This window comes from Terrabacter sp. RAF57 (genome assembly GCF_052113925.1).
Lineage (GTDB): Bacteria > Actinomycetota > Actinomycetes > Actinomycetales > Dermatophilaceae > Terrabacter.
Genome location: NZ_JBFRDT010000002.1, coordinates 113,612 through 169,268, shown reverse-complemented (window position 1 = coordinate 169,268; position 55,657 = coordinate 113,612). Strand labels below are relative to the sequence as shown.

Annotated in this window: 58 protein-coding genes, 1 tRNA gene and 1 pseudogene (2 of these 60 cut by a window edge); 47 read left to right on the top strand and 13 right to left on the bottom strand. The window is 71.4% G+C overall.

Annotated elements, in window-relative coordinates:
* From AB4Y83_RS02635 to AB4Y83_RS02625, 3 genes are all read right to left on the bottom strand, one after another.
* Window positions 1-542: the 5' portion of an ASCH domain-containing protein gene (locus AB4Y83_RS02635; protein WP_442275004.1), read on the bottom strand. 76 nt of this gene lie to the left of the window's left edge; the window shows 542 of its 618 coding nt (coding positions 1-542); it begins with the start codon at window positions 540-542; its stop codon lies off the left edge, out of view.
* Between the two features lie 179 nt (window positions 543-721).
* Entirely contained in the window at window positions 722-1,123 is a 402-nt protein-coding gene (locus tag AB4Y83_RS02630; RefSeq protein WP_442295950.1) for a hypothetical protein, read from the bottom strand.
* Window positions 1,120-1,551, bottom strand: coding sequence for a class I SAM-dependent methyltransferase (locus AB4Y83_RS02625; protein WP_442295949.1), 432 nt, complete (start codon window positions 1,549-1,551; stop codon window positions 1,120-1,122). The genes AB4Y83_RS02630 and AB4Y83_RS02625 overlap by 4 nt, the downstream gene beginning before the upstream one ends.
* Window positions 1,552-1,657: 106 nt before the next feature.
* Here AB4Y83_RS02625 and AB4Y83_RS02620 point away from each other — a divergent pair.
* From AB4Y83_RS02620 to AB4Y83_RS02570, 11 genes are all read left to right on the top strand, one after another.
* Window positions 1,658-1,732: transfer RNA gene (locus AB4Y83_RS02620), tRNA-Arg, on the top strand.
* Between the two features lie 160 nt (window positions 1,733-1,892).
* Window positions 1,893-2,687: a DALR anticodon-binding domain-containing protein gene (locus tag AB4Y83_RS02615; protein ID WP_442295948.1), complete on the top strand. Its 795-nt coding sequence runs from the start codon at window positions 1,893-1,895 to the stop codon at window positions 2,685-2,687.
* A gap of 2 nt (window positions 2,688-2,689) precedes the next feature.
* Window positions 2,690-4,108 (top strand): diaminopimelate decarboxylase, encoded by a 1,419-nt coding sequence (gene lysA / locus AB4Y83_RS02610; RefSeq protein WP_442295947.1) that lies wholly within the window; start codon window positions 2,690-2,692, stop codon window positions 4,106-4,108.
* A 96-nt stretch (window positions 4,109-4,204) separates the two neighbouring features.
* Window positions 4,205-5,509: a homoserine dehydrogenase gene (locus AB4Y83_RS02605; RefSeq protein ID WP_442295946.1), complete on the top strand. Its 1,305-nt coding sequence runs from the start codon at window positions 4,205-4,207 to the stop codon at window positions 5,507-5,509.
* Window positions 5,509-6,603, top strand: a complete 1,095-nt coding sequence (thrC, locus tag AB4Y83_RS02600) for a threonine synthase (RefSeq protein WP_442274999.1) — start codon at window positions 5,509-5,511, stop codon at window positions 6,601-6,603. Before AB4Y83_RS02605 ends, thrC begins: the two co-directional genes overlap by 1 nt.
* Window positions 6,604-6,607: 4 nt before the next feature.
* On the top strand, window positions 6,608-7,585 hold the full coding sequence (locus AB4Y83_RS02595; protein WP_442274998.1) for a homoserine kinase: 978 nt from the start codon (window positions 6,608-6,610) through the stop codon (window positions 7,583-7,585).
* A gap of 272 nt (window positions 7,586-7,857) precedes the next feature.
* Window positions 7,858-10,002, top strand: coding sequence for a transcription termination factor Rho (gene rho, locus AB4Y83_RS02590; protein ID WP_442296186.1), 2,145 nt, complete (start codon window positions 7,858-7,860; stop codon window positions 10,000-10,002).
* Between the two features lie 118 nt (window positions 10,003-10,120).
* Window positions 10,121-10,522: a response regulator transcription factor gene (locus AB4Y83_RS02585; protein WP_020142958.1), complete on the top strand. Its 402-nt coding sequence runs from the start codon at window positions 10,121-10,123 to the stop codon at window positions 10,520-10,522.
* Window positions 10,523-10,535: 13 nt separating this feature from the next.
* Window positions 10,536-11,594, top strand: a complete 1,059-nt coding sequence (locus AB4Y83_RS02580; protein WP_442274997.1) for a HEAT repeat domain-containing protein — start codon at window positions 10,536-10,538, stop codon at window positions 11,592-11,594.
* Window positions 11,591-13,039 (top strand): glycosyltransferase family 2 protein, encoded by a 1,449-nt coding sequence (locus AB4Y83_RS02575; RefSeq protein WP_442274996.1) that lies wholly within the window; start codon window positions 11,591-11,593, stop codon window positions 13,037-13,039. The genes AB4Y83_RS02580 and AB4Y83_RS02575 overlap by 4 nt, the downstream gene beginning before the upstream one ends.
* The gene (locus tag AB4Y83_RS02570; RefSeq protein ID WP_442295945.1) at window positions 13,036-15,201 is read left to right on the top strand and encodes an ATP-binding protein; all 2,166 of its coding nucleotides are present in this window, start codon (window positions 13,036-13,038) and stop codon (window positions 15,199-15,201) included. The genes AB4Y83_RS02575 and AB4Y83_RS02570 overlap by 4 nt, the downstream gene beginning before the upstream one ends.
* Before the next feature lie 51 nt (window positions 15,202-15,252).
* Here AB4Y83_RS02570 and AB4Y83_RS02565 read toward each other — a convergent pair whose 3' ends face one another.
* Window positions 15,253-16,236 (bottom strand): hypothetical protein, encoded by a 984-nt coding sequence (locus AB4Y83_RS02565; RefSeq protein WP_442295944.1) that lies wholly within the window; start codon window positions 16,234-16,236, stop codon window positions 15,253-15,255.
* A 244-nt stretch (window positions 16,237-16,480) separates the two neighbouring features.
* Here AB4Y83_RS02565 and rpmE point away from each other — a divergent pair, with 244 nt between their 5' ends.
* The 17 genes from rpmE to AB4Y83_RS02480 all read left to right on the top strand — a co-directional run bounded on the left by rpmE (window position 16,481) and on the right by AB4Y83_RS02480 (window position 31,949).
* On the top strand, window positions 16,481-16,696 hold the full coding sequence (rpmE, locus tag AB4Y83_RS02560; protein WP_026863931.1) for a 50S ribosomal protein L31: 216 nt from the start codon (window positions 16,481-16,483) through the stop codon (window positions 16,694-16,696).
* Window positions 16,697-16,785: 89 nt separating this feature from the next.
* Window positions 16,786-17,877, top strand: coding sequence for a peptide chain release factor 1 (gene prfA, locus AB4Y83_RS02555; RefSeq protein WP_442274993.1), 1,092 nt, complete (start codon window positions 16,786-16,788; stop codon window positions 17,875-17,877).
* Window positions 17,874-18,743, top strand: a complete 870-nt coding sequence (gene prmC, locus AB4Y83_RS02550) for a peptide chain release factor N(5)-glutamine methyltransferase (protein ID WP_442295943.1) — start codon at window positions 17,874-17,876, stop codon at window positions 18,741-18,743. Before prfA ends, prmC begins: the two co-directional genes overlap by 4 nt.
* Window positions 18,744-18,798: 55 nt before the next feature.
* Complete coding sequence (locus tag AB4Y83_RS02545; protein ID WP_442274991.1) at window positions 18,799-19,677, top strand: L-threonylcarbamoyladenylate synthase; 879 nt, start codon at window positions 18,799-18,801, stop codon at window positions 19,675-19,677.
* A 48-nt stretch (window positions 19,678-19,725) separates the two neighbouring features.
* Window positions 19,726-21,003, top strand: a complete 1,278-nt coding sequence (glyA, locus tag AB4Y83_RS02540) for a serine hydroxymethyltransferase (RefSeq protein WP_442274990.1) — start codon at window positions 19,726-19,728, stop codon at window positions 21,001-21,003.
* Between the two features lie 44 nt (window positions 21,004-21,047).
* Window positions 21,048-22,145 carry a glycosyltransferase family 4 protein gene (locus AB4Y83_RS02535; protein ID WP_442274989.1) on the top strand — a complete coding sequence of 366 codons (1,098 nt, stop codon included), beginning with the start codon at window positions 21,048-21,050 and terminating at the stop codon, window positions 22,143-22,145.
* A 144-nt stretch (window positions 22,146-22,289) separates the two neighbouring features.
* Window positions 22,290-22,799: a hypothetical protein gene (locus AB4Y83_RS02530; RefSeq protein ID WP_442295942.1), complete on the top strand. Its 510-nt coding sequence runs from the start codon at window positions 22,290-22,292 to the stop codon at window positions 22,797-22,799.
* 14 nt (window positions 22,800-22,813) lie between these two features.
* Window positions 22,814-23,107: an AtpZ/AtpI family protein gene (locus AB4Y83_RS02525; RefSeq protein WP_442274987.1), complete on the top strand. Its 294-nt coding sequence runs from the start codon at window positions 22,814-22,816 to the stop codon at window positions 23,105-23,107.
* 148 nt (window positions 23,108-23,255) lie between these two features.
* Window positions 23,256-24,038: a F0F1 ATP synthase subunit A gene (gene atpB, locus AB4Y83_RS02520; RefSeq protein ID WP_442274986.1), complete on the top strand. Its 783-nt coding sequence runs from the start codon at window positions 23,256-23,258 to the stop codon at window positions 24,036-24,038.
* 126 nt (window positions 24,039-24,164) lie between these two features.
* On the top strand, window positions 24,165-24,374 hold the full coding sequence (atpE, locus tag AB4Y83_RS02515; RefSeq protein WP_020142944.1) for an ATP synthase F0 subunit C: 210 nt from the start codon (window positions 24,165-24,167) through the stop codon (window positions 24,372-24,374).
* 56 nt (window positions 24,375-24,430) lie between these two features.
* A complete protein-coding gene (locus AB4Y83_RS02510) occupies window positions 24,431-25,033 on the top strand; it encodes a F0F1 ATP synthase subunit B (RefSeq protein WP_056770492.1) in 603 nt (200 codons plus the stop codon).
* Entirely contained in the window at window positions 25,033-25,845 is an 813-nt protein-coding gene (locus AB4Y83_RS02505) for a F0F1 ATP synthase subunit delta (protein WP_056770488.1), read from the top strand. The genes AB4Y83_RS02510 and AB4Y83_RS02505 overlap by 1 nt, the downstream gene beginning before the upstream one ends.
* Window positions 25,846-25,914: 69 nt before the next feature.
* Window positions 25,915-27,546, top strand: a complete 1,632-nt coding sequence (gene atpA, locus AB4Y83_RS02500) for a F0F1 ATP synthase subunit alpha (RefSeq protein WP_442274985.1) — start codon at window positions 25,915-25,917, stop codon at window positions 27,544-27,546.
* 105 nt (window positions 27,547-27,651) lie between these two features.
* On the top strand, window positions 27,652-28,590 hold the full coding sequence (locus AB4Y83_RS02495; protein ID WP_442274984.1) for a F0F1 ATP synthase subunit gamma: 939 nt from the start codon (window positions 27,652-27,654) through the stop codon (window positions 28,588-28,590).
* A 27-nt stretch (window positions 28,591-28,617) separates the two neighbouring features.
* Window positions 28,618-30,078 carry a F0F1 ATP synthase subunit beta gene (gene atpD, locus AB4Y83_RS02490; protein WP_020142939.1) on the top strand — a complete coding sequence of 487 codons (1,461 nt, stop codon included), beginning with the start codon at window positions 28,618-28,620 and terminating at the stop codon, window positions 30,076-30,078.
* Window positions 30,079-30,170: 92 nt separating this feature from the next.
* Window positions 30,171-30,428, top strand: coding sequence for a hypothetical protein (locus tag AB4Y83_RS02485; RefSeq protein WP_442295941.1), 258 nt, complete (start codon window positions 30,171-30,173; stop codon window positions 30,426-30,428).
* 141 nt (window positions 30,429-30,569) lie between these two features.
* Entirely contained in the window at window positions 30,570-31,949 is a 1,380-nt protein-coding gene (locus AB4Y83_RS02480) for an NAD(P)/FAD-dependent oxidoreductase (RefSeq protein WP_056770473.1), read from the top strand.
* A gap of 107 nt (window positions 31,950-32,056) precedes the next feature.
* On the opposite strand, the gene AB4Y83_RS02475 is transcribed toward AB4Y83_RS02480, so the two are convergent.
* Entirely contained in the window at window positions 32,057-32,494 is a 438-nt protein-coding gene (locus AB4Y83_RS02475) for a DUF6918 family protein (protein ID WP_442295940.1), read from the bottom strand.
* Window positions 32,495-32,612: 118 nt separating this feature from the next.
* Between AB4Y83_RS02475 and AB4Y83_RS02470 the strand changes: the two genes are divergently transcribed.
* A complete protein-coding gene (locus tag AB4Y83_RS02470) occupies window positions 32,613-32,888 on the top strand; it encodes a F0F1 ATP synthase subunit epsilon (protein ID WP_028785412.1) in 276 nt (91 codons plus the stop codon).
* An 8-nt stretch (window positions 32,889-32,896) separates the two neighbouring features.
* Window positions 32,897-33,334, top strand: coding sequence for a DUF2550 domain-containing protein (locus tag AB4Y83_RS02465; protein WP_442274981.1), 438 nt, complete (start codon window positions 32,897-32,899; stop codon window positions 33,332-33,334).
* A gap of 193 nt (window positions 33,335-33,527) precedes the next feature.
* Here AB4Y83_RS02465 and AB4Y83_RS02460 read toward each other — a convergent pair whose 3' ends face one another.
* On the bottom strand, window positions 33,528-34,172 hold the full coding sequence (locus AB4Y83_RS02460; protein WP_442295939.1) for a cob(I)yrinic acid a,c-diamide adenosyltransferase: 645 nt from the start codon (window positions 34,170-34,172) through the stop codon (window positions 33,528-33,530).
* 66 nt (window positions 34,173-34,238) lie between these two features.
* Between AB4Y83_RS02460 and murA the strand changes: the two genes are divergently transcribed.
* The 5 genes from murA to AB4Y83_RS02435 all read left to right on the top strand — a co-directional run bounded on the left by murA (window position 34,239) and on the right by AB4Y83_RS02435 (window position 39,279).
* On the top strand, window positions 34,239-35,525 hold the full coding sequence (murA, locus tag AB4Y83_RS02455) for a UDP-N-acetylglucosamine 1-carboxyvinyltransferase (RefSeq protein WP_442274979.1): 1,287 nt from the start codon (window positions 34,239-34,241) through the stop codon (window positions 35,523-35,525).
* Window positions 35,526-35,731: 206 nt separating this feature from the next.
* Entirely contained in the window at window positions 35,732-36,100 is a 369-nt protein-coding gene (locus tag AB4Y83_RS02450) for an STAS domain-containing protein (protein ID WP_056770456.1), read from the top strand.
* A 103-nt stretch (window positions 36,101-36,203) separates the two neighbouring features.
* Window positions 36,204-38,222, top strand: a complete 2,019-nt coding sequence (locus AB4Y83_RS02445; RefSeq protein WP_442275375.1) for a protein meaA — start codon at window positions 36,204-36,206, stop codon at window positions 38,220-38,222.
* Window positions 38,223-38,242: 20 nt separating this feature from the next.
* On the top strand, window positions 38,243-38,590 hold the full coding sequence (locus AB4Y83_RS02440; protein WP_056770451.1) for a hypothetical protein: 348 nt from the start codon (window positions 38,243-38,245) through the stop codon (window positions 38,588-38,590).
* Window positions 38,590-39,279: a DNA alkylation repair protein gene (locus AB4Y83_RS02435; protein WP_442295938.1), complete on the top strand. Its 690-nt coding sequence runs from the start codon at window positions 38,590-38,592 to the stop codon at window positions 39,277-39,279. Before AB4Y83_RS02440 ends, AB4Y83_RS02435 begins: the two co-directional genes overlap by 1 nt.
* A gap of 54 nt (window positions 39,280-39,333) precedes the next feature.
* On the opposite strand, the gene nucS is transcribed toward AB4Y83_RS02435, so the two are convergent.
* Entirely contained in the window at window positions 39,334-40,029 is a 696-nt protein-coding gene (gene nucS / locus AB4Y83_RS02430; RefSeq protein ID WP_442295937.1) for an endonuclease NucS, read from the bottom strand.
* Between the two features lie 85 nt (window positions 40,030-40,114).
* Between nucS and AB4Y83_RS02425 the strand changes: the two genes are divergently transcribed.
* Both AB4Y83_RS02425 and AB4Y83_RS02420 read left to right on the top strand, forming a co-directional pair.
* A complete protein-coding gene (locus AB4Y83_RS02425) occupies window positions 40,115-41,893 on the top strand; it encodes a 3-hydroxyacyl-CoA dehydrogenase family protein (protein WP_442295936.1) in 1,779 nt (592 codons plus the stop codon).
* 16 nt (window positions 41,894-41,909) lie between these two features.
* Complete coding sequence (locus AB4Y83_RS02420) at window positions 41,910-42,218, top strand: hypothetical protein (protein WP_056824342.1); 309 nt, start codon at window positions 41,910-41,912, stop codon at window positions 42,216-42,218.
* A gap of 83 nt (window positions 42,219-42,301) precedes the next feature.
* Here AB4Y83_RS02420 and AB4Y83_RS02415 read toward each other — a convergent pair whose 3' ends face one another.
* The gene (locus tag AB4Y83_RS02415) at window positions 42,302-42,880 is read right to left on the bottom strand and encodes a TetR/AcrR family transcriptional regulator (protein ID WP_442295935.1); all 579 of its coding nucleotides are present in this window, start codon (window positions 42,878-42,880) and stop codon (window positions 42,302-42,304) included.
* 102 nt (window positions 42,881-42,982) lie between these two features.
* Here AB4Y83_RS02415 and AB4Y83_RS02410 point away from each other — a divergent pair.
* Both AB4Y83_RS02410 and AB4Y83_RS02405 read left to right on the top strand, forming a co-directional pair.
* Window positions 42,983-43,407 (top strand): annotated as a pseudogene (locus AB4Y83_RS02410) (NAD(P)-dependent oxidoreductase); the annotation flags it as partial.
* Between the two features lie 36 nt (window positions 43,408-43,443).
* Complete coding sequence (locus AB4Y83_RS02405; protein WP_442296185.1) at window positions 43,444-43,869, top strand: NAD-binding protein; 426 nt, start codon at window positions 43,444-43,446, stop codon at window positions 43,867-43,869.
* A 56-nt stretch (window positions 43,870-43,925) separates the two neighbouring features.
* On the opposite strand, the gene AB4Y83_RS02400 is transcribed toward AB4Y83_RS02405, so the two are convergent.
* Window positions 43,926-45,317, bottom strand: coding sequence for an AI-2E family transporter (locus AB4Y83_RS02400; protein ID WP_442296184.1), 1,392 nt, complete (start codon window positions 45,315-45,317; stop codon window positions 43,926-43,928).
* Between the two features lie 217 nt (window positions 45,318-45,534).
* Here AB4Y83_RS02400 and AB4Y83_RS02395 point away from each other — a divergent pair, with 217 nt between their 5' ends.
* The gene (locus AB4Y83_RS02395) at window positions 45,535-45,966 is read left to right on the top strand and encodes an SRPBCC family protein (protein WP_442295934.1); all 432 of its coding nucleotides are present in this window, start codon (window positions 45,535-45,537) and stop codon (window positions 45,964-45,966) included.
* Between the two features lie 65 nt (window positions 45,967-46,031).
* On the opposite strand, the gene ccrA is transcribed toward AB4Y83_RS02395, so the two are convergent.
* Window positions 46,032-47,372, bottom strand: coding sequence for a crotonyl-CoA carboxylase/reductase (gene ccrA, locus AB4Y83_RS02390; RefSeq protein WP_442295933.1), 1,341 nt, complete (start codon window positions 47,370-47,372; stop codon window positions 46,032-46,034).
* A gap of 150 nt (window positions 47,373-47,522) precedes the next feature.
* Between ccrA and AB4Y83_RS02385 the strand changes: the two genes are divergently transcribed.
* Window positions 47,523-48,176 carry a DUF998 domain-containing protein gene (locus AB4Y83_RS02385; RefSeq protein ID WP_442295932.1) on the top strand — a complete coding sequence of 218 codons (654 nt, stop codon included), beginning with the start codon at window positions 47,523-47,525 and terminating at the stop codon, window positions 48,174-48,176.
* Here the strand turns inward: AB4Y83_RS02385 and AB4Y83_RS02380 are convergent.
* Complete coding sequence (locus AB4Y83_RS02380; protein ID WP_442295931.1) at window positions 48,104-48,919, bottom strand: polysaccharide deacetylase family protein; 816 nt, start codon at window positions 48,917-48,919, stop codon at window positions 48,104-48,106. The two genes, AB4Y83_RS02385 and AB4Y83_RS02380, sit on opposite strands and share 73 nt — an antisense overlap.
* A 112-nt stretch (window positions 48,920-49,031) precedes the next feature.
* On the opposite strand from AB4Y83_RS02380, the gene AB4Y83_RS02375 reads away from it, so the two are divergent.
* Window positions 49,032-50,285, top strand: coding sequence for a glycoside hydrolase family 15 (locus AB4Y83_RS02375; protein WP_442295930.1), 1,254 nt, complete (start codon window positions 49,032-49,034; stop codon window positions 50,283-50,285).
* Here the strand turns inward: AB4Y83_RS02375 and mce are convergent.
* The gene (gene mce / locus AB4Y83_RS02370; RefSeq protein ID WP_442274969.1) at window positions 50,265-50,708 is read right to left on the bottom strand and encodes a methylmalonyl-CoA epimerase; all 444 of its coding nucleotides are present in this window, start codon (window positions 50,706-50,708) and stop codon (window positions 50,265-50,267) included. The genes AB4Y83_RS02375 and mce overlap by 21 nt on opposite strands.
* 138 nt (window positions 50,709-50,846) lie before the next feature.
* On the opposite strand from mce, the gene AB4Y83_RS02365 reads away from it, so the two are divergent.
* Together AB4Y83_RS02365 and meaB are read left to right on the top strand one after the other, a co-directional pair.
* Window positions 50,847-52,052, top strand: coding sequence for an acetyl-CoA C-acetyltransferase (locus tag AB4Y83_RS02365; protein WP_442295929.1), 1,206 nt, complete (start codon window positions 50,847-50,849; stop codon window positions 52,050-52,052).
* Between the two features lie 20 nt (window positions 52,053-52,072).
* Complete coding sequence (gene meaB / locus AB4Y83_RS02360) at window positions 52,073-53,038, top strand: methylmalonyl Co-A mutase-associated GTPase MeaB (protein WP_442274968.1); 966 nt, start codon at window positions 52,073-52,075, stop codon at window positions 53,036-53,038.
* A 66-nt stretch (window positions 53,039-53,104) separates the two neighbouring features.
* On the opposite strand, the gene AB4Y83_RS02355 is transcribed toward meaB, so the two are convergent.
* Window positions 53,105-54,001 (bottom strand): type IV toxin-antitoxin system AbiEi family antitoxin domain-containing protein, encoded by an 897-nt coding sequence (locus tag AB4Y83_RS02355; protein ID WP_442274967.1) that lies wholly within the window; start codon window positions 53,999-54,001, stop codon window positions 53,105-53,107.
* A 271-nt stretch (window positions 54,002-54,272) separates the two neighbouring features.
* On the opposite strand from AB4Y83_RS02355, the gene AB4Y83_RS02350 reads away from it, so the two are divergent.
* The 3 genes in view from AB4Y83_RS02350 to AB4Y83_RS02340 are tightly spaced (at most 59 nt apart) and all read left to right on the top strand, a layout consistent with a single transcriptional unit that may run on beyond the window.
* Window positions 54,273-55,280: a GNAT family N-acetyltransferase gene (locus tag AB4Y83_RS02350; RefSeq protein WP_442274966.1), complete on the top strand. Its 1,008-nt coding sequence runs from the start codon at window positions 54,273-54,275 to the stop codon at window positions 55,278-55,280.
* A gap of 59 nt (window positions 55,281-55,339) precedes the next feature.
* The gene (locus tag AB4Y83_RS02345; RefSeq protein WP_442274965.1) at window positions 55,340-55,654 is read left to right on the top strand and encodes a thiamine-binding protein; all 315 of its coding nucleotides are present in this window, start codon (window positions 55,340-55,342) and stop codon (window positions 55,652-55,654) included.
* Window positions 55,647-55,657, top strand: partial view of a GNAT family N-acetyltransferase gene (locus AB4Y83_RS02340; RefSeq protein ID WP_442274964.1) — the start only. 496 nt of this gene lie beyond the right edge of the window; only the first 11 of its 507 coding nucleotides appear in the window; it begins with the start codon at window positions 55,647-55,649; its stop codon lies beyond the right edge, outside the window. Before AB4Y83_RS02345 ends, AB4Y83_RS02340 begins: the two co-directional genes overlap by 8 nt.

Here is a 55,657-nt window from a genome sequence, read left to right as displayed (position 1 = left end):
ATCGTCAGCCCGAGGGCCTTGAGCTTGCGGATGTCGACCTTCATCGGGAGCAGCTCGACGCCGCGCAGGGCGGCCAGCTCCTTCGAGACGACGTGCGGGTTGTCGCGGATCCACTCGAGGATCTCGCGGGTCCACGGACCGGTCGGCCGCGCATCGAGCCGTCGGAGACGAGCCGCGATGTCGCCCAGCGACTCGTCGTCGGGCAGGCTCTCGCGCAAGGCGATCCGCGGGTCCTCACCGGCCCAGCTGAGCCGGATGCGGTAGACGGTGTCACCGCCCTTGCCGCCTCGAGGTGAGGGCTTGCGCTCCCTCGGGGCGAGGAACCGCTGGAGGGTCGCGAGGTCCTTGACGCCGGCCGTGCGGGCGTCGCGCTCGGTGAGCTTGTCCGGGTCCCGCACCCGCCTGACGGCGTCGAAGCGGACGAGGCCGGCCGGGGTGAGCTGCAGGCCGCCGACCTTGACCCGCGGGGCGTCCCACCGGCGGAAGGCCTGCGTCACCGTGCCGGCACGGATGGCCTCGGCGACGGGCTTGGAGATGAGCACGACCTCATCGTGGCACGTGCCGGCCGGCAGTGGCGCGCCCGCGCAGCCCCACGCAAACGTCCACGTGCGCCGTGCCGTGGGCGGTGGTCGGGGGGCGGGCGACCTTGCGGATGAACGCGATTCCGGCGTGCACGTGCAACTCCGCCACGACGGGCAGCACGAGCACGCCGGGCGGGGCACTATCGACGGACGGCCGTCACGCACGCCATCGGCACGGTGAGCTCGAGAGCCCCCTGCTCGGCTGCGACGGCGTCGAGCCTGGACGCGACGTCGGCGAGGACGCGGTCGGCCTCCGTATCGGGCACGACCGAGCGCCAGCCCGGCACGAAGCCGAGCCGGACGAACCAGTGGGCGAACAGTGCCCGCCCGTCGGCGAAGCGCATCCGGAAGACGTCGGTCGCGACGTCGACGACGTCGAGACCCGCCACGGTCAGCTGGTCGGAGACCGATGCGACGGTCGCGCGGTGCTGCTCCTGGGCGTCGAGGGCGTGGCGGTGGTCGTCGAGACCGAGGTCGGACAGCGCCCTGCGGTAGGCGGCGTACACCTGCTCCATGTGGCCGACGGGGTTCGTCGTCGTCACGAGTCGTCCCCCGCAACAACCTCGACGACCCACTGGCCGTGCTCCATGAGTGTGCGCGCGTACTGCGCCCCGATGCCGAGGTTGGAGACGACGAGGTCGACGGACGCGTCCGGCAGCGGGAGGTGCTCGGCGGAGGCCACGACGACGTCGACGTTGGTCAGTCCGAGGAAGGCCACCTTGTCGGCGAGGCGTTCCATGGCCGCCGCCCACGGGTCCACGGCCGTGACCCGGGACTCGGGCCCGCAGCGCTGCGCGAGCTCGACGGTGACGAACCCGGTGCCCGCGCCGACGTCGACGACGCTCTGGCCCCGGTGCAGCGGCACCCGGTCGAGCAGCATGAGCCCGAACGGCGCCGACCAGAGAGGCAGCTCGTCGTAGTGGGCGGCCACCTCGGGAGCGGACCAGTCGATGTCCTCGTGGCTCGTCACCCGGCCATCGTCGCAGCGGCAGGGCGTCCGGGGCCCGACGCGGGGGTGCATTCCGCGTCCACCGCGGTCTGCTGCTAATCTCACCGGGCGCACGAAAGTGCGTGCCGCCCCCGTAGCTCAGGGGATAGAGCACCGCCCTCCGGAGGCGGGAGCGCAGGTTCGAATCCTGCCGGGGGCACCAACCGACACGAGGCCTTGAGAACGCGCGAAGCGCCGTCTCAGGGCCTCGTGTCGTCCGCGGCAGCGTCGGAGTCCTGCCCGGGGCGCCCTCCGGCAACCAGGGCATCCGGGGCATCCGGGGCATCGAGGGAGCCGCAGGTCGGGCTCGTAGACTCGGCCGCATGACGCCGGAGCAGCTGCGCGCCCTTCTCGAGGAGGTCGCCGCGCAGGCGGCTCGCACCGGGGAGCTGCCCGACGAGGCGCAGGCCGGGCCACCCGCCGGCCCGCTCTTCCGTCCCACCGACACCCGCGTCGCCGGCGTCGTCGCCGACTGGGTCACGCCGGTCGCCCAGCGGTGGGCGCCGCAGATCGACCTCGAGCCGCGCGACCTGGCACGCGTGCTCGCCCAGGGGCTGATCCGCCAGAAGCCGGTCGCGGCCGTCGAGGTGGCACCCAGCGGCCTCATCGCGCTCACCCTCGAGGACTCCGCGCGGTCGGCGATCGTCCCCCTCGTCATCGACGACCAGGACCACTACGCCCTCGCCGCGGGCGATCGTCGGCACGATCTCGTCGAGGCGCCCGGCTCCCGGGCCGTCGACGACGCCGTCCGCTCCGCCCAGCTCTCGCACGCCCGGCTCTGCCGCATCATCCGCAACGCCGAGGCCGCGGGGGTCGACCGGCGTCCGTCGACCCGGCTCGGCGAGCTGACCCACGTGGCCGAACGCCACCTGCTCGTGGCCCTCGCGGACCTGCCGCAGCGCCTCGCGACCCACGTCGGCGACGAGGTCCAGCAGCGTCGAGCCGTGACCGACCTCGCGGCGCTCGCCGATGCCTGGGACCACCCGGTGCGACCGACGGTCGTCGGGGTGCACCCGCAGCCCGTCCACGGGGCTCGGCTGCTCCTCGCCGACGCCGTCCGCATCGTCTTGCGCAATGGACTCGCCCGCCTGGACGCGGCAGCCCCCGAGAGGATGTAGTCATGCGCGCACACGAAGCAGGAGCGCTGCACGCGGAGGGCTATCGCGGCCCCGCGTGGCTCCAGACCCCCGTCGACGTCAACGCCCTCGTCCCGTCCCTCTGGGCGACCTCCGTCGGTCGGGGCGCCGACGGCGTCCTCACGGTCGGTGGGATGAGCGTGACCGAGCTGGCACGCGAGTTCGGCACCCCGGCATACATCATCGACGAAGACGACTTCCGTTCGCGCGCAAGGGATTTCAAGCGGACGTATGCCGAGGTGTTCGACGGGCTGTCGGATGGCGCCGACGTGTTCTACGCCGGCAAGGCCTTCCTCTGCACCGAGGTGGCGCGGTGGGTCCACGACGAGGGCCTGCACCTCGACGTCTGCACCGGCGGCGAGCTGGCGGTGGCCAAGCGGGCCGGCGTCCCCGGCGACCGGATCGGCCTGCACGGCAACAACAAGAGCGTCGCCGAGATCCGCGACGCCCTCGACTACGGCGTGAGCCGCATCGTCATCGACTCCTTCGACGAGATCGAGCGCGTCGCCGCGGTCGCCGCCGAGCTCGGCGTCGTCGCACCGGTCCTCATCCGCGTCACCGTCGGGGTCGAGGCGCATACGCACGAGTTCATCGCGACGGCCCACGAGGACCAGAAGTTCGGGCTGTCCCTGTCCGGGGGGCACGCCTTCGAGGCCGCACGTCGCATCCTCGACCGGCCCGACTCGCTGGGCCTCCTCGGTCTGCACAGCCACATCGGCTCGCAGATCTTCGACACCGCCGGCTTCGAGGTGTCGGCCCGCCGCATCGTCGGGCTGCACACCCGCATCGCGCGCGAGCTCGGCGTCGAGCTGCCCGAGCTCGACCTCGGCGGCGGCTTCGGCATCGCCTACACGACCGAGCACGACCCCCTGCCGCCGAAGAACCTCGCGGCCGGCATGGCCGAGATCATCGAGCGCGAGTGCCGTGCCGAGGAGGTCGCCGTGCCGCGCATCTCGATCGAGCCGGGACGCGCCATCGCGGGCCCCACGACCTTCACGCTCTACGAGGTCGGCACGGTCAAGCCGGTCGACCTCGACGGGGGAGCAGAGCGCGTCTACGTCTCCGTCGACGGCGGCATGAGCGACAACGTCCGCACCGCGCTCTACGACGCCAACTACTCCTGCACGCTCGCGAGCCGGGCCTCGACCGCTCCTCCCGTGCTCGCCCGCGTCGTGGGCAGGCACTGCGAGAGCGGCGACATCGTCGTCAAGGACGAGTTCCTCCCGGCCGACGTCGGTGCGGGCGACCTCATCGCCGTCCCCGGTACGGGCGCCTACTGCCGCTCCCTGTCGAGCCAGTACAACCACACGCCGCGCCCACCCGTCGTCGCAGTCCGTGAGGGGGTCGCCCGGGTCATCGTGCGGCGCGAGACCATCGACGACCTCCTCGCCCTCGACGTCTGATGGATCTGCAGATCCTGCGCCACGGATGTCCGGATCGCGAAACAATGACCGTCCAGCACCCGGACAGGCGGCAGGATTCGCACCGTGGACAGCGCCGTGAGTGACACCCAGCCGTTGCGCGTCGCCCTGCTCGGGGCGGGCGTCGTGGGCGGAGCCGTCGCGCGCCTGCTCACCGAGCACGCGGACGACATGGCCGCGCGTGTCGGCGCGCCGCTCGAGATCGTCGGCATCGCCGTGCGCCGCGCCGGCCGGGACCGCGCCGCCCTCGGGGTCGACGCCGCCCTCTTCACGACCGACGCCGAGGACCTCGTGACCCGGGCCGACGTCGTCGTCGAGGTCATCGGCGGCATCGAGCCGGCTCGCTCGCTCATCCTGCGCGCGATGGAGCACGGGGCCTCGGTCGTCACGGCCAACAAGGCGCTCCTCGCCGAGGACGGCCCGGCCCTCTATGACGCCGCGGCCCGCCACGGCGTCGACCTCTACTACGAGGCCGCCGTCGCCGGGGCGATCCCGCTGCTGCGCCCGCTGCGCGAGTCGCTCGCCGGTGACGAGGTGCGCAAGGTGCTCGGCATCGTCAACGGCACGACGAACTACGTCCTCGACAAGATGGACACGACCGGGGCCGGTTTCGCCGACGCGGTCGAGCAGGCCCAGGCCCTCGGCTACGCCGAAGCCGACCCGACCGCCGACGTCGAGGGTTTCGACGCCGCGGCCAAGGCCGCCATCCTGGCCTCGCTCGCCTTCCACACCCGGGTCTCAGGCACCGACGTCTACCGCGAGGGCATCACCGAGGTGTCGGCTGCCGACGTCGCGGCGGCGCGCGAGATGGACTCCGTCGTCAAGCTCCTCGCGATCTGTGAGCACACCGACAAGGGCGTCAGCGTCCGCGTGCACCCGGCGATGATCCCGCGCTCGCACCCGCTCGCGGGGGTCCGCGAGGCGTTCAACGCCGTCTTCGTCGAGGCCGACGCCGCCGGTGAGCTGATGTTCTACGGCAAGGGCGCCGGCGGCGACCCGACGGCCTCGGCGGTCCTCGGTGACCTCGTCGCCGTCGCGCGTCACCGCGTCGGGGGTGGCCTCGGGCCGGGGGAGTCGAGCTACGCCGACCTGCCCGTCCTGACGATGGGCGACGCCCAGACGAGGTACCACATCAGCCTCGACGTCGAGGACCGGTCGGGTGTCCTCGCCCAGGTCGCGGCCGCMTTCGCCGACCACGACGTGTCGATCGAGACGGTGCGCCAGCAGCTCGTCCCCGCCGGCGACGGCGAGGCGGCCAGGGCCAACCTCATCATCGTCACGCACACCGCGAGCGACGCCGCGCTCTCGTCCACGGTCGAGCGCCTGCGCACGCTCGACGTCGTCCGTGGCGTCAACTCCGTCATGCGTGTGGAAGGTTCGTGATGGCCCACCAGTGGCGCGGAGTGATCCGCGAGTACGCCGACCGCCTTCCCATGCTCGAGGGCGCCCCCGTCGTCACGCTCCACGAGGGCGGCACCCCGCTCATCCACGCCGAGAAGCTCTCCGAGCGCGTCGGCGCCGAGGTCCACCTCAAGTACGAAGGCCTCAACCCCACCGGCTCGTTCAAGGACCGCGGCATGACGACGGCGATCAGCGTCGCCGCCCGCAAGGGGGCCAAGGCCGTCATCTGCGCGAGCACGGGCAACACGAGCGCGTCGGCCGCCGCCTACGCGACGAAGGCCGGCATGACGTGCGGCGTCCTCGTGCCCGACGGCAAGATCGCGATGGGCAAGCTGAGCCAGGCGATCGCCCACGGGGCCACGCTGCTGCAGGTCGACGGCAACTTCGACGACTGCCTGACCCTCGCACGCAAGCTCGCCGAGGCCTACCCCGTCGAGCTCGTCAACTCGGTCAACCCTGCACGCATCGAGGGCCAGAAGACCGCGAGCTTCGAGGTCGTCGACGCGCTCGGCGACGCCCCCGACATCCACTGCCTCCCGGTCGGCAACGCCGGCAACATCACGGCGTACTGGCGTGGCTACCGCGAGTACCTCGCCCAGCCCGTCACCGACGCGCCCGCGGGACCGGCGACCCACCTGCCCAGGATGTGGGGCTTCCAGGCTGCCGGTGCCGCGCCGATCGTCCTCGGCCACCCGGTCGACCACCCCGAGACCATCGCGACCGCGATCCGCATCGGCAACCCGGCGTCGTGGGAGCAGGCCGTCGCCGCCCGCGACGAGTCCGGTGGCCGCATCGAGGCCGTCACCGACGAGCAGATCCTCGACGCCCACCGCTACCTCTCGTCGCAGGAGGGCGTCTTCGTCGAGCCCGGCTCGGCCGCGTCGGTCGCGGGCCTGCTGGCGAGCCACGCCGCAGGGCTCGTGCCCTCCGGCGCACGCATCGTGTGCACCGTGACCGGTCACGGGCTCAAGGACCCCCAGTGGGCCCTGCGGACCGCCGACGGGAGCGAGGTCGTGCCGACCCGCGTCTCGGTCGACGCGTTCTCGGCGGCCCATGCCCTCGGTCTCGAGGGCTGACCGCGTGAGCCGGGTGCCCGCGGGCCGCTCCGTCAGCGTGCTGGTACCGGCGAGCAGCGCCAACCTCGGTCCCGGCTTCGACTCCATCGGCCTGGCCCTCGGTCTCTGGGACGACTACGTCGTCACGACGTCCGACCGCGCCGGTCTCGTCATCGAGGTCACCGGTGAGGGCGCGGCGGACGTGCCCACCGATGAGCTGCACCTCGTGCACGCCACGATGCAGCACACGTGGCGTGCGCTCGGCGCCGAGCCGCCCTCCGGCCTGCACATCGTGGCCACCAACGGTGTGCCGCACAGCCGCGGGCTGGGCTCGTCGGCGACGGCCATTGTCGCGGGCGTGGCTGCCGCGCAGGCACTTTCGTGGGGCGCCGACGAGACTGCGTATGCCGCGTGGCCGGCTCCCGGCGCCGCCGTGCCCGTCGACCTCGGCTTGGCGACGCACCTGTCGAGCGAGCTCGAGGGGCACCCCGACAACGCCTCGGCGAGCGTGCACGGCGGCCTCACGGTGAGCTGGATGCCGGACGGCAGTGGCCTCGACCGCGGCGAACGGACCGTCACGGCCCGACTCGACCCGCACCCCGACGTCGAGGTCGTCGTCTTCGTCCCCGAGACGCAGCTCGCGACGCGGACGGCCCGCGCCGTGCTGCCGGCCACGGTCCCGCTCGCGGCGGCTGCCGCAGGTGCCGGACGCGCCGCCCTGCTGGTGCACGCGCTGACGGCCGATCCCTCGCACCTGCACGCTGCGACCCGCGACTGGCTCCACCAGGAGGCCCGGCGCCCCTCCTATCCGGCCACGATGGAGCTCGTCGACCTCCTCCGCTCGCAGGGGCACGCCGCCGTCGTGTCCGGGGCCGGCCCGAGCGTCCTCGTCCTCACGACGACCGAGGCCGCGGGCGACGTGCAGGCCGGGCACCTCGCGGACCGGTGGGCGCGGCTCACGCCCGGGGTGCCGAGCCACGGCGCCACGGTGCACGCTCGCTGAAGCGCGACATTCGTGACCTCCCTCACCCGTGCCGGGGTCCCTGGGTGGTATCCTGAGCCCGCACCACTCGCCGCGACACCGCAGGCCGGTGCATCACCCCCACACTGAGGCGAAATCCTTTGCCTCTGGGCGCCTTCTGCGCCGAAGTGGATCTCAGACGGCCAGGTCACCTGGTCCAAGTCCGGCCCGCTGGAATGTCCCGGGCCGCAAACGAGGGGGAAGGATCCTTCGTGTCAGAAACAACCACCCGTCCGCTCTCTGGCCTGTCGGCCATGAAGCTGGACGAGCTCAAGGGCGTCGCGTCGTCGATGGGCATCACCGGCACGACGAAGATGCGCAAGAGCGACCTCGTCGAGGCGATCAAGGCGCGCCAGTCGGGCGGCTCGTCCGCTCCGGCTGCATCGACGCCCGCAACGGCGTCGACGGCATCGACGGGCTCCGACGCCGCGGCCCCCACCGAGGCCGCCACCGAGGCCGCCCCGGCCCGCGCGTCGCGCCGGGTCAGCCGCCCGGCGGGCTCGGCCACGACGGCCGAGTCCTCCACCACGAACTCCACCACGACCTCCACCACGACCTCCACCGAGTCGGCCGGCCAGGCGCCCGCCGAGGATCGCGCCCAGAGCCGTGACGAGGCCCCGACCGGGGACCGTGCCCCGCGTGCCGAGCGGGGTGCCCGCGGCTCCCGTGAGAACCGTGCGGCGCGTGCCGACGCCCAGGACTCCACCTCGTCCGAGCGGTCCGACGCCGGCGACCACCAGGCGTCCGAGGGGGACGACCACGAGGGTCGTCAGCGTGACCGGGGTCGCGGACCGCAGTCCGACCGTCAGCAGGCCGGCCGTGGCGACCGCGCGGACCGTCAGCAGGGCGGCCAGCAGTCCGACCGCCAGCAGTCGCGTCAGCAGGGCGACCGCCAGCAGGGCGACCGCCAGCAGGGCGACCGCCAGCAGGGCGACCGCCAGCAGGGCGACCGCCAGCAGTCGCGTCAGCAGGACCGCCAGGACCGTCAGCAGCCCGACCGTCAGCAGCCCGACCGTCAGCAGCCCGACCGTCAGCAGCCCGACCGTCAGCAGGACCGTCAGCAGGACCGTCAGCAAGGCGACGTGAACGACCAGAGCCGTGGTCAGCAGTCGCCGTACGACGACGAGGGTGGCAGCCGTCGCAGCCGCAACCGTCAGCGCAGCCGGGACCGCAAGCGCGGTCGCGGCCGTGAGGGTGGGCAGGACTGGAACGACGCCGACCTGCAGGTCGGTGACGACGACGTGCTCGTCCCCGTCGGTGGCATCCTCGACGTCCTCGACAACTACGCCTTCGTCCGCACGTCCGGCTACCTCGCCGGTCCGAACGACGTGTACGTGCCGCTCGGCATGGTCAAGAAGAACGGCCTGCGCAAGGGCGACGCGGTCACCGGTGCCGTCAAGGCGCTGCGCGACGGCGAGCAGCCCTCGGGCAACGTCGGACGCCAGAAGTTCAACGCGCTCGTCCGCCTCGACACGGTCAACGGCCAGACGCCGGAGGAGGCCGCCAAGCGCGTCGACTTCGGCAAGCTGACGCCGCTCTACCCGCAGCAGCGACTGCGCCTCGAGACCGAGCCCAACGTCCTGACGACGCGGATCATCGACCTCGTCGCGCCGATCGGCAAGGGCCAGCGCGGCCTCATCGTCGCCCCGGCCAAGGCCGGCAAGACGATGATCATGCAGACCCTCGCCAACGCGATCACGACGAACAACCCGGAGTGCCACCTCATGGTCGTCCTCGTCGACGAGCGCCCCGAGGAGGTCACCGACATGCAGCGCGCCGTCAAGGGCGAGGTCATCTCCTCGACCTTCGACCGGCCGGCCGAGGACCACACGACGGTCGCCGAGCTCGCCATCGAGCGGGCCAAGCGCCTCGTCGAGCTCGGGCACGACGTCGTCGTGCTCCTCGACTCGATCACCAAGCTGGGCCGGGCCTACAACCTCGCCGCACCGGCGAGCGGCCGGATCCTCTCCGGTGGTGTCGACTCGGCTGCGCTCTACCCGCCGAAGAAGTTCTTCGGCGCCGCGCGCAACATCGAGAACGGCGGCTCGCTCACCATCCTCGCGACGGCCCTCGTCGAGACCGGCTCGAAGATGGACGAGGTGATCTTCGAGGAGTTCAAGGGCACCGGCAACATGGAGCTGCGCCTGAGCCGCGACCTGGCCAACCGCCGGATCTTCCCGGCCGTCGACATCAACAGCTCGGGCACGCGCCGCGAGGAGATCCTCCTCGCGAGCGAGGAGCTGAAGATCATGTGGAAGCTGCGCCGGGTCCTCGGCGGCCTCGACGCGCAGCAGGCCATCGAGCTGCTCATCGATCGCCTCAAGAAGACCCGGACGAACTACGAGTTCCTCACCCAGGTCCAGCAGACGAGCGGCTCCAAGCTCGACGACGAGTCCTGACCGACGACAGATCGGGGACGGTGCCACATCGGCGCCGTCCCCTTTCGGCGTTTCATGGGCTATTCGGGTCAAATGTTCCTAAAATGGACGCATCACCCCGAACCCACCATGGAGAACCATGTCTGCGCCTGCCGGCGACCCCGATGCCAGCCCCGTCCGTGTCCTCGTGGCCGATGACGACGCTGACATCCGAGACCTCGTCGAGTTCAAGCTGACCCAGGCGGGGTATGCCGTCGAGGCCGTCCCCGACGGCATCAGCGCGTGGGAGGCGTTCGCGGCCAACCCGCCGCAGCTGGCGGTGCTCGACGTCATGATGCCCGGCCTGTCCGGCATCGACGTCCTCCGCAAGATCCGCGAGAGTGAGTTCTCCACGGTCCCGGTGCTGCTGCTCAGCGCCAAGTCGCGCGACTCCGACGTCGACACCGGTTTCGCGGTCGGGGCCGACGACTACGTCATCAAGCCGTTCAGCCCGCGCGAGCTGCTCCATCGCGTCAACGGCATGCTCGCCCGGGCCCGATGAAGGGCAGGGCGTCGTGATCATCGGAGCGGCGCTGCTCGTCGGAGCCACGGTCGTCATCCTCGGCGCGTGCGTGCTGCTCATCCTCGCCGTCGTCGCGGTCCGCGTGCGACGACACAGCCGCACCCAGCGCGACGAGATGCTGCTCTCGCCGCTCCGGCCGCCCCTCATCACGGTGGCCTCGGGCGAGGACGACGACGGCGCGGCCGCAGAGCAGCTGACGTGGGCGACCGGCGTCTCTCGCACCGTCCTCGACCGCAACATCGTCGAGATGCTGACGAAGATCCGCGGTGTCCCCGCCGAGCAGCTCGTCCACGTCCTCGAGGTCCACGGCGCCGTCGACGCGGCGGTCGCGCAGATGTCGAGCCGTTCCACCGTCAAGCGCGCGCGGGCAGCCCAGCTGCTGGGCCTGGCCCGCGCCGGGCACACGGTCCCGCTGCTCGTCGAGGCCCTCGGCGACGAGGCCGTCGAGGTGCGCAACAGCGCCGCCTACGCGCTCGGGCTCATCGGCGACCCCGCGGCCGCCGGCCCGGTGCTCGCGGCGATCGGCGCACCCGAGCGCGGGCTGCCCGCGGCCACGGCGGCCGAGGCTCTGCAGTCGATGGGTGTCGGCATCTCGGACGTGCTGCGCGACGGGATGGCCGACCCCAACGCCCGCACCCGCATGGTCGCCGCCCACCTCAGTGGCGAACGCAGCTTCACCCGTGGGCTCCCGGAGCTGCGCGGACTGCTCGACGCCGACCCCGACCTGACGGTCCGCGAGACGAGCGCCTCGGCCATCGGCCGCCTCGGCCGGAGTGAGGACGTCGGCATCCTCGTTCGGCACACGGTGCCCTCCGAGCCGCTGGCCCTGCGCCGGGCCTGCGTCATCGCCTTGGGCGACCTCGGTGAGGCGGAGGCGATCCCCGCACTCGCCGTCCTTCTCGACGACTCGGACCCGCGCCTGGCCGAGCTCGCGGCCACGGCCCTGCTGTCGATGGGTCCCGACGGTCGCGACGCCCTCGCGGGCCACGAGAACGACCCCGCCGTGCGCTCCGCGCGACTGATGGCCAGCCTGCAGACGGCGTCTGCATGAGCTGGGACGGCTTCGTCGAGGGGCTGCGGTCCTTCGTCCTGTGGAGCATGGACGTCACCGCAGTGCCGATCATCATCTACTTCATCCTCATCAACACCTCGCTGCTCGTCCTCATCGTGCTGGCCTACCTCGAGTTCCGCGCCCAGCAGCGTCGTCGGTCGACGGCGGTCACCTGGCAGGGAGCGGGCCTGGCCCCCGGGGTGTCGTTGCTCGTCCCGGCCTACAACGAGGAGGCCGGCATCGTCATGGCGGTCAAGTCGTTCCTCACGCTGCGCTACCCGCGGCACGAAGTCGTCGTCGTCGACGACGGCAGCAGCGACGAGACCTTCGCCCGCCTCGAGGAGGCCTTCGACCTCGTCCAGGTCCCGCGTGAGCTGCCGCACGAGATCCCGATCCGGGCCGAGGTGCTCGGCATCTTCGTCCCGCGCGACGGCCGCACCCGCCTCGTCGTCGTCCGCAAGGAGAACTCCGGTCGCTCGGAGGCGATCAACGTCGCCATCAACGCCGCGAGCGAGCCGCTCGTCGCCATGATCGACGGGGACTCCATCCTCGAGCCCGACGGCCTGCTCCACGTCACCCGTCCCTTCGCCGACGACCCGACGCGCATGGTCGCGACCGGCGGCGCCATCCGCCCGGTCAACGGCAGCCGCGTCGTGTCGGGCCGCATCGTCCGCGTCGAGATGCCGCAGACGTGGATCCCGCGCATCCAGCTCGTCGAGTACCTCCGGGCCTTCCTCCTCGGCCGCACCGGGTGGTCGCGCCTCGGTGGGCTCATCCTCATCAGCGGGGCGTTCGGTCTCTTCCGGCGCGACGTCGTCGTCGAGGTCGGCGGTCTCGACCCGAACAGCATCGGCGAGGACTTCGAGCTCGTCATGCGCATCCACAAGCGGCTGCGCGACGAGGGCCGCGACTACTCCATCGAGTTCGTGCCCGAGCCGGTCTCCTGGACCGAGGTCCCCGTCACCGCCAAGGTGCTGCGCAACCAGCGCCGCCGGTGGCACCGCGGTCTCTGGGAGACGCTCTGGGCCTACCGCTCGATGCTCTTCCGGCCGAAGTACGGCCGCATCGGCTGGCTGGCCCTGCCCTACTACTGGCTCTTCGAGCTGTTCGCCCCGCTGCTCGAGCTCTTCGGGATCATCATCGTGCCGCTCGCGCTGGCGCTCGGCATCGTCAACGTCCCGTTCGCGATCCTCTTCCTCGTGCTCGCCTACGGGTATGCCGTGCTCGTCACCCTGTCCGCGATGGTCGTCGACGAGTGGGCCTTCCACAAGCACGACCGGTGGCGTGCCATCTGGCAGACCATCGCGGCGTCGGTGCTCGAGAACATCGGCTACCGCCAGGCCACCGTGTGGTGGCGCCTCGAGGGGTGGTGGTCGAGCCTGCGCGGGAAGAAGCACGTCTGGGGAGTCATGACCCGCACCGGCTTCGACGAGGACCCGGCGTGACCGGCGGGCTGCCGGTCGTCTCGAGGCGCTCGGTCGGCAGCCAGATCCGGCTGCTCATCGGCATCCTCGTCATCCTCGTGCCGATCGGCGCCATCATCTCGGTGGCCACGATCCACTCCCAGGGCGCTTCGGTGCGCGCCCTGACCCTCGCGCTCGGGCCGGCCCGCGAGGCCAACAGCGCCGTGCTGCTCGACATGACCCGGGCCGAGGGTGCCTGGCGCGAGAAGGTCGTCGGCGCTCCGGCTCCCCTCGACCCTCTCTCGCTGCGCACCCACGTCGAGCAGGAGCTCGATGCCGTCGAGGCCGGCACCCAGAACGGGGAGCTCGCGCCTGGCGACCGGGCCCGGTTCGCGCCACTGCTCGCGGCGCAGCGCACCGCCGTGGACAGCTGGTTCACCGCCGCTGCGGCCTCGCTCGAGAACGCCCCGAGCGGCCCACCGGCGCAGGCCCCGACGGGGGCGCCCCCGAGCACGTCTGGCACCCCGGCACCGGGGAGCGCAGGCACCGCACCCACCGTCCCCGAGACGCAGCAGCGCACCCGCGTCGAGACGGCCTACGCCGCCTTCCTGTCGGCCAACGGCTCGCTGGAGGAGGCCATCCGCTCCCAGCGCGACGCCGCACGCGTCGGGTCCCGCGAGGCGACCGGCATCACGTCCGGCGTCATCATCGCCGTCGCGGCGGTCGTCGTGCTCGTGCTCATCGCGGCCGGCTTCGGGATGGACCGCGCGGTCGGCCTCCCGCTCGCTCGCCTGCGTGAGGTCGTGCGCCGGCAGGCCGAGGAGGACGTCATCGCGATGGCCAACCAGGAGGAGGGTGCGCTCGAGGTCCGCATGCTCGCGCGCGACTTCAACGACCTGACCCGTGCCAACGCCCGCCTCGTCGACCAGCAGGCCGCGGTTCTCGAGATGCAGGAGCTCGTCCTCGATGTCGGCCGGGGCGCCCGGTCGGCCGTCGACGTCCACGAGGCACTGCAGCGGGTCACGACCAAGCTCGGCGCCGGCCTCGGCGCCGACCGCGTGCTGCTCTACACCCTCGGCGAGGACGGCCAGACGATCGAGGACCGCCTCCAGTGGCACACCGACGACCTGCCCGACCTGCCGCCGCTCCCGCGCTCGCTCGCCCAGCAGGTCGGTGCCGTCAACGACGAGCTCCGCCGCGACGTCGGCTTCTTCGACCTCGGTGACCTCCTCGCCCACCAGGCGTACGACGACGAGCGTGCCCGCGCCTTGCACCGGGCCACCGGGGTCCGGTCCCTGCTCATGCTCCCGGTCGGGACGGGCGGCCGGGGCCTGGGCATCCTCTCGGTGATGATGGTGAGCGCGCCGCGCCGCTGGCACCGCCACGAGATCCAGGCCGCGCAGCAGTGTGCGGCCATCGCCGCCCAGTCGATCGTCGCGCTGCGCCTGTCACAGATGCAGGACGAGCAGGTGCGACGCCTCACCGAGCTCGACCGCCAGAAGACCGACTTCATGGCGACCGTCAGCCACGAGCTGCGCACCCCGCTGACCTCGATCAGCGGCTACCTCGAGCTGCTCGTCGACGGCGACTTCGGCGACGTCTCCGACGGCCAGCACGTCGCCCTCGACATCATCGGACGCAACGCGACGCGGCTGCGCGGGCTCATCGAGGACCTTCTCGTCCTCAACAAGATCGAGATCAGCGGCCTGCAGGCCGTGTCCGAGGAGGTCGCCGTCCGTGACCTCCTGCGCACGGTCACCGAGACGATGGAGCCGGTGGCCGCCGCCGGGGGAGTGCAGCTGCTCTGCACCGACGTGCCCGACGACCTCGTCGTCCGGGTCGACCGTGGACAGGTCGAGCGGGCGCTGATCAACCTCGGCTCCAACGCCGTGAAGTTCACCCCAGAAGGTGGCCAGGTGCTGCTGTCGGCCGAGCGCTCCGGTGACTCCACGATCATCTCCGTGCACGACACCGGCATCGGCATCCCGGCCAGCGACCTCGCGCGCCTGTCCGAGCGCTTCTTCCGTGCCGGCAACGCCACGGCCGCAGCCATCCCCGGGACGGGTCTCGGGCTCGCGATCGTGCGCGCCATCGTCGAGGGCCACGGCGGCGAGCTCGTCATCGCGTCGGTCGAGGGGGAGGGCACGACGATGCAGGTGGTGCTCCCCGTCGCCCAGCCGGCGAAGGTCCCGGTCCGGCGCTGACGTCAGGGAGGCGGGGCACTCCGGGAGCCGCGCCGGGAGTCCCGAGGGCCCTCAGAAGCAGCCGCCCCGGGGGCGGCCCCGCAGCTGCTGCATGACGGTCCATCCGGTCGCCGGGTCGCGGAGCACGTCCCCGGTCGGCGTCGTCGGCCGCGGCCTCGTCCCGGAGCTGGTCACCCGAGGAGAGCGGGTCTCGCCGGTGCGCGCGTCGAGCGACCAGCGCTCCGTGACCCAGACGGGCTCGCCGGTGACGGCCGCGGCCGTCGTCCGCGGGTACCAGACCTCGACGGCGACGACGTCCCGGCCCGCGAGGCGAACGCTGACGTCCGTCGGAGCGTCGGGTCGCGTGGGCAGCACGCGCCACGTCACCGCGCGGGCAGCGAGGTCGACCCCGAGGACCGAGCCGTCCGAGCCCGGGACGACGACGTGGGTGTCGTCGGCGGCCGCGAGGCGCTGGCCGACTCGGGTACCCACGGGCAGCGCCACCTCGACCGAGTCCCACGAGCCCGAGTCCGGCGACCAGCCGACGAGCGTCGTCCCGCGGACGCCGACGACCGCGGAGGAGGTCACGACGGCCGACGCGCGGTAGGCACGGTCGGCGTCGCCGTCCACCGGTGACTCCTGCCACGACCAGCCGCCCGGGCCGCCGTCGAGCGGCTCGGCGCCGAGGAGGGCGTCACCCTCGGCAGGGGCCCCTACGGCATACCCCTGGACGACGCCGATGACGTCGGCCAGGCCAGTCGGCGTCGAGACCGAGCCGGACGTGACGTCGACGACGTGGGTGGCGTGGCAGCCGACGATGACGACGTGGCCGTTGCTGACGACCGGAGGCTCGCTCAGCAGGTCGGGCACCCTCGTCGTCCAGCGGATCGCCCCCGACGGGTCGGCGCCGGTGACCCGCCCGGCCTCCGTCGCGGACACCTCGGGACAGTCGTCGAACGAGCAGCCCGCGCCCGAGCACGCCGCGGTCGAGAGCAGCACGGCGACCGCTCCGGCGACCGCCGCGCGGCGCCCACCCACCCTGCCCCTGACACCCATGCGCGCATCCTCGTCCTCCGGCGGCCCCGTCGTGGAGGAAAGACACTCGCACGCCCCCGATCGATGCATGTCCGGGACGCGTCGTCGCAGCGTCCGGGTGGGGGAATGCCGCGGCCCTCTCGTGCGTTTGGGAGGAGGTGCGCCGATCTGGCACACTCTTCCTTTGGACCGGTTCACGGGAGAGCAGCTCCCCAGCGTGAGCAGCGATGACACCGACCCGGCCGACTACCTCAAGGAGACAACGTTGAAGAAGGACCTTCACCCCGAGTACGTCGAGACCACGGTGACCTGCACCTGTGGCAGCACGTTCGTCACGCGCAGCACCGAGACGTCCGGCAAGATCTCTGCCGACGTCTGCTCGCAGTGCCACCCGTTCTACACGGGCAAGCAGAAGATCCTCGACACCGGTGGCCGCGTGGCCCGGTTCGAGGCCCGTTACGGCAAGAAGGCCGCCAAGTAGGTCTCCCGCACGCCGGCTCCCACGACTTCGGTCGTCGGGAGCCGGCGTTCGCTTTACCCCGACCCGTCCCCTGAGCCGAAGGGCCTGCCGTGCTCGATTCCGTCCAGTCGATCCTCGACGAGTACGCCGAGCTCGAGCTGCAGCTCGCCGACCCGGCCGTGCACGGTGACCAGGACCTCGTGCGCACCCTCAACAAGCGGTATGCCGCCCTGGCGCCGACCGTCGCCGCCGCCCGCGAGTGGACGGCGGCCGGCGACGACCTCGCGGCCGCACGTGAGCTCGCTGTCGACGACGAGTCGTTCGCCGAGGAGGTGCCCTCGCTCGAGGGCCGCCTCGCGGCCGCGGAGGAGCACCTGCGGCGGATGCTCGTGCCCCGCGACCCCGACGACGACCGCGACGTCATCCTCGAGGTCAAGGCGGGGGAGGGTGGCGACGAGTCGGCCCTCTTCGCGGGCGACCTGCTGCGGATGTACCTCCGCTACGCCGAGCAGCGCGGCTGGCGCACCGCCGTCGAGGACGCGACCGAGAGCGACCTGGGTGGCTACAAGGACGTCCGGGTCTCGGTGCGCGCCAAGAGCGCTCCAGGGCTGGGCGAGGGGCCGTGGGCCCGGCTCAAGTACGAAGGCGGCGTCCACCGTGTCCAGCGCGTGCCCGTGACCGAGAGCCAGGGGCGCATCCACACGTCGGCGGCCGGCGTCCTCGTCATGCCGGAGGCCGAGGAGGTCGAGGTGACGATCGACCCCAACGACCTGCGCATCGACGTCTACCGCAGCAGCGGCCCCGGCGGACAGAGCGTCAACACGACCGACTCGGCCGTGCGCATCACCCACCTGCCCTCGGGTCTCGTCGTGTCGTGCCAGAACGAGAAGTCGCAGCTGCAGAACAAGGAGGCCGCGATGCGCGTGCTCCGGGCTCGGCTGCACCAGATGGCCAAGGACGAGGCCGACGCGGAGGCGAGCGCCGCCCGTCGGTCGCAGGTGCGCACCGTCGACCGGTCGGAGCGCATCCGCACCTACAACTTCCCCGAGAACCGCATCTCCGACCACCGCACCGGCTACAAGTCCTACAACCTCGACTCGGTGCTCGACGGAGACCTCGACCCCGTCGTCCAGTCGGCGCTCGACGCCGACGAGGCCGCCAAGCTCGCGGCGCTCGCCGAGGGTGACGGGCCGCGCGCGTGACGGACCTGCGCGAGGGTGTCCGGGCTGCTGCCGCGCGGCTCCGCGACGCCGGGGTGGCCTCCGCCGACGTCGACGCCGTCGAGCTCGCGGCATACGTGCTCGAGGTCGACGCCGCCGAGGTCCGCCGCCTCATGGTGCTCGGCGGTCGCACGCTCCCGGGGTCGTATGCCGACCTCGTCGACGAGCGGGCCCGCCGGGTCCCGCTGCAGCACCTGACGGGCCGCGCCCACTTCCGCCGCCTGACCCTGTCGGTCGGTCCGGGGGTCTTCGTGCCGCGGCCCGAGACCGAGGTCCTCGTCGACCTCGCGCTCGTCGAGGTCGATCGGCTGTCGGCAGCGGGCGCCGAGGCCGTCAGGGTCGTCGACCTCTGCTCGGGCTCCGGCGCCATCGCCCTGTCCGTCAGGGCAGAGCGACCGGACGCCGACGTGCGCGGCCTCGAGCTGTCGCCCGACGCGTACGCCTGGTCGGTGGCCAACCGCGACCGCCTGGGGCTCGACGTCCGGCTCGAGCAGGGCGACGCAACGCTGCCCTGCTTCGAGGACTGGGCGGGCRCCGTCGACGTCGTGACCGTCAACCCGCCCTACATCCCCGTCGGCGCCGTGCCCGTCGACCCCGAGGTGCGCGACCACGATCCCGACGTCGCGCTCTACGGCGGCAGCGAGGACGGCCTGGCCATCCCGCTCGCGGTGGCCCGGACGGCCGCCCGGCTGCTCCGTCCCGGCGGCCTCGTCCTCGTCGAGCACGCCGACTCACAGGGCGAGAGCCTGCCCCGCCGCCTCGCGGCGACGGGGGAGTGGACCGACGTCACCGACCACGACGACCTGTCCGCCCGCCCGCGGGTGACGGTGGCGCGCCGCCGCGTCTGACCCACGGGTCGGCCCGGCGCCCGGCGGCTCGCCCGCGCCCCAGTAGGCTCTGCCCGTGAGCGAGCGCTACGACTGCACCGACCCCGAGGGGCGTGCCGAGGGCATCCCGGCCGCGGCCTCGGCCGTCCGACGCGGCGAGATCGTCGTCCTCCCGACCGACACGGTCTACGGCATCGGCTGCGACGCCTTCGACGCCACCGCCGTCGCCTCCGTCCTCGCGGCCAAGGGCCGCGGCCGCGACATGCCGCCGCCGGTCCTCATCCCGACCGCCCGCACGGCCCAGGGCCTCGCGACGCAGGTGCCCGACTACGCCCAGCGGCTCATGGAGAAGTTCTGGCCCGGACCGCTGACGCTCGTGCTCAAGGCGCAGACGTCGCTGCACTGGGACCTCGGCGAGACCAACGGGACCGTGGCCCTGCGCGTGCCCGCCCACGAGATGACCCTCGAGCTGCTCGGCGACATCGGTCCGATGGCGGTCACGAGCGCCAACACGACCGGCGACCCCGCGGCCCGCACGGTCGACGAGGCGGTGGGCATGCTCGGCGAGTCCGTCGGGGTCTACCTCGACGGCGGCCCGGCCGGCGAGGGGCAGCCCTCGACGATCGTCGACTGCACCGGCGAGACCCCCGTGACCCTGCGCCTCGGCGCCGTGAGCCAGGAGGAGCTCGACGAGGCCCTCGTGCCCGAGCCCGTCCTCGAGGCCCCCGAGCCCGACGCCGAACCGGCGGCCGAGGCCGACGCGACTCCCGCGGCGGACCCCGCCACCGAGCCGGACGCGGAAGCCGACGTCGAGCCGGCCGCCGAGCCGGACGCGGAAGCCGGCGACGAGCCGGCCGCCGAAGGCACGTCGGACGAGGCTGCCGAGACGCTCGGAGAGTGGCACGACGTGTCCACGACCGAGCGGCCGTCCGACGGTGCCAGCACGACGCAATAGAGTTGGCTCGCGCTCGCGCCCCACTCCCGACCCACCCGGAGAACTCCCATGGCTGACGACACGTTCTACGGCTCCGACTTCGGTGCCCTGCAGTCCTTCGACCCCGACATCGCGGGTGTGCTCCTGTCGGAGCTCGACCGCATCCGCGGCGGACTGCAGCTCATCGCGAGCGAGAACATCAGCTCGCCCGCGGTCCTGACGGCCCTCGGGTCGACGTTGTCGAACAAGTACGCCGAGGGCTATCCCGGTCGCCGCTACTACGGCGGCTGCTCCGAGGTCGACAAGGCCGAGACGATCGCGATCGAGCGCGCCAAGGCCCTCTTCGGCGCCGACCACGCCAACGTCCAGGCGCACTCCGGCGCGAGCGCCAACCAGGCCGTGTACGGCGCCTTCATGGCTCCGGGCGACACGATCCTGGCGATGGCGCTGCCGATGGGCGGCCACCTGACGCACGGCACCAAGGTCTCCTTCTCCGGCAAGTGGTTCAACGCCGTGCACTACGGCGTCGACCAGCAGAGCGAGGACATCGACTACGACCAGGTCGAGGCCCTCGCCCGTGAGCACCGTCCCAAGGTCATCTGCGCCGGCGGCTCGGCCATCCCACGCCTCATCGACTTCGAGCGCTTCCGCGCCATCGCCGACGAGGTCGGCGCGATCCTCTGGGTCGACGCCGCCCACTTCATCGGCCTCGTGGCGGGCAAGGCCATCCCTTCGCCCGTGCCGTACGCCGACGTCGTCACCTTCACGACGCACAAGGTGCTGCGCGGCCCGCGCTCCGGCGCCCTCGTCTGCAAGGCTGGGCACGCCGCCGCCATGGACAAGGCGATCTTCCCGATGATGCAGGGCGGCCCGCAGATGCACACCATCGCGGCCAAGGCGGTCAACTTCAAGGAGGCCGCGACGCCCGAGTACGCCCAGTACGCCAAGGACGTCATCGCCAACAGCCAGCAGCTCGCGGCCAGCCTGCTCGAGCTCGGCATCCGCCCGACGACGGGCGGCACCGACACCCACCTGGCGCTGCTCGACCTCCAGGGCGTCGGCGTCACCGGCAAGGAGGCCGAGGAGCGGGCCGACGCGGCCGGCATCGTGCTCAACAAGAACGCCATCCCCTTCGACCCGCAGAAGCCCAACATCGCCTCGGGCATCCGCGTCGGCACGCCGTCGGTCACGACCCAGGGCATGGGCCTGGAGGAGATGAAGCAGATCGCCTCGCTCATCCACCGCGCCGTCACCGAGGGTGACGCAGACCCCGACCACGCGGTGAGCAAGGACGTGCGTGCGGAGGTCACCGACCTCGTGACGCGCTTCCCGGCATACCCTCGCTGAGTCAGTCCCCCCGCCAGCGTCGGCGCCCGAGCGAAGGTCGGTAGGTGCACGAGTACGTCCTCGTCCTCATCGTGGCCGCTGCGGTCACGTACCTCGCCACACCCTTCGTCCGCAGCCTCGCCGTCGCGACCGGGGCGTTCACGGCCGTCCGCGAGCGCGACGTCCACAAGACCCCGATCCCGCGGCTCGGGGGAGTCGGCATCTACATCGGCTTCGTGGCGGCGGCGCTCGTGGCGAGGGCGCTGCCCTACCTCGGGACGCTCTTCTCGACGAAACAGATCTTCGGCGTCGTCGCCGCAGCCGGCATCGTGTGCCTGCTCGGGGCGTTCGACGACATCCGTGAGCTCGACTGGCTGACCAAGCTGGCGGGACAGATGCTCGCCGCGGGCCTGATGGCCTACACCGGCGTGCAGCTGCTGTCACTGCCGATCTTCGGCACGACCATCCTGCCGACCCCCGTCCTCGTGCTCTTCACGGTGCTCGTCGTCATCGCGTCGACGAACGCCGTCAACTTCATCGACGGGCTCGACGGGCTCGCCGCGGGGGTCGTCTGCATCGCGGCGTTCGCCTTCTTCGTCTACAGCTACATCGTGTCGCGCTCGTTCGTGCCGGCCAACGTGTTCTCGACCGCGACCTTCATCTCGGCCGCCCTCGTGGGCTGCTGTGCCGGCTTCCTGCCGCACAACTTCCACCCGGCCCGACTCTTCATGGGCGACTCGGGAGCGCTGACGCTGGGGCTGCTGCTCTCGGCGGCGACGATCACCCTGACCGGCAACGTCGACCCGGGTGAGGTCAGCGCCAACGACGTGTCCGCCGCGTTCCTGCCGATCCTCGTCCCGCTCGCGGTCCTGCTGCTGCCGCTGCTCGACATGCTGCTCGCCGTGGTCCGGCGCACCCGTGCCGGCCAGCGACCGTGGCACCCCGACGCGTTGCACCTGCACCACCGCATGCTGCGCATCGGTCACGGCCACCGCCGTGCCGTGCTCATCCTCTACCTGTGGGCCGCCATCGTGGCGCTGGGTTCGGTGTCCTTCGTCATCTGGGACGGCCCCCGTCCGCTCGCGGTCGTGGGGGCAGCCGCCGCGATGGGTGTCGTGCTCACCGTCTGGCTTCCTCGGTGGAGGCCGTCCGAACGCTTGTGATAGCATTCACAAGCACCTGAGGGGAGTCTGGGAAGACCGCCACAGGAGCCCGGAAGTCCTTTCCGCACAAGCGATCCGAGCATCATCCGGATCCGCCCGAACCCCGCCCGCACTACGCCTCACGACGCACCCAGGCAGGTTTTCTTGACGGCCACACCGGCACGCGACGCATCACAGTCAGATGCCTTCGCACAGCTCCTCCGGGGCTCCCTGCTGCCGACGGCCGTGGCCGGTCTCGTCTGCGTCGTCGTCGGGCTCTTCTCGAGCCCCAAGGCCGCCTGGTCGGCCGCGCTCGGCGCCGCCATCGTCCTCTTCTTCTTCAGCCTGACGCTGCTCGTCATGAAGCGCACGGCCGACCTGCCGCCCACGACGACGATGATGATCGTCATGGTCACCTACACCTTCAAGGTGCTGGTGCTCGGCGTCGTCATGTTCGCGCTGCGCGACGTCACGTGGGCCTCGGGCTTCGCGATCGGCCTGTCGATCACGGTGTGCGCCGTCGTCTGGCTCTTCTTCGAGATGCGCGCCTACAAGCGCCTGCGGATCTTCGCGTACGACCCCGACGGCGCGGCCTCGCTCGACGCGACGCCCGACTCGTCGTCCGACGCGACGCCCGAGGCGGCACCCCACCGGGAGCCGCGTGATGAGCCGTGACACGGGAGGTCGACATGACCACACCACCGACGCCGGAGCCCAGCGACCCGAGCGAGCCCAGGGAGCCCAGGGAGCCCAGCGAGGCCTCTGCGGAGGACAAGGCCGAGGAGCTGCGGCGGTTCAACACCCGCGAGCAGGACTCCGCCTGGCGTGCCGTCGCCTACATGCTCACCGGCCCGCTCATCTACGGCGGTCTCGGTGCCCTGGCCGACCACTGGCTGGGCACGACCTGGCTCGTCGGGGTCGGGATCGTGGGTGGAATGGCCCTGTCGCTCTACCTGATCTGGTTCCGATACGGTACCCATTGAGCCCGACGGCCTCCGTGCCGCACGTCAGCGCGTCGCCCGCCGGCCCGCCGACGTGGAGCCCCACCGGGAGCCCGCTCCCGAGCACCGACTCTCCACCCCTGACGCAGGTCGTCAGCCGAAGTGCCCAGAACCTACAAAGGAGTAACCCGTGAGCATCGTGGCCGCCGCCCCGACGGACTACACCGCCCCCGGCGTCGAGGAGTTCTGGCAGCCCCTCTTCGGGACCGACGGGCCGTTCGCGATCACCCGCCCGATCCTGCTCATGGTCCTGGCCACCGGCCTTGTCGCGTGGTTCCTGCTCGCCACGACGAAGAAGAAGGCGCTCGTGCCCGGCCGTGGCCAGATGGGCACCGAGGCCGTCTACGGCCTCGTCCGCAACGGCATCGCCCGCGACCTCATCGGCAGCAAGGAGTTCATGCGGTTCGTACCGCTGCTCTTCGCGCTCTTCACGACGATCCTCGTCAACAACCTGTTCGGCGTCATCCCGCCGATGAGCTACCCGACGATGAGCCGCATCGGCTTTCCGATCGCGCTGTCGCTCATCGTGTGGGTCGTCTTCCACGTCGTCGGCATGCGCAAGCACGGCTTCATCGGCTACTGGAAGTCGCTCGTGCCCGCGGGTCTTCCCAAGGCGATGATCCCCGCGATCTTCTTCCTCGAGCTGATCACCGACCTCTTCACGCGCCCGGTCACCCTCGCCCTGCGACTCTTCGGCAACATGTTCGCCGGCCACATCCTCATCGTCCTGTTCATCACGGGTGGCTGGTACATGCTCACCAACGGCGGCATCCTCGTCATCGCCGGCGGCGTCACGTGGATCTTCGCCTTCGTCATGACGCTCTTCGAGATCCTGGTCCAGTTCCTCCAGGCCTATGTCTTCACCCTGCTGGCCGCCCTCTACATCGGCGGCGCGGTCGCCGACGAGCACTGAGGCCGACGCCTCCCTGCGCCTCCGGCGCCCCACGAACTGCACCACCGCACGAGCACCACACACCAGCTTCGCCCCCGCCCGTCTGGTAACCGCCAGCCGGACAAGACAAGAAGGAATGGAATAAACATGACTGGCAACATCGCCATCCTCGGTTACGGCCTCTCCGCCATCGGCCCCGGTATCGGTGTCGGTCTGATCTTCGCCGCCTACATCAACGGCGTCGCCCGTCAGCCCGAGGCTCGCGGCATGCTGCAGCCGATCGCCTTCCTGGGCATGGCCATCACCGAGGCACTCGCCATCTTCGGTATCGCGCTCGCCTTCGTCTTCAAGGGCTGACGCCCCTTTCCGGGGCAGCCCGAAGCACCGATCGTCTTTCTCTCTAGGAGAACCTCATGCAAGCAGTGACCGTGACCGCCGAGGGCGGCGAGGGCGGCTTCTGGGCCACCGCGGCACCGATCATCCCGCACCCGCTCGAGTTCTTCTTCGGCCTGGCGTGCTTCGCGATCCTCTACGTCGTCGTGAAGCAGAAGGTCGTGCCGCGCCTCGAGCAGATCTACGCCGAGCGCACTGCTGCGATCGAGGGCGGGATGAACAAGGCCGAGGAGGCCCAGGCCCAGGCCCAGGCCGCGCTCGAGCAGTACCAGGCGCAGCTCGTCGAGGCCCGCTCCGAGGCCGCCCGCATCCGTGAGGACGCGAAGGCCCAGGGCGCGCAGATCATCGCCGAGATGCGCGAGCACGCGGCGTCCGAGGCCTCTCGGATCACCGAGACGGCGCACAAGCAGATCGAGGCCGAGCGCCAGCAGGCCGTCGTCTCGCTCCGCGGCGACGTCGGACGCATCTCGACCGACCTCGCGAGCCGCATCGTCGGGGAGTCCCTCCACGAGGAGACCCGTCAGAAGGGCATCGTCGAGCGGTTCCTCGCCGAGCTGGAGTCGGGCGACGTCGTGCGCGAGAAGGTCGGCGGCGCCGCCGGCAGCCCGGGCGGAGACGCCTGATGCAGGGACCCTCACGCGCAGCAGCGGCGGCGAGCCGCGAGGCTCTCACCGGCGTCCTCGCTGCCGGTGCCGACCGTTCGCGGTTGGCCGAGGAGCTCTTCGCGGCCGTCGGGATCATCGACAGCAGCGCGACCCTGCGTCGCGCCGTGGCCGACCCGTCCCGCGAAGGCGTCGACAAGGCCCAGCTCGCCGAGCGGCTCTTCGCGGGCAAGGTCAGCGCCGAGACGCTGGTCGTGCTCAAGGGTGCCTTCGGCCAGCGCTGGAGCTCCGAGCGTGACCTGACCGACACGGTCGAGTCGTATGCCGTCGAGGCCGTCATCGCCGAGGCGGAGGTCCAGGGCCGTGCCGACCGCGTCGAGGACGAGCTGTTCCGCTTCGAGCGCATCGTGGCGGCCGACGCCCCGCTGCGCTCGGCGCTGGCCGACTCGCAGGCGCCCGCCGACAAGCGGGCCGACCTCGTGTCCTCGCTCCTGCGCGAGAAGGTCGCACCGGAGACCCTCGTGCTGGCCCGTCAGGCCGTGGTCGCCCCGCGCGGCCTGCGCTTCGACCGGGTCCTCGAGAAGTACCTCGAGACGGCCTCGAGCCGCCGCGAGCAGCAGACGGCCATCGTCACCTCGGCCGTCCCGCTCACCGACGACGACCGTGCCCGCCTCGCCGCGGGCCTGGCTGCCATCTACGGCGGCACGGTCCACGTCAACACCGTCGTGGACCCCCGGGTCATGGGCGGGGTCAAGGTCGAGATCGGTGACGAGCTCATCGACGGAACCGTCATCCGCAAGCTCGACGCGGCCCGCCGGGCCATGGGTGCCTGAGGCACCCACCACCAGCTGTGATCAACCACCGGCCCGTCCTGCGGGTCGAAACCGAGGAGAAGATCTGACATGACGGAGCTTTCGATCCGTCCGGAGGAGATCCGGGACGCTCTGGACTCGTTCGTCCAGTCCTACGAGCCCGGCGCGGCCTCCCGCGAAGAGGTCGGCCGCGTCACCGACGCCGGTGACGGCATCGCTCACGTCGAGGGTCTGCCCTCGGCCATGACCAACGAGCTGCTCCAGTTCGAGGACGGCACGCTCGGCCTCGCGCTGAACCTCGACGTCCACGAGATCGGCGTCGTCGTCCTCGGTGACTTCGCGGGCATCGAGGAGGGCCAGACCGTCAAGCGCACGGGCGAGGTCCTCTCGGTCCCGGTCGGTGACGACTTCCTCGGCCGCGTCGTCGACCCGCTCGGCAACCCGATCGACGGTCTCGGCGACATCAGGTCCGAAGAGCGCCGTGCCCTCGAGCTGCAGGCGCCCAACGTCGTCCAGCGCAAGTCGGTCCACGAGCCGCTCCAGACCGGCATCAAGTCGATCGACGCGATGACGCCGATCGGCCGTGGCCAGCGCCAGCTCATCATCGGCGACCGCCAGACCGGCAAGACGACGGTCGCGATCGACACGATCATCAACCAGAAGCGCAACTGGGAGTCCGGCGACCCGGACGCCCAGGTCCGCTGCATCTACGTCGCCATCGGCCAGAAGGGCTCGACCATCGCGTCGGTCCGCGGCACGCTCGAAGAGGCCGGCGCACTGGAGTACACCACCATCGTCGCGGCCCCCGCGTCCGACTCGGCGGGCTTCAAGTACCTCGCGCCCTACACCGGTTCGGCCATCGGCCAGCACTGGATGTACCAGGGCAAGCACGTCCTCATCGTCTTCGACGACCTGAGCAAGCAGGCCGAGGCCTACCGCGCCGTGTCGCTGCTGCTGCGCCGTCCGCCGGGCCGCGAGGCCTACCCGGGTGACGTCTTCTACCTGCACTCGCGGCTCCTCGAGCGTTGCGCCAAGCTCTCCGACGACCTCGGCCACGGCTCGATGACGGGTCTGCCCATCATCGAGACCAAGGCGGGCGACGTCTCGGCGTACATCCCGACCAACGTCATCTCGATCACGGACGGCCAGATCTACCTGCAGGCCGACCTGTTCAACGCCAACGTGCGTCCGGCCATCGACGTGGGTGTCTCGGTCTCCCGAGTCGGTGGTGCGGCGCAGATCAAGGCGATGAAGTCCGTCGCCGGTCGACTCAAGCTCGACCTCGCCCAGTTCCGTGCCATGGAGGCGTTCGCGATGTTCGCCTCCGACCTCGACCCCGCCTCGCGAGCCCAGCTCGCCCGTGGTGCGCGTCTCGTGGAGCTGCTCAAGCAGCCGCAGAGCTCGCCGTACCCCGTCGAGGAGCAGGTCGTCTCGATCTGGACCGGCACGACCGGCAAGCTCGACGACGTCGCCGTCGAGGACGTCCGCACCTTCGAGACCGAGCTGCTCGAGACGCTGCGTCGCGACGGCAAGATCCTCCAGACGATCCGCGAGACCCTCAAGCTCGACGAGGACACCGAGACGGCCCTGTCCAAGGTCGTCGACGAGGTCAAGTTCACCTTCCGGGGCACCGGCAAGGACGGCCTCGAGGCCGGCAACGAGGAGTTCGACGAGATCGCCGACGACCAGATCACCCAGGCGAAGATCGTCAAGCAGAAGTGACCACTTTCCGTATGCCGCCCGGCCAGCCGGGCGGCATACGGAAGCGGGCGTGAGCCCACCCCGCAGGCAACCACAGACTTTTAGAGACCAAGAGAGGCGGAGCACATGGGAGCGCAGATGCGGATCTACCGCCAGCGCATCAAGTCCGTCAACTCCATCAAGAAGATCACCAACGCGATGGAGCTGATCGCGGCCGCACGCGTCGTCAAGGCCCGCCAGCGGGCCACCGAGGCGATGCCGTACACGACCGCGCTGACGCGTGCCGTGTCCGCGGTGGCGACCAACACGAACGAGGACCACCCGTTGACGACGGCGAAGGAGACCGCGAAGCGGGCCGGCGTCGTCATCATCACGGCGGACCGCGGACTTGCCGGTGCCTACTCCGTCGCGGCGATCAAGGAGAGCGCGGAGCTCATCTCCAAGCTGACCGCCGAGGGCAAGGAGGTCGTGCCCTACCTCGTCGGTCGCAAGGCCGTGAGCTACTTCAAGTTCCGCAAGCGCGACTACGCCGCCGAGTGGACCGGCTTCTCCGACGCCCCGACGTTCGAGAACGCCAAGGAGATCGCCGACCGCATCACGGCCGACTTCCTCAAGCCCACGGAGGAGGGCGGCCACGACGAGATCCACGTCGTGTTCACCCGCTTCCGCTCGATGGTCCGCCAGGACCCGTTCGTGCTGCGCCTGCTGCCGCTGGAGGTCGTCGAGGCCGACGACGCCGGTGAGGACGAGAGCCTCGACCTCAGCGTCAACCGCTACGAGGACGGCCAGATCCCCCCGGAGTACTCCTTCGAGCCGAGCGCGTCCGAGGTCCTCGACCTGCTGCTGCCGAAGTACGTCCGCAACCGGATCTTCACCGCACTGCTCAGCTCGGCGGCCTCCGAGCTCGCCGCCCGCCAGCGGGCGATGAAGTCGGCCACCGACAACGCGACGGAGCTGATCAAGACCTATCAGCGCCTCGCCAACCAGGCCCGTCAGGCCGGCATCACCCAAGAGATCAGCGAAATCGTGGGCGGCGCCAACGCCCTCGCCGACGCCAAGAAGTAACGCCCACAGGTAAGGAAGCAGACCACCATGACTGCAACTGTCAGCGACACCACGTGGACGGCCCCGCCCGCGGGCGGCGTCGGACGCATCTCCCGCATCATCGGCCCGGTCGTCGACGTGGAGTTCCCCGTCGACGCCATGCCCGAGCAGTACAACCTGCTCACGACCGAGGTCACCCTCGCCGGCGAGACGAAGAACCTCAACCTCGAGGTCGCCCAGCACATCGGCGACAACATGGTCCGGGCGATCTCGCTGCAGCCGACCGACGGTCTGGTGCGCGGCTCGGCCGTGCAGGACACCGGCGGCCCGATCACCGTCCCCGTGGGTGACGTGACCCTCGGCCACGTGTTCAACACGACCGGCGAGTGCATGAACCTCGCCGAGGGCGAGAAGCTCGAGGTCAAGGAGCGGTGGGGCATCCACCGCAAGGCTCCCGCCTTCGACCAGCTCGAGTCCAAGACGACGATGTTCGAGACGGGCATCAAGGTCATCGACCTGATGACCCCGTACGTCCAGGGTGGCAAGATCGGCCTCTTCGGTGGTGCCGGCGTCGGCAAGACGGTGCTCATCCAGGAGATGATCGCCCGTGTCGCCCGTGACCACGGTGGTGTGTCGGTGTTCGCCGGTGTCGGTGAGCGCACCCGTGAGGGCAACGACCTCATGGTCGAGATGGAGGAGGCGGGCGTCCTCGGACAGACCGCCCTCGTCTTCGGTCAGATGGACGAGCCGCCGGGCACGCGTCTGCGCGTCGCCCTGTCGGCGCTGACGATGGCGGAGTACTTCCGCGACGTCCAGAAGCAGGACGTGCTCCTCTTCATCGACAACATCTTCCGCTTCACGCAGGCCGGCTCCGAGGTCTCGACTCTCCTCGGCCGCATGCCGTCCGCCGTGGGCTACCAGCCCACCCTCGCCGACGAGATGGGCACCCTGCAGGAGCGCATCACGTCCACGCGTGGTCACTCGATCACCTCGATGCAGGCGATCTACGTGCCGGCCGACGACTACACCGACCCGGCTCCGGCCACGACGTTCGCGCACCTCGACGCGACGACCGAGCTGTCGCGTGACATCGCGTCGATGGGTATCTACCCGGCTGTCGACCCGCTGTCCTCGACCTCGCGAATCCTCGACCCGCGCTACGTGGCGGCCGACCACTACAACACGGCCGTGCGCATCAGGTCGATCCTGCAGCGCAACAAGGAGCTCCAGGACATCATCGCGATCCTCGGTATCGACGAGCTCTCCGAAGAGGACAAGATCCTCGTCAACCGCGCCCGTCGCATCCAGCGCTTCCTGTCGCAGAACACCTACGTCGCCAAGCAGTTCACCGGCATCGAGGGTTCGACCGTGCCGCTGTCCGACACGATCGAGGCGTTCACGAAGATCGCCGACGGCGAGTACGACCACGTCGCCGAGCAGGCCTTCTTCATGTGTGGTGGCCTCGACGACGTCGAGCGCCAGTGGGCGGAGATCCAGAAGAACCTCTGATCTGGATGGATCGATTCACCCGACGACGGGGAGGTGCCCTCTGGGCCCTCCCCGTTCGTCGTCTGTGAGTGCCGGGCCTCGCGGTGGCCGTCGTGGCCGGCGCGTTCGTCCGCGCCCGCCACGGGGTGGACCTCACCGACAGCTCGCACGTCGTGGAGCCGGCGCTCCGCCTCACCCAGGGTGACGTCCCGTTCCGGGACGAGATGAACGTCCAGGCGCTGCCGGCGGCATGCAACCAGCAGGTCGCGTCGTACAACACGACCGCGGCGCCGATGTACCTCCTCGCCGTGTGCTGCCGGCCAGGCGCTACTGTCCGCCGCGTCCGCTACGACGACCCGCGCCGAGTGTGACGAGAACCGCAGCCCGTGGACGCCCTCGGCGTCGCCCGCGGGGCATGCGGGTACGACGAACGGTGTTGACAGAGATGAAACCGTCAGCGCCGACGAGCCCAGCACCTCGCACCAGGACACAGCTCAAGGACAAGGAGAATCGTGAGCACGCCCACCCAGCAGGCCCCGCGCCACCGGGTCGTGGTCATCGGATCGGGCTTCGGCGGACTGTTCAGCACGCAGAAGCTGAAGCGCGCCGACGTCGACGTGACCCTCATCGCCCGCACGACGCACCACCTCTTCCAGCCGTTGCTCTACCAGGTGGCCACCGGCATCCTCTCCGAGGGCGAGATCGCCCCGTCGACGCGCGAGGTGCTGCACCGCCAGGACAACGCCAAGGTACTGCTCGGTGAGGTCGAGACGATCGACCTCGAGGCGCGCACCGTGACCCACACCGCGGTCGGCCGCGAGACGGTCACGCCCTACGACTCGCTCATCGTCGCCGCGGGCGCCGGCCAGTCGTGGTTCGGCAACGACCAGTTCGCCCGGCACGCCCCCGGCATGAAGTCGATCGACGACGCCCTCGAGCTGCGCGGTCGCATCTTCGGCTCGTTCGAGCTCGCCGAGCTCGCGACGACGCAGGCCGAGGTCGACCGCCTCATGACGTTCGTCGTGGTCGGCGCAGGCCCGACCGGTGTCGAGATGGCGGGCCAGATCTCCGAGCTCGCGCGACGCACCCTCAAGCGCGACTTCCGCCGGATCGACCCGACGAAGGCCAGGGTCGTCCTGCTCGACGCGGCTCCCGCCGTGCTCGGCTCGTTCGGCGAGAAACTGGGCGACCGCGCCGTCAAGCGCCTGACCGAGATGGGCGTCGAGGTCCGCCTCGGTGCCAAGGTCGTCGACGTCGACGCGACGGGCATCGAGGTCGAGCACGGCGACGGCAGCCGCGAGCGCATCGAGTCGGTGTGCAAGGTGTGGGCCGCGGGCGTCAGCGCCTCGCCTCTCGGTCGCCAGCTCGCCGACCAGTCGGGCGCTCAGCTCGACCGGGCCGGCCGCGTCGAGGTCCGCGACGACCTGACGCTCCCGGGCCACCCCGAGGTCTTCGTCGTCGGCGACATGATGGCGCTCGACGGGCTGCCGGGTGTCGCCCAGGTCGCCATCCAGGGCGGCCGCTACGCCGCGGAGCAGATCGAGCGACGCCTCGACGGCAAGGAGCCCAAGGGGCCGTTCGAGTACTTCGACAAGGGCTCGATGGCCACGATCTCGCGCTTCTCGGCCGTCGCGTCGGTCGGCAAGGCGCAGTTCAGCGGGTTCTTCGCCTGGATCCTCTGGCTCGCCGTGCACCTCGTCTACATCATCGGCTTCAAGCACCGGATCACCACGCTGCTGCACTGGGCCGTCACCTTCATCGGCCGTGGCCGGTCCGAGCGGGTCGTCACCGAGCAGCAGGTGTTCGCCCGGCAGGCGATCGCCGACCTCGGTGAGGAGTTCAGTCCCGAGCTGCCGCGCGTCGCGACGGACCGCGGGCACGACGAGTCCTGACCGGTCCGGGTGTGACCCGGACCCACGACCGGGCCGGCTCCTCGAGGGGAGCCGGCCCGGCGGCATACGTGGTCGGTTGCGTGCACCGTCCTGCGGTCAGGGACGCGTCAGGGGACGAGACGCTCCACGGCTGCGCCGAGGCGGGGGAGGGCGGCGACGACATGGGCCTTCGCCTTGCCGCGCAGCGAGCCGTAGACCTTGGCGGCCGAGCCGTGCGAGGTGTTGGYGGCCTTCGCGTCGGTCACCGCGAGCAGGGCGTCGGCCGCGGCGTCGGGCTGGGCCGCGAGGTGGGCCCCGAACGACGTGTCACCCTTGGTGGCCCAGAACGGGTCGAGGGCGCTCGCGAACTGGGGGAGCAGACGGTCGGTGGCGCTCGTGACGAAGTTGCCACCGAGCTTCTTCGCGGCGGCGTAGCCGGCCTTGACGGCGGCTCCGCCCAGTCCGGACTTGTCGGCGACCTCGGCGTCGATGACGTCGGTCAGGGTCTCCACCGCCACGGGGCGGCGGGTCGGCTCGAGAAGGGCGTCGGACACGGTTGTGCTCATGGATGGGACTCCTGTGGAGGATGGGGAATCGGCGCGAGCGGCCTGCGCCACCTCGCGTACGGAGCATCCTCGCAGAGGCACTAAACTGCAGAGCACACCCCCACGATCCGGAGGAAACGTGAGTTCGCTCAAGGTTGAGATGGTTGCCGCCGACCGGAAGGTCTGGGAGGGCGAGGCCAAGTTCGTACGCGCCCGGTCCATCTCGGGCGAGCTGGGCATCCTGCCCGGCCACACCCCGTTGCTCGGTGTCCTCGTCGAGGGTGAGGTCTCCATCGAGTCCCTCGAGGGCGAGCGTCGCACCGTGACGGTCGACGGCGGGTTCCTCTCGGTCGACTCGGACGTCGTCACCATCGTCGCCGAGCACGTCGACGCCTCGTCGCTGCAGACGAGCTGAGGTCGCGCGTGCCGTCCGTTCTCGTCTCGACCGAGATCGTGATCGGCACGCTCCTGGTGGTTGCGGTGGCCGTCCTCGCGACGACGTACCTGCGCCGGCGCTACATCGCCAAGGGCTTGCCCCTGACCCTCTGCGGCATGCGCCGCACGGAGTCCGACCGCTGGCGCCTGGGTCTGATCCGGTTCGGTGACAACGCCCTCGAGTGGTATGCCCTCGGGGGCGTCTCCGTGCGCCCCAAGCACCGCTGGCTGCGCCAGCGCCTGCTACTCGACGCTCCCGAGCCGCTGAGCGGCGGCGACTCGATCCCGCTGCTGCCCGACGCGAGCCGGGTGCCGTGCGGCGACGGCGACAGCGACTTCGAGCTGGCCCTCCAGGGGCCCGCTTACACCGCGCTGCGCTCGTGGCAGGAAGCCGCGCCCCCCGGCTACAACGTCAACGTCGCCTGACAGCCCGCTCCGGCAGCACGAGACTGCGCCGTGGCGCACGTGCGCGCCGAGACAGGCCGCCGGACGTGTGGAAGCGCGCCATGGCGCACTTCGGTCCGCGGCGGGCCCGGAATGCCGGTCGGGACCGCGCCAAGGCGCACCTGACGTGACCGCGCCTAGGCCGTAGGCCGTATGCCGTATGCCGTGTGGCGGCTCAGTGCTTCTTCGTGCGCTCGGGCTTCTCGACGCGGCCGCCACCGGGCTGCCACAGCACGTCGCCGCCGATCGGCTTGTTGGCGATCCGGGCGAGGATGAAGAGCAGGTCCGAGAGGCGGTTGAGGTACTTCGCCGTGAGGACGTTGACGCCGCYGACGCCCCTCGCGTCCGTGCCCTCGGGGGCCGGCTCGGTGCCGTGCTGGTCGGCGGCCGCCCACGCCGAGCGCTCGGCGCGACGCACGATGGTCGTCGCGAGGTGCAGGTGCGCCGACCCGGCCGTGCCTCCGGGGAGGATGAACGACCGGAGCTTCTCGACCTGCTCGAGGTAGTGGTCGCAGTCGGCCTCGAGGTCGTCGATCCAGGGCTGCTCGACGCGCAGGGGCGGGTAGTCGTAGGCGTGCCGTAGCGGCGTCGACAGGTCGGCGCCGACGTCGAAGAGCTCGTTCTGCACCCGCTGGAGGGTGGCCCTGACCTCGTCGGGCAGGTCGCCGCACGCGACGGCGATGCCGATGGCGGCGTTGGCCTCGTTGGAGTCGGCGTAGGCGTGCAGCCGGGCGTCGTTCTTGCTGACCCGCGAGAAGTCGCCGAGGCTCGTCGTGCCGTCGTCGCCGGTGCGCGTGTAGATCCGCGTCAGGTTGACCATGGGGCCACTCTCTCACCCGTCGTGGAGGCGCCGTCGGTCGGTCGGTGCCCCGATAGGGTTCGGCGGGTGAGAGAGCGATTCCGTGTCGTCGGTGGTGCCCACCTCGTGGGCGAGGTCGCCGTCGTCGGCGCCAAGAACAGCGCCCTGAAGCTGATGGCCGTGGCCCTGCTGGCCGTGGGCCGCACGACGCTGACGAATGTGCCGGCGATCGCCGACGTGACGATCATGGCCGAGCTGCTGCGCCGGCTCGGGGTGGGTGTCGATTACGACCCGGCCGCGGGAGTGGTCGTCCTCGACGTGCCCGAGCGCATCGGTCACCGGGCCGACTACGAGCTCGTCCGGGCGCTGCGCGCCTCCATCTCGGTGCTCGGCCCGCTCGTGGCCCGCGTCGGCGAGGCCGACGTGGCCGTCCCGGGTGGCGACGCGATCGGCTCGCGCGGCCTCGACCTGCATGCGGCCGGCCTCGAGGCCCTCGGCGCCGAGGTGCACGTGACGCACGGCTACCTCGTGGCCACGGCGCCGGCCGGCCTGCGCGGCGCCGACATCCGGCTCGACTTCCCGAGCGTCGGGGCCACCGAGAACATCCTCACGGCGGCTGTCCTGGCCAGCGGCACGACGACGATCGACAACGTCGCGAAGGAGCCGGAGATCATCGACATCGCCGAGATGCTCGTGTCGATGGGCGCCAAGCTCGAGGGCGCCGGCACGTCTCGCATCACCGTCCACGGCGTCGAGGCCCTCGTCCCGACCGAGCACGCCGTCGTCTCCGACCGCATCGCGGCCGGCACGTGGGCCTTCGCCGCCGCCACGACGCGTGGCGACATCGAGGTCGTCGGTGGAGTCGCCGAGCACCTCAGGGCGCCGCTGGGCGCCCTCGAGGAGGCGGGGTGCCACGTCGAGGTCACGCCTCGCGGGTTCAGGGTGTCGGCCGTCGACCGGCGCCCGCGCGCCTTCGACGTCGCGACGCTGCCCTACCCGGGCTTCCCGACCGACCTCCAGCCCTTCGCACTGTCCTACAACGCCGTGGCGGACGGCTCTGCCATGGTCACGGAGAACCTCTTCGAGGCCCGTTTCCGCACGGTCCAGGAGCTGGCCCGTCTCGGCGCCGACGCGCAGATCGACGGGCACCACGTCATGACCCACGGCGTCCCGATGCTGTCCGGTGCCCCCGTCGAGAGCAGCGACATCCGCTCCGGCGCCGCCCTCGTCATCGCCGGCCTCGTGGCCGAGGGGGACACGCTCGTCAGCGGTGTGCACCACATCGACCGCGGCTACCCGCGCTTCGAGCAGGCGCTCCGCGCCCTCGGCGCCGACGTGACGCGCGAGCCCGATGACGAGCCCCCGTTCGCGTAGGCGAAACCCGCAGACCCGCCGGGCCATTCCGCGGCTGAGGCGGCGGATCGTCCCTTTTGTCAGGAGCGCTCAGTCCCGGCACGGAGGCCGGCGGAGTTCTTCGCTCGATGTTCGTATTTTCTTGACCACTTCTTGACTCCTAGGGGCAACGTTTTGGCTGGCTGAGGCGTCATCATGGTGACGGCACAGCGTTGAGAGGGGTCTACATGACGCTGAACACCCACCGCAGGGGTCCGGTCAGAGTGCTCGACGCACCCGACGGCCACGATGTCATCATCGAGGGGCGTCTCGACGTCCACACGGTGCCCGACATCCGCGACGCGATCCACGCGGTCATCAACCAGGGTCCTGGCGAGCTGCGCCTGCACCTCGGCGGCGCCGAGATCGGCGACGCGACGGGCCTCGGTGTCATCGTCCACCTCCACCGGCGCGCCACCCGCGCCGAGCGCCGGCTGCTGCTCGTCGACGCGAGCGACCGCACGACGCGCCTGCTGCGCGGGTGTCGGCTCGAGCGCATCCTCGCCCCGCGGCATCCGGCACCGGCAAGCCTGACTGTGGCGCCTCTCACCGCCTGAGCGCCTCCCCACCGCTGCACCCCGCCGCTACCGTCGAGCCATGTCTTCGACGGAGAGCACGCCGCATCCGGCCGCCCGGGTGACGCCCGACCGACCGTGGGTCATGCGCACGTATGCCGGCCACTCGAGTGCCGCTGCGAGCAACGCGCTCTACCGCCGTAACCTCTCCAAGGGGCAGACCGGCCTCTCCGTCGCCTTCGACCTGCCGACCCAGACGGGCTACGACCCCGACCACGTCCTCGCCCGCGGCGAGGTGGGCAAGGTCGGGGTCCCGATCAGCCACATCGGTGACATGGCAGCGCTCTTCGACGCGATCCCGCTGCGTGAGATGAACACGTCGATGACGATCAACGCGACGGCGATGTGGATGCTCGCGCTCTACCAGGTCGCCGCCGAGCGCCAGGCCGAGGCCGCCGGCGAGGACCCGGCCGCCTGGGTGCACGAGCTCGCCGGAACGACCCAGAACGACATCATCAAGGAGTACCTCTCGCGCGGGACCTACGTCTTCCCGCCCGCGCCGTCGCTGCGGCTCATCACCGACATGGTCACCTACACGGTGCGCGAGATCCCGAAGTGGAACCCCATCAACATCTGCAGCTACCACCTGCAGGAGGCCGGGGCGACCCCCGTGCAGGAGATCGCCTACGCCATGTCGACGGCGGTCGCCGTGCTCGACGCCGTGCGCGACTCGGGGCAGGTGCCGCCCGAGGAGTTCGCCAGTGTCGTCGCCCGGATCTCCTTCTTCGTCAACGCCGGCGTGCGGTTCGTCGAGGAGATGTGCAAGATGCGCGCCTTCGTGCAGCTGTGGGACGAGCTGACCCGGGAGCGCTACGGCGTGACCGACGCGAAGGCCCGCCGCTTCCGCTACGGCGTCCAGGTCAACAGCCTGGGCCTCACCGAGGCCCAGCCCGAGAACAACGTCCAGCGCATCGTCCTCGAGATGCTCGCCGTGACGCTCTCCAAGGACGCCAGGGCCCGCGCCATCCAGCTGCCGGCGTGGAACGAGGCGCTCGGTCTGCCGCGCCCGTGGGACCAGCAGTGGAGCCTGCGCATGCAGCAGGTGCTCGCCTACGAGTCCGACCTGCTCGAGCACGACGACCTCTTCACCGGGTCGGTCGTCGTCGAGGCCAAGGTCGCCGAGCTCGTGGCCGGGGCGAAGGCAGAGATGGCTCGGGTCGAGGAGATGGGCGGCGCCGTCGCCGCCGTCGAGTCCGGCTACATGAAGTCCGCGCTCGTCGCCTCCCACGCCGAGCGTCGACGCCGCATCGAGACGGGCGAGGCCGTCATCGTCGGGCTCAACCGTTTCGAGACCACCGAGCCCAACCCGCTCACGGCCGACCTCGACACCGCGATCCAGACCGTCGACGCCGACGTCGAGCACCACGCCTCCGAGGCCGTACGCGCGTGGCGCGAGACGCGTGACGCCGACCCCGAGCGCCGGGCGCGCGCCGCGGCGGCTCTCGAGCGCCTGCGCGCCGACGCGGCGACCGACGTCAACCTCATGGCGGCCTCGCTCGAGTGCGCCCGGGCGGAGCTGACGACGGGGGAGTGGGCCGCCGCCCTGCGCGAGCAGTTCGGCGAGTACCGCGCACCCACCGGGGTCTCCGGCTCGGTGGGCGTCGGCTCGAGCGAGCCCGGTGACGCCCTGTCGCACGTCCGCAGGCTCGTCGCGCGCACCGGCGAGGAGCTCGGCGAGAAGCTGCGCATCCTCGTCGGCAAGCCCGGCCTCGACGGCCACAGCAACGGCGCCGAGCAGGTGGCCGTGCGTGCCCGAGACGCGGGGTTCGAGGTCGTCTACCAAGGCATCCGGCTGACGCCCGAGCAGATCGTCGCGGCCGCCGTCGCCGAGGACGTCCACCTCGTCGGGCTCTCGATCCTCAGCGGCTCGCACATGGAGCTCGTGCCCGAGGTCCTGCGGGGCCTGCGCGAGGCGGGTGCCGGCGACGTGCCGGTCATCGTCGGAGGCATCATCCCCGAGTCCGACGCCGCCGCACTGCGGGCCGCCGGCGTCGCCATGGTCTTCACGCCGAAGGACTTCGGCCTCAACGACATCATGGGCGAGATGGTGGGTGTGATCCGCGCCGCACGGGGTCTTGCGCCCCTCGAGTCCGCGCCCGTCTGAGCAGGCGTAGCGTCGCAGGTATGAGCGACCTGCAGTGCGCCGCGCGCGTCATCGTCGTCAACCCTCCGGCGCTCTCCGACGTCGCGTGGCTGGCGTCCGCGATCCACCTCGAGAAGGTCCAGGCGGTGTATGCCGCCGACGACGTCCCCGACACCGGCCCGGTCGAGTCGCTGGCCGACGACCTCGGCGTGCCCTCGCACCTCGGGCACGGCGACCTCCACGACGGCTCATCGGGCCTCGAGGAGCTCGTCGACCGGCACCGCGGCGAGACCGTCGTCGTCGTGCGCGGAGGGGAGGCACCCGACCCGGTCCTGCTGCTCGTCGACGCCGACGGAGTCACCGCCCAGCCGATCGAGGGCTTGTCCTGATGGCGTCGGCGGCGACCGCCGGGACCGTGGTCGCCGAGCTCGAGGCCGAGGCCTCGCCGGAGGCACTCGCATCGGTGCGCAAGCGCCTCGCCCGCGACGAGGAGGCGCTCGGCGTGCGGATGGGCACGCTCTTCGCCATCGCCAAGCGACACACGCGGCTCCCGCTCAGCGAGGTGCAGCAGCTGCTCGCCCACCCGGCCTACGAGCCGCGGCTCGCTGCCCTCTGCATCCTCGAGTTCAAGGCCCGGCGCAAACGGATCGACGGTCACGGGCGCGGCACCCTCGCCCGGACCTACCTCGGCCACCACGACCGGATCACGACGTGGGACATGGTCGACCGGGCCGCGCCGCGCGTCATCGGGCTGTGGCTCATCGGTCGTGACAAGCAGATCCTGCGTGACCTCGCGCTCTCGCCCGAGCCGCTGCGCCGTCGCACCGCCATGACGGCGCCGCTCGGCTTCCTCGACACCGACGACGTGGAGATCGGCTGGGAGCTCGCCGCCCAGCTCGCGACCGACCGGGATCCGTTGGTGCACAAGCCCGTCGGGATCTTCGCCAAGCACGCCGGTGAGCGTGACCGCGACCGGTTGGTGGCCTTCCTCGAGGAGCGCGTCGAGGGGATGCCACGCCCAGCCGTCCGGCTCGCCGTCGAGAAGCTGCCGCCGGACCTTCGCTCGCGCTGGGTGTGACGCGCCGGTGCGCCGGTGCGCCCGGGCGGCCACACGGCATACGCCCTCGGTGGGTCAGAAGAGGCGGGACTCCGCGTCGTCGATGCCCTTGAGGGCGTCGTAGTCGAGCACGACGCAGCGGATGCCGCGGTCCTCGGCGAGCGTGCGCGCCTGTGGTTTGATCTGCTGGGCGGCGAACACCCCGGTGACGGGCGCGAGGTGCGGGTCGCGGTTCATCAGCTCGAGGTAGCGGGTCAGCTGCTCGACGCCGTCGATCTCGCCGCGGCGCTTGATCTCCACGGCGACGCTCGTGCCGGCCGAGTCCTTCGCGAGGATGTCGACCGGACCGATGGCCGTCATGTACTCGCGGCGCACGAGCGACCACCCGTGGCCGAGGGTGTGGATGTGCTCGGCGAGCAGCCTCTGCAGGTGCGCCTCGACGCCGTCCTTGACGAGGCCGGGGTCGACGCCGAGCTCGTGGTCCGAGTCGTGGAGGACCTCGTGGAGCAGGACGGTGAGGCGGTCCTCGCTCTTGGCGTGCTGGACCCGCCACACTGCGACGACACCGTCGACGGCCTGGACCTCGTCGGGCTCGACCTCGGCCATCGTGCAGGGCGGCGACATCCAGTTGAGCGGCTTGTAGGAGCCGCCGTCGCTGTGGACGAGCACCGACCCGTCGGCCTTGACGACGAGCAGGCGGGTCGCGAGCGGGAGGTGGGCCGTGAGGCGACCGTCGTAGTCGACGCTGCACCGGGCTATGACGAGACGCACCGGTCCACCCTAGAGGAGGGTGCGTGGGCAGCGTCACGCCCCGGGCGGGTGTGGGCGGCGCACACCCTCTGCGAGACTTTCGCCCATGGCTCGTGAGTTCACCAAGGTTGGCGTCATCGGACTCGGCACCATGGGTGCCGGCATCGTCGAGGTCTTCGCACGCAACGGCATCGACGTCGTCGCGGTGGAGGTCACGGACGAGGCGGTCGAGAAGGGCAAGGGCGTCCTGCAGCACTCGACCGACCGGGCCGTCTCCCGGGGCAAGCTCGCGGCCGAGGACCAGGCCGCGCTGCACGCCCGGGTCCTCTTCACGAGCGACATGGCCGACCTCAAGGAGTGCCAGCTCGTCGTCGAGGCCGTGCCCGAGCACCTCGACCTCAAGAAGGACATCTTCGCCAAGCTCGACGCCATCGTCTCCGACGACGCGATCCTCGCGACGAACACGAGCTCGCTGCCCGTCACCGAGATCGCCGTCGCGACGATCAACCCCAAGCGCGTCGTCGGCATGCACTTCTTCAACCCGGCCCCCGTGCTCCAGTTCGTCGAGGTCATCAAGACCGTCATCACGAGCGACGAGATCTTCGAGGATGTCAAGGCGCTCGCCGAGCGGCTCGGCAAGAAGCCCGTCATCGTCGGCGACAAGGCCGGCTTCATCGCCAACGCGCTGCTCTTCGGCTACCTCAACCACGCCGTCGCGATGTACGAGAGCAAGTACGCCACCCGCGAGGACATCGACGCCGCGATGAAGCTCGGCTGCGGCTACCCCATGGGCCCGCTCGCCCTCATGGACCTCATCGGCCTCGACACCGCCTACGAGATCCTCGACACGATGTACAAGCAGGGCCGTGACCGCCTGCACGCGCCGAGCCCGATCATCAAGCAGATGGTCAGCGCCGGGCTCAAGGGTCGCAAGAGCGGCCGCGGCTTCTACACGTATGCCGCACCGGGCAGCTCGGCGGTCGTCGACGACGCGTTGACGCCCACCGCCGCGGAGGACTCGACGTCCGGCACGCGCCCGATCCGGACGGTCGGCGTCGTCGGCTCCGGCACGATGGCCACGGGGATGGTCGAGGTCTTCGCCAAGGCCGGTCTCGACGTGACCTTCGTGGCCCGCAGCGACGCCAAGATCGAGGCCGTCCGGGCGGCGCTCGCCAAGAGCCTCGAGAAGGCCGTCCAGCGCGGCAAGGCCACCGAGGAGGACCGCGACGCGGCGCTGGCCAACGTGCGGGGCACGACCCGCCTCGAGGACCTCGCGCAGGTCGACCTCGTCGTCGAGGCCGTCGTCGAGGACCTCACCGTCAAGCGCGCGCTCTTCGAGAACCTCGACGAGATCTGCCGCCCCGGCGCGATCCTCGCGACGACGACGAGCTCACTGCCCGTCGTCGAGTGCGCGGCCGCCACGAAGCGTCCCCAGGACGTCATCGGCATGCACTTCTTCAACCCGGCCCAGGTCATGAAGCTCGTCGAGGTCGTGCACACGGTCTCGACCGCCGACGACGTCGTCGCCTCGGTGCAGGCGCTCTGCGCGACGGTCGGCAAGCACGCCGTGACGTGCGGCGACCGCGCCGGCTTCATCGTCAACGCCCTGCTCTTCCCCTACCTCAACGACGCCGTGAAGATGCTCGAGGCCAACTACTCGACGGCCGACGACATCGACACGGCCATGAAGACCGGCTGCGGGTTGCCGATGGGTCCGTTCGAGCTGCTCGACGTCGTCGGCCTCGACGTGTCGCTCGCCATCGAGCGCGAGCTCTACCTCGAGTTCCGTGAGCGCGGCTACGCACCGGCGCCGCTGCTCGAGCACCTCGTCACGGCCGGCTACCTCGGCCGCAAGACGGGGCGTGGCTTCCGCACCTACGCCTGACACCTACGCTGGAGTCATGCCCTCGCGTCGACGTCCCAGCAAGCACGCGCGCGAGCACGTGCCGCTCGACGTGACGCGGATCCAGGGCGGCTCCACGCGTGAGGAGTCGTATGCCGGCACGCGCTGGACCGTGCGCTCGGTGAGCGGCGCGTCCGCCACCCGTGACTACCTGTGTCCGGGCTGCCAGCAGGACATCCCCCCGGGCCTCCCGCACGTCGTCGTGTGGCCGGCCGAGGGCGTGGGCGGGCTCGGGGACCGGCGGCACTGGCACACCGGCTGCTGGCAGAAGCGCGACGCCCGTCCGAGCGGCAACTCCTACCGCTGACGACTCGTCCGGCCGATGTGTCCACCGGTCACCCGAGACCGCGGGTCACATCGAACCGCGGAGGGCGTCGGGGCGTGAGGGCCTCAGGCGTCGAGGACGGGGGCGAGCTCGCGGGCCACGAGCCGCAGGGGAGCGGTGTCGTGCTGCGCCCGGGCGAGCACGATGGCTCCCTCGAGGGCGCAGAGCATGAGGGTCGAGAGGGCCTGCGCCCGTCGGGGCGTCCGGCCCATCGAGACGAGGGCGTCGGTGATCGGGCGCTGCCACGTCCGCAGGGCCGAGTTGGCAGCCTGCCGCACGGCCTCGTTGGTGTCCGCGCAGTCGATGACCGCGGCGGCGACCGGGCAGCCTCGTTCGAAGTCACGGGACGCGAGGTCGGTCGCCCAGTCGTCGACGACCGATGCGAAGAGCCGCGCGGGGGTCGGCCGTCTCATCCCGGCGAGGTGCTCGTCGACCCGTTCGGCGGCCCAGGTGCCGGCCCACTCGAGGGCCTCGCCGACGAGCTGGTCCTTACCTCCGGGGAAGTAGTGCTGGAGGGAGCCGCGCGGCGCGCCGGCGGCGACCACGACCTCTCGCAGCCCCGTGCCGGTGACGCCGGCCCGCCGCAGGTGTTGGGCGGTCTCGTAGACGATGCGCTCGCGCGGTCCGTGCGTGCTGGCTGACATGGCGCCTTCCGGTGCTCGACGTGGGTCTCGACTATGACACCTGTCATGACCAGACCGCTACTATGACAGTTGTCATATGGTGCGGAAGAGTCGGAGGCGGCAATGGAGACGCGAGTCGGGTTCATCGGTCTCGGCATCATGGGACGACCCATGGCCGCCAACCTGCGGCGCGCGGGTGTTCCTCTCTCCGTGTGGAACCGGTCTCCGGGTGGGGTGGCTGCGCTCGAGGCTCTCGGAGCCGTCGCGCGTCCTCGCCGGCGGCCGTCTTCGAGGCGAGCGACGTCGTCCTGCTCATGCTGGCCCACAAGGCAGCGGTCGACGAGGTCCTGCAGCGGGGGAGCGCTGCGTTCACGCGGATGGTGTCGGGGCGCACGCTCGTGCACCTCGGCACGACGTCGCCCGGCTTCTCTGCCGGGCTGGCCCGGGACGTCGAGGGGGCCGGCGGCGACTACGCCGAGGCACCCGTCTCGGGGTCGCGCATCCCGGCGGAGCGGGCGGAGCTCGTGGCCCTCGTGGGCGGGCGACCGGACGTCGTCGACCGCGTCGCACCGCTGCTCGCCCCGATGTGCCGCGAGGTCGTCCGGTGCGGCGAGGTCCCCGCGGGGACGGGCACCAAGCTCGCCGTCAACCTCTACCTCTGCACGATGGTCGCCGGGCTGGCGGAGGCCTTCCACCTCGCCGACCGTCTCGACCTCGACCTCGAGGTCTTCCGGCGTGCCCTCGACTCCGGTCCGATGGCGAGCGCGGTGTCGGCCGTCAAGCTCGCCAAGCTCGTGGCCCGTGACTTCGAGGCCCAGGCGGCGGTGCGCGACGTCCACACCAACACCCGGCTCATCGCCGAGGCGGCCCGGGCGGTCGGGGCGCACAGCCCGGTGCTCGAAGCGACCCGTGAGCTCTTCCGCGAGACCGAGGCCGCCGGGCTGGGGGCGCTCGACATGGCGGCCGTCGTGACGGCGCTGGAGCGGTGGGACGCCGGCCGCCCGGGGTAGGGAGCGCCTCGTCGGGTCCCCGGGACACGGCATACGCCATCGGGGGGCGTCGGCGGCTAGTGCCGGCGCTGGCGGGGGACGAGAACCTCCTCGTAGAGCAGCAGAGCCCCTGCGGCGAAGGGGATCGCGAGCAGCGCGCCGAGGATGCCGAGCAGGGCTCCACCGGCGAGTGCGGCGACGACCGTCACGGCGCCGGGAACCGCGACGGTGCGCTGCATGATGCGCGGCATGACGGCGTAGTTCTCGATCTGCTGGTAGACGATGAAGTAGATGATGACGATGAGCGCCTTCTTGGGCTCGTCGAAGAAGGCGACGACGGCGACGACGGTCGCCCCGAGGGTCGCGCCGATCATCGGGATGAGCCCGAGGAAGCCGACGAGCACCGCCAGCACGGCCGCGAACTGGAGCCCRATGAGGCTCATCATGATCCAGGCGAAGAACGCGTTGATCGCGGCCACCGCGACCTGGCCGATGGCGTACGACCCGACCCGGCGCATCACCTCCTCGGCGAGCGAGACCGTGCGCGGGCGCCGGCTGGCGGGGACGAGGGCGTAGGCCGCCTGCTTGACCGCGGGGAGGGAGGCGAGGAAGTAGAGGGTGAGGACGAGGACGGTCAACCCGCTGAAGACGCCGGTCGCGATGACCTTGCCCGCGTCGAGGACGCCGCCGAAGACGCCGGCCCACAGGTTGCCGTCGGCGACGCGCTTGTTGACCTCCTCCTGGATGCGCTGGACGAGCTGGTAGCGGTGGTCGACGTCCTGCACCCACGGGTTCGCCAAGAGGTTGTCGAAGAGCCGTGGGGCGTTCGTGGCGAGCTCGCCGCCCTGGTCGGCCACGGGCGGGATGACGACCCAGCCGACGAGCGCGAAGACGGCGAGCACGCCGAGGAAGACGATGGTGACGGCCCACCCCCGGCGCAGGTTGCGCCGGGTCAGCGCCTCGACGAGCGGGTTGAGCGAGAGCGTCAGGAAGAACGAGATGACGAGCAGCGTGATGACGGTGCCGAGCCGGCCGACCGCCTGCACGACGGCATACGCCGTGAGCACGCCGACGGCGCCCACGAAGCCGATGTAGAAGGGCGACTGCCGGTTGAACGGGGTGCCGCTCTGACCGAAGTCGCGGCGGCTTCCCTTGCCGCGCTTGCCGCCGCCGGTCCCGGGCGGAGCCGGTTCGGTAGCGCCGGTCCCGTGGGGCCCGGCAGTGACGCCGGGGGCGTCGGTCGCGGCGCGGGGTGGCGTGCTGCCGGCGGGCGTGCTGGCGTCGGACGACCCTTCCCCGAGCGGGAGCGTGGTCGTGAGGAGGTCGGGCTCGGGCGGCGCGTCGGGCGCCGCCGGGGGCTCGCCGTACGCGGCTCGCGAGGCGCGCTCGTCGAAGCCGAGGTCGCGGGCCCGGAACTCGTCCATCCGGGCGCGCTGGGCGCGGCGGTACGCCGTCCACCGTCCCCACATGCTCACGTCCGCGAGCCTACGTCAGGCACTCCCCACAGGGCCGGGTCGCCCGTGGCGTGTCAGTGCGGGGGACGCCCTGCCGGGCGCCGCGCCGCGCGCCGCCCCGCGCGCGACCGTGTCCCGGGCGGGAGGACATGCGGGTACGGGACAGGTGAACGAGAACACGGCGACGTCCCCGGCGGGGTCGCTCGCACACCGACCAGTTCGAGGAGCACCCATGCCCAGCGTGACCCGCAGCTTCACCGTCCATCCCGCGCCCGCGGTCGTCATCGACTACCTCAAGGACTTCGCGAACGCCGAGGAGTGGGATCCCGGCACCGAGTCGTGCACTCGCGTCGGCGACGGCCCGGTCGTGGTCGGTGCGCGGTGGCACAACGTCTCGAAGATCGCCGGCGTCACGACCGAGCTCGACTACGAGCTGACCGAGCTCACCGACACCCGGGTCGTCCTCGTCGGGCGCAACGACAGCGCGACGTCGACCGACACGATCACCGTCCTGCCCTCGGGTGAGGGCAGTGAGATCACCTACCACGCCGACCTCGACATGCACGGGCTCGCCCACCTCGCCGCGCCCGCGATGAAGCTCGTCTTCGAGAAGCTCGCGAACGACACCGAGGAGCAGCTGACCCGGGTGCTCGAGTCCCGCTGACGCAACCGACGAGGGCCGGCCCACCGTGACGGTGGGCCGGCCCTCGTGCGACGGCTGCAGGACGGCTACTGGTCGGCGAAGCGGTTGATCGCCGACTCGAAACCCGCGCGCTTCTCGGGGTCGGTGACGCCGAGGCCCGGCCCGGGGGAGAGCGTCAGCACGCCGACCTTGCCCTGGTGGGCGTTGCGGTGGACGTCGAGCGCCGCCTGCCCCACCTCGTCGAGCGTGTACGTCTTGCTCAGCGTCGGGTGGATGAGCCCACGGTTGACGAGCTCGTTGGCCTCCCACGCCTCGCGGTAGTTGGCGAAGTGCGAGCTGACGATGCGCTTGAGGTTCATCCAGAGGTAGCGGTTGTCGTACTCGTGCATGTAGCCCGACGTCGACGCACAGGTGACGATGGTCCCGCCCTTTCGTGCCACGTAGACGCTCGCGCCGAACGTCTCGCGGCCGGGGTGCTCGAAGACGATGTCGACGTCGTAGCCACCGGTCAGCTCGCGGATCTTCTTGCCGAGCCGCTGCCACTCGCGCGGGTTCTGCTCGGTGCCCTCGTCGTTCCAGAAGCGGTAGTCCTCGGCGTTGCGGTCGATGATGAGCTCGGCGCCCATGGCGCGGCAGATCTCGGCCTTCTCGGGCGAGGAGACGACGCAGATCGGGGTCGCGCCGCCGGCGAGGGCCATCTGCGTGGCGTAGGAGCCGAGGCCGCCGGACGCGCCCCAGATGAGCACGCGGTCGCCGAGCTTCATCGCGGCGCCGTTCTTGGAGATGAGCTGGCGGTAGGCGGTGCTGTTGACGAGGCCCGGGGAGGCGGCCTCCTCCCACGTCAGGTGGCCGGGCTTGGGCATCAGCTGGTTGGCCTTGACGATCGCGAGCTCGGCGAGTCCGCCGAAGTTCGTCTCGAAGCCCCAGATCCGCTGCTGCGGGTCGAGCATCGTGTCGTTGTGGCCCTCGGCGTCCTCGAGCTCGACCGAGAGGCAGTGCGCGACGACCTCGGTGCCGGGCTTCCACTTCGTCACGCCGGGGCCGGTGCGCAGGATGACGCCGGCGAGGTCGGACCCGACGACGTGGTAGGGCAGGTCGTGGCGCTTGGAGAACTCCGACATGCGGCCGTAGCGCTCGAGGAAGCCGAAGGTCGAGACGGGCTCGAAGATCGAGGTCCACACGGTGTTGTAGTTGATCGCACTGGCCATGACGGCGACGAGCGCCTCGCCCGGCGCCAGCTCCGGCACGGGTACCTCGTCGATGTGCAGCGACTTGCGCGGGTCCTTGTCGCGCGTGGCGAGCCCCTCGAACATGCCGACCTCGTCCTTGTGGACGGTCGCCCCGCGGTACGTGGCGGGGATCTCGATGTTCGCGTAGGTCTCCTGGGTGCGGTCGCCGGAGAGGATGGCGTCGCGGATGGCCTGCATTGAAGGTCCTTACGTCGCAGCGTCATTGGTGGGTCGAGACAGAGTCGAACCCGTGCGGTGTGTCCCCGAACGTAGCGAGACGTGACCCGCGGGTAGCCGCTTCTGAGACGGCCACCACAGGTGACCTGGGTCACGGGATAGCGTCAACGCGTGCGACGGACGACGGCGGGTCTCGGCTGCTGGCTCGTCCAGCCGGTCTACCTGCTCGTCGAGCTCCTCGTCGCCGCCGGCGCCTCGGCGGCCTACAGCCTGCGCGACGACACGATCAGCGCGCTCGGGATGCTGACGTGCGCGCCTGGTCACGCGGGGTCGACGGTCGACGTCTGCTCCTCGGCCCATGCCGCGCTCGGCGTGGCGTTCGTCGTCTTCGGCCTCCTGCGGGCAGCGGGCGCCGTGCTGCTGCGACCGCGTCTCGGCGCCGGGGGATGGGCGCTCGCCGCCGTCTGGCTGTGGGTCGTGTCCGCGCTCTTTGCCGCCGCCGTCGGGCTCGTGCCCGTCGACCAGCACCCCGGGTGGCACGGGGTCGTGGCGGTTCCCGTCTTCGTCCTCCAGCCGCTCGCCGTCCTCGTCACCGCCGAGGCGCTGCGGAGGTCACACGCCGTGTCACGGGGCGTCGCCGTGTCGGGTCTCGTGCTCGGCGGCCTCATGGTGGCCGCGGCTGCGGCGTTCGGGCTGCGTCTCGGGGACCCGACCTGGGTCGGTGCCCTCGAGCGCCTCGCCCTGTGGCCGACCTACCCGTGGCTGGCCGCCGTCGCCTGGGCGCTGCTCGGCGCCAGGAGGTCGGAGACGGTCGCGAAGGTGTAGCCGTCGTCGCGGAGCCTGCGGATGATCGCGGCGAGCCGGTCGATGGTGATGAGCCGGTCGTCCGAGCCCGTGTCGTGGGCGAGGACGATCGAGCCGGGACGCACCTGCGACGCGATGTCCTCGACGATGCCGTCCGGATGGCTGGCCACGAGGTCCTCGCGTGCCTGGGCCGACCACAGGACCGTCGTGAGGGTCGACTCGGCGGCCGCGAGGAGCGAGGCCCCTCCGACGTGCCCGTAGGGCGGCCGGAAGAGCGTCGGCGCCACGCCGTACGTCTCCGTCATGAGCCGGGTCGTCCTCGTGATCTCGTCGGTGCACCGGGACCAGTCGAGCCGACCGAGGTCGGGGTGCTCGAAGGTGTGGTTCGCGAGCTCGTGCCGGCCGACGCTGTCGCGGTGCAGCGCGCCGTGGTCGCGCACGTTGCGCCCGAGGCAGAAGAACGTGGCGGGCACGTCCTCCGCCTCCAGCGCGGCCAGCACCCGTGGGGTCCAGTCGGGGTGCGGACCGTCGTCGAAGGTCAGCGCGACGCGGCGCTCATCGCCCGCACCCGCCCAGACGACCGAGGTGGCTGCCGCCGAGGGGGTGGATCGGTCGGGACGGACGGCGCTGACCGGGCTGCCGTAGAAGGGCAGTGGGGTGTTCTCGTCGAGCCGCTCCACGAGTCGCACCGCCCCGACGGCCCCGGCTGCTCCGACGGCTGCACCGGCTGCCGCGGTCAGGGCCTGACGGCGTGTGACCTCCATGTCAGCCGATGCTACGGGCAGCCCGCCGCGATCCTCGGACGAGTCGGCACCACGCGTGCCACACTGGCGCCCGGTCGACGGGGAGGTCGACCGCGGGTCGAGGGAGGTGGACGTGCGGCGTGCCGTGGTGGGCGCTCTGGCTGCGGTCGTGATGGCCGGTGCCGGACTCGTCCCGCTGCTCGTCGCCGACGACCCGCTGCCGGTCCTGCGCAACGGCGCGGGCTGGCGCGCGACGTCCGTCCTCGCGCCTGCCGCGCTCGGCGACCGGCTCGTGGAGCCGCTGGCCGAAGCCCTCTGGCTCGTCGACGGCACGGTCCCCGCGGCCGGCGCGCGCACACGCGTCGCGGCCCAGGCGCTCCAGGACCTGCACGCCCTGACCGGACCGAACGGGGCCGTCGCGGCCGGCCCCGACGCCCCCTGGGCGTACGCGTGGCCACGGGACTCCGCCTTCGTCGCCGTCGCGTACGCCGAGACCGGGCACGTGGCCGATGCCGAGCGCGTCCTGGGCTTCCTCGCCCGCGTCCAACGGCCCGACGGTGGCTTCGAGGCGCGCTACCGGCTGGACGGAACCGGTCCGCCGGACGACCGTCCTCGCCAGAGCGACGGCGCCGGGTGGGTGCTCTGGTCCCTCGAGCAGGTCAGGGTGGCGAGCCCCCGTGGGGTCCTGCCCGCTGGGCTGCGCGGACTGCGCGACCGGGCCTTCCGTTTCGTCCTGGCGCAGACGGCGGCGGGCACCCGCCTGCCCGAGGTGTCACCCGACTACTGGGAGGTGCCGGAGCGGCGGGTCACCCTCGGCACGGCGGCTCCGCTCGCCGCCGGGCTCGAGGCCGCGTCGGGGACCTTCGCGGCCGAGGGTGACACCGGTCGGGTGGACCTGGCCAGGCGGGCGGCTCGCGGGCTGCGGTCCCTGATCCGTGCGGAGTTCGGCCCAGCGTACGAGCGGCACGGACGGTCCGGAGGGCTCGATGCGGGCGTCACCATGCTCATGCCACCCTTCGCCGCAGTGGGCGACATGGCCGCGGAGCGTGCCTGGGAGCACTATCCGGTGCTGGCCCTGCGTGCCGGGGGTGGCCTCGCCCCCGGTGTCGAGTGGAAGGGGGACGGCGTCTCGTGGACGCCGGAGACCGCCATGGTCGCCTACACCGCAGCGGCCTCCGGACACCCTCTCGTCGCCGAGCGCTGGCTCACCTGGCTCGACGGGCACTGCACGTCGTGGGGGAGCCTGCCGGAGAAGGTCCTGCCGGACGGGAGCCCCGCAGGACCGGCGCCGCTCGCCTGGACCGCGGCCCTCGTCGTCCTCACCGAGGTCGAGCTGGCGGCGCAGCGCTCGGGCGTGGACGCGACGTCAGTGTCCGGCGTGGGCTGACGGCTCGACGAGCTCGACGAGGACACCGCCGGCGTCCTTGGGGTGGATGAAGTTGACGCGGCTGTCGCTCGTGCCGCGCCTCGGGGTGTCGTAGAGCAGCCGGAGGCCGCGCTCGCGGAGCGTCGCGCACACGGCGTCGATGTCGGCGACGCGGTAGGCGAGCTGCTGGATGCCCGGGCCGCTGCGGTCCAGGAACTTCGCGATCGTCGACTCGGGGGAGAGGGGCGCGAGCAGCTGGATGCACGAGCCCGAGTCGCCGACGCCCATCATCGCCTCGCGGACTCCCTGCTCCGCGTTCGTCTCCTCGTGGAGCATCCGCATCCCGTACGTCCCCTCGTAGAACGCGATGGCCGCGTCGAGGTCGGGGACCGCGATGCCGACGTGGTCGATGTGGGTGAAGAGGGGGTCGGGAGTCGCGCTCATGGTCCCAACGTAGGGCGGCGTGACGGCATACGGCTGCTGTATGCCGTGTGCGCTTGGTCATGCTCGTCGAGGGGCCTCGCGGGGTCGCGACTAGAGTTGACGGCGACATCCCCAATGACGTCGGAAGAGGCTTCACCCATGACTGCTGACCGTCCCACCTCCGTGATCGTCGCGGGCGCCCGCACCCCCATGGGTCGGCTGCTCGGCTCGCTCAAGGACTTCTCCGGGTCCGACCTCGGTGGCGTCGCCATCAAGGGGGCCCTCGAGAAGGCGGGCGTCGCCCCGGAGCAGGTCGACTACGTCATCATGGGTCAGGTGCTGCAGGCCGGCGCCGGCCAGATCCCGGCCCGCCAGGCCGCGCACGCCGCCGGCATCCCGATGACCGTCCCGGCCCTGACCATCAACAAGGTTTGCCTCTCCGGCATCAACGCCATCGCCATGGCCGACCAGCTCATCCGCGCCGGCGAGTGCGACGTCGTCGTCGCCGGTGGCCAGGAGTCGATGACCAACGCGCCGCACCTCATGACGAAGTCGCGCGAGGGCTACAAGTACGGCGACGTCACGATGCGCGACCACATGGCCTTCGACGGGCTCTGGGACGCCTTCACCGACCAGGCCATGGGTCTGCTCACCGAGCAGGCCAACACGGGCGATCAGGCCTTCACCCGCGAGGAGCAGGACGAGTTCTCGGCGCGCAGCCACCAGCTCGCGGCCAAGGCGTGGAAGGACGGCCTCTTCGACGACGAGGTCGTCCCGGTGAGCATCCCGCAGCGCAAGGGCGACCCGGTCGTCTTCAAGAACGACGAGGGCATCCGCGCCGACACGACGACCGCGTCGCTCGGCGGCCTGCGCCCGGCCTTCAGCAAGGACGGCACGATCACGGCCGGCTCGGCGTCGCAGATCTCCGACGGTGCCGCCGCGGTCGTCGTCATGAGCAAGGCGAAGGCCGAGGAGCTCGGACTCACGTGGCTCGCCGAGATCGGCGCGCACGGCATGGTCGCCGGGCCCGACTCGACGCTCCAGCAGCAGCCCGCCCGCGCCATCGCCCGGGCCTGCGAGAAGGAGGGCATCACACCCGCCGACCTCGACCTCGTCGAGATCAACGAGGCCTTCGCGGCCGTCGGACTCGCGTCGGCCAAGGAGCTCGGCATCGACGTCGACAAGGTCAACGTCAACGGCGGCGCCATCGCCCTCGGCCACCCGATCGGCATGTCCGGTGCCCGCATCGCCCTGCACCTCGCGCTCGAGCTGAAGCGTCGCGGCGGCGGTGTCGGCGCGGCTGCCCTCTGCGGTGGCGGCGGTCAGGGTGACGCCCTCATCGTCCGCGTGCCCGCGACCGCCTGATCGCCCGGGTCCTGCACCGCGTGGCGCGCCGATCCGTCGACGTCCCCGCCCTGGTCGAGTCGGCCAGGGCGGGTTCGCCGCGCGCCGTCGCCCGCCTCATCTCCCTCGTCGAGGACGCCCACGAGTCCCTGCGCGAGGTGATGGCGGCGCTCGCGCCGCACGCCGGCAACGCGTGGGTCATCGGTCTCACCGGCTCGCCGGGCGTCGGCAAGTCGACGACGACGACTGCGCTCGTCGGCGCCTTCCGCGAGCGCGGCCTGCGCGTCGGCGTGCTCGCGGTCGACCCGAGCTCGCCGTTCTCGGGCGGGGCGCTGCTCGGCGACCGCGTCCGCATGCAGGACCACGCCCTCGACCCCGAGGTCTACATCCGCTCGATGGCCTCGCGCGGCCATCTCGGCGGGCTGTCGTTCACGACACCGCAGGCCATCCGGGTGCTCGACGCCGCCGGGTGCGACGTCGTGCTCGTCGAGACCGTCGGGGTGGGGCAGTCCGAGGTCGAGATCGCCGGGCTCGCCGACACGTCGGTCGTCCTGCTCGCGCCCGGCATGGGCGACGGCATCCAGGCCGCCAAGGCCGGCATCCTCGAGATCGGCGACGTCTTCGTCGTCAACAAGGCCGACCGCGACGGCGCCGACGCGACGGTCCGCGACCTGCGCCACATGATCTCGCTCGGCGACCGCACCGAGCCGGGTCTGTGGCGGCCTCCGGTCGTGAAAACCGTTGCGGCACAGAAGGTCGGCATCGACGAGGTGATGGAGGCGCTCGACAAGCACCGGGCGTTCGTCGAGGAGAACGGCGAGCTGGCACGGCGCCGTGAGCGTCGCGTCGCCGACGAGATCGAGACGATCGCGCTGACGACCCTGCGTGCCCGGCTCGGGCACGTCGGTGGTCACGAGGGCGTCGCCGCGCTGGCCCGTGACGTCATCGCCGGGCGCACCGACCCCTATGCCGCCGCCGACCGTCTCCTCGAGCAGCTCGGCTCCTGACCGGCGGGTTCGGGCTGGGTGGTTCACCGCGACACCTGAAGCCTGGCGTTGCGGTGGAGCTCGCGCTCAGCGCTGGAGAGCTACGCGGACTTCCTGTGTCGCTCGGGACTTCGCCTCGGCACGGAGGAGCACCGAACGCACCCACGCCTGCCGCCGCATCACCTGCTCGTAGCTGAACCGGTAGACGTCCCAGCCGGACAGGACCAGCTCGTCATAGCGCCAGCAGTCGACGACGAGCTGCTCTCTGCCAGTGTGGAACTCGTGGCTGTCCGCCTCGACGACGATCCCCAGCGACATGTCGACGAGGTCAGGGGTGACCCGTTCGCCGCCGGCCACGGCGATGCCGACCTGGGGACGGAGGTCGAGCCCCGGCACGTCGAGCGAGATCGCGCGGAGTACGGACTCGAAGGGGTTGGCCGCCTTGCTCGACGCGTGCGTGAGGACGCGAAGCACCCGCGGTCGTCCGGGCCCGCGGACCTGCTGCGCCAGGGTCGCGAGGTCGCCGGCCGACACCCGCCGGGACCGGAGCGCCGAGTCGGCGATGGCGAGAGCCTCGTCGAACGGGAGGTGGCGAGCGCAGTCGACCACGGTGCGAGCCGGTGACGTGATGCCTGCGGCCGCGTCCCGGGGGTCGATGAGGGAGGACCAGATCCGCGCCCGTGGCCGGGTCCCGGCCGCGATCTTGCGCCCTCGGGGCACGGTGACCTCCGGCTTCGGCGGCACCGTCTTGACCTTCCACCCGTGCGCGAGGGCCGCGGAGCGGTGGGAGACGACGGCGCTGAGCTCGTGCGCCACAGCCGTGGCGGCGTCGACGTCGCGAAGCAGGTACCGGCCGGGACGGGGGCGCAGGACGTGTCCCTCGACCACGGCTCGCCGAAGCTGCCGTTTCGAGACGAAGGGCCGCAGCTCGGCACGCGTCGCGACGCCGCCGAGTCGCCGCACCGCGTCCACCACCGGATCCACCACGCCAGCCTGCCGAGCCGTCGAGGGGTCTCGAGCGCGCTGTCCACAGGCTCTCGGAACACATGACGTGGGGGTCGTCGGCCGGGGTCCTGCGTATGGCGACCGCGCACTGGTGCGTGCTGTGTCGCGGGGGACCGCTCGCATGGCCCGCGGTGGCGCGGAGGGAGCGGGCGGCATACGGACGCGGGGGAGGGCCTGCAGGGGGACGCGGCGAGCGCGCGGCGGATGTAAATGGATGGCGCCGGGGACGCGGCGGTGTCACCGTCGAGGGATGGACATCATCCCGCTCGACCATGACGACGACGTCATGCTCAAGGAGCTCTTCGGCGTGGCCACGCGCAGCGAGTCCGTCTCGCGCGTGCAGCCGATCCAGCGCACCGAGGACGAGTTCCTCAAGATGGTGCGCTTCTCGTTCCCCGGCGAGCGCGAGGAGAGCGTGGTCGCGGTGGTCGACGGCTCACCCGTCGGCTGGGCCCGCGTGTTCTTCCCCGAACGCGACAACCTGGACAAGTGCTGGTCGCACCTCGAAGTCGACCCGCAGCACCGCGGGCAGGGTGTGGGAACCGCCCTCGTCGACTGGATGGAGCAGCAGGCCCGAGCGGCAGGCCGGGACATGCTCCTGACCGAGGTCTTCGTGCCGGTGGGCGACCGCGAGTCGCACGCCGACCGCGAGTTCGCCCTCCGCCGTGGCTTCACGGTGTCGAGCATCGAGATCGTGCGCTCGCTCCCGCTCCCGGTCGCGGCCGACGTCATGGCCGAGCACGAGCATCGCGCCGCCGAGGCGATGGGCGACCGGTACGAGCTGACCGTCCACGTCGACGGCGTGCCGGTCGAGCTGCGTCAGGGCGTCTGCGACGCGTCGAACCGGCTCATCCTCGACGCCCCCACGGGCGACGTCGAGTTCGAGCCCGAGTCGATGACCGTCGATGACTACGAGACGCTGCTCCAGCACCTGCGCGACACCGGTCGCACGATGGTCACGGCGGTCGCCGTGCACCGCGAGTCCGGCGTCGTCGCGGCCTATACCGACCTCTCCATCCCGTCCGGGGACCCGCACGTCGTCTTTCAGTGGGGCACCCTCGTGCTGCCCGAGCACCGCGGCCACCGGCTCGGCATGGCCGTCAAGATCGCGAACCTCGAGGAGCTGGCCCGCCTTGCGCCAGAACGGCGTTCGGTCCAGACGATGAACGATGAGCAGAACCCCTGGATGGTCCAGATCAACAAGGACCTGGGCTTCGCCATCATCGAGGAGGCACTGACGATGAAGAAGGCCTTCTAGGCCGAGCGGCTCGGTGGGGTGCTCGCGCGACGACGGCGAGGGCGGCATACGGTGAGGTCATGCTGATCGCCTTCTCCGTCGCCCCCACCGTCGCGGCCGACGACACCGGATCCGTGTCCGACGCCGTCGCCCGAGCCATCCGCGTCGTGCGCGACTCCGGTCTGCCGCACCGCACCGACGCGATGTTCACGACGATCGAAGGGGAGTGGGACGAGTGCATGGCTGTCGTCAAGCAGTGCTGCGACGTGCTGGCGGAGACCTCGCCGCGTGTCGGGCTCGTGCTCAAGGCCGACATCCGTCCCGGCTGGACGGGCGAGCTCGACGGCAAGCTCGAGCGGCTCGAGGATGCGCTCGGCCGTCAGCAGGATGAGTGAGGG

Coding starts and splice junctions, on each gene's coding strand:
- AB4Y83_RS02495 (WP_442274984.1), top strand. CDS start 27,652: ATGGGAGCGCAGATGCGGATCTACCGCCAGCGCATCAAGTCCGTCAAC.
- AB4Y83_RS02395 (WP_442295934.1), top strand. CDS start 45,535: ATGCCCAGCGTGACCCGCAGCTTCACCGTCCATCCCGCGCCCGCGGTC.
- AB4Y83_RS02425 (WP_442295936.1), top strand. CDS start 40,115: ATGGCTCGTGAGTTCACCAAGGTTGGCGTCATCGGACTCGGCACCATG.
- AB4Y83_RS02445 (WP_442275375.1), top strand. CDS start 36,204: ATGCGCACGTATGCCGGCCACTCGAGTGCCGCTGCGAGCAACGCGCTC.
- AB4Y83_RS02575 (WP_442274996.1), top strand. CDS start 11,591: ATGAGCTGGGACGGCTTCGTCGAGGGGCTGCGGTCCTTCGTCCTGTGG.
- AB4Y83_RS02505 (WP_056770488.1), top strand. CDS start 25,033: ATGCAGGGACCCTCACGCGCAGCAGCGGCGGCGAGCCGCGAGGCTCTC.
- AB4Y83_RS02415 (WP_442295935.1), bottom strand. CDS start 42,880: ATGTCAGCCAGCACGCACGGACCGCGCGAGCGCATCGTCTACGAGACC.
- thrC (WP_442274999.1), top strand. CDS start 5,509: ATGGCCCACCAGTGGCGCGGAGTGATCCGCGAGTACGCCGACCGCCTT.
- AB4Y83_RS02440 (WP_056770451.1), top strand. CDS start 38,243: ATGAGCGACCTGCAGTGCGCCGCGCGCGTCATCGTCGTCAACCCTCCG.
- AB4Y83_RS02450 (WP_056770456.1), top strand. CDS start 35,732: ATGACGCTGAACACCCACCGCAGGGGTCCGGTCAGAGTGCTCGACGCA.
- AB4Y83_RS02405 (WP_442296185.1), top strand. CDS start 43,444: ATGTGCCGCGAGGTCGTCCGGTGCGGCGAGGTCCCCGCGGGGACGGGC.
- lysA (WP_442295947.1), top strand. CDS start 2,690: ATGCGCGCACACGAAGCAGGAGCGCTGCACGCGGAGGGCTATCGCGGC.
- AB4Y83_RS02565 (WP_442295944.1), bottom strand. CDS start 16,236: ATGGGTGTCAGGGGCAGGGTGGGTGGGCGCCGCGCGGCGGTCGCCGGA.
- AB4Y83_RS02365 (WP_442295929.1), top strand. CDS start 50,847: ATGACTGCTGACCGTCCCACCTCCGTGATCGTCGCGGGCGCCCGCACC.
- AB4Y83_RS02380 (WP_442295931.1), bottom strand. CDS start 48,919: ATGGAGGTCACACGCCGTCAGGCCCTGACCGCGGCAGCCGGTGCAGCC.
- glyA (WP_442274990.1), top strand. CDS start 19,726: ATGGCTGACGACACGTTCTACGGCTCCGACTTCGGTGCCCTGCAGTCC.
- AB4Y83_RS02345 (WP_442274965.1), top strand. CDS start 55,340: ATGCTGATCGCCTTCTCCGTCGCCCCCACCGTCGCGGCCGACGACACC.
- atpE (WP_020142944.1), top strand. CDS start 24,165: ATGACTGGCAACATCGCCATCCTCGGTTACGGCCTCTCCGCCATCGGC.
- AB4Y83_RS02615 (WP_442295948.1), top strand. CDS start 1,893: ATGACGCCGGAGCAGCTGCGCGCCCTTCTCGAGGAGGTCGCCGCGCAG.
- AB4Y83_RS02435 (WP_442295938.1), top strand. CDS start 38,590: ATGGCGTCGGCGGCGACCGCCGGGACCGTGGTCGCCGAGCTCGAGGCC.
- AB4Y83_RS02510 (WP_056770492.1), top strand. CDS start 24,431: ATGCAAGCAGTGACCGTGACCGCCGAGGGCGGCGAGGGCGGCTTCTGG.
- atpA (WP_442274985.1), top strand. CDS start 25,915: ATGACGGAGCTTTCGATCCGTCCGGAGGAGATCCGGGACGCTCTGGAC.
- AB4Y83_RS02420 (WP_056824342.1), top strand. CDS start 41,910: ATGCCCTCGCGTCGACGTCCCAGCAAGCACGCGCGCGAGCACGTGCCG.
- ccrA (WP_442295933.1), bottom strand. CDS start 47,372: ATGCAGGCCATCCGCGACGCCATCCTCTCCGGCGACCGCACCCAGGAG.
- AB4Y83_RS02525 (WP_442274987.1), top strand. CDS start 22,814: ATGACCACACCACCGACGCCGGAGCCCAGCGACCCGAGCGAGCCCAGG.
- mce (WP_442274969.1), bottom strand. CDS start 50,708: ATGAGCGCGACTCCCGACCCCCTCTTCACCCACATCGACCACGTCGGC.
- AB4Y83_RS02350 (WP_442274966.1), top strand. CDS start 54,273: ATGGACATCATCCCGCTCGACCATGACGACGACGTCATGCTCAAGGAG.
- atpD (WP_020142939.1), top strand. CDS start 28,618: ATGACTGCAACTGTCAGCGACACCACGTGGACGGCCCCGCCCGCGGGC.
- AB4Y83_RS02585 (WP_020142958.1), top strand. CDS start 10,121: ATGTCTGCGCCTGCCGGCGACCCCGATGCCAGCCCCGTCCGTGTCCTC.
- rho (WP_442296186.1), top strand. CDS start 7,858: ATGAAGCTGGACGAGCTCAAGGGCGTCGCGTCGTCGATGGGCATCACC.